We start from the raw sequence: 42,927 nt of genomic DNA on the forward strand, positions 1-42,927 counted from the left end.
ATCCTGAACCCGCCGGACCGACGACCGGCGGCGCACGCAGCCCACCGTCCAGCGCGGTCCTACGAGCGGCCATGTCGGCCTGTTCGGCACTACGCTGGGCGGCGCGATCGGTGGACAGGCGCGCCGCTTCGGCATCCGGATTGATCGTGTTGACGCGGATGCGTTCGACGTCGCCCACGCCCGCCAGCCGGTTCAACGGCACGTAATCCGTCCGAAACACCAGTTCGACGCCGCTGCTCAGGTTGAGATCGGCGTGCGAGCTCTCGGTCGTCTGGGTCCGGTCGGTCGACACGTAGCCGATCGTGCTCTGCACATTGGCCTCCGCACCCCAGGGCCCGAAGCGCGCGCCCCCGCTCACGCCCACCGTGTTGCGCGTGTCGAACTGCGAGCCGCGGTCGTTGGCGGCGACGCTGCTCGCGTCGATATGGAAATTCATCGCGGCGTTGAGCCGCCCGCTCTCGATGACGATGCGCTGCAAACCCATCTGCACCATCGTCGCGAGCAACTGCTGGCGGTTGCGGGCCAGCACCTGCTGGGCGAGCGGCACCAGGCGCTCGGGATCGGCGGCCGTCACCGCGTCGCCCGGCCCCAATCCCAGCGCGGTGCGCAGCGCCGCTTCCGCCGGCGGGGTCGAGCCCGCGCGCAACGCCAGCCGGGTCGACGCATCGCGCTCGGCCTGCAGTTCCTGCTGGCGCTGGCGGCGCTCGTCCGGCGGCAGGCCCGCCAGTTCGTCGGCGTCGTCGGCGGCCTCGTCGTCGCCGGTGACCTCGTAGGCGGTGGGGAAATGCTCGGCCAGCCACTGCCGCGCGCCGGCGATGCCGACGTTGCTGTCCGCGAAGCCTTCGGTGGTCTGCGCGACATTGCGGATCAGGTCGACGAACGCGGTCAGCTGCTGCTGGTTCGAATCGTTCATCGCCTTGAAGACGCCCGTGATCAGCTCGGTCACGAAGCGCGGGAACGACACCGCGTTGAGCACGGCCCGGGTGGTGCCGGCCATCCGGTCGATGGCGGTGCCCGAATACGCCGAGCCCGCGTCCTGCGCGACGGCCAGCGCGGTGCCGGGACGCGCCGCGAGCTCGTCATGATCGACCGCGAGCGAGCCGATCCGTGCCAGTCCGGACGCGAGATCGCGGCGCATGGCCGGATCGAGTGCGCCGAAGCCCTGCTGCGCCGACAGCAGTTCACGGAGACGGTGGCGAACGTCGGGCCGCGGCACCGCCGAACGCGCAAGGTGGGCGGTTGCCGTCATTTCGGCGGCTCCGCCGCGCATCGCGCGTCCCGCGTCCGGCGACACGTGACACGCGGCCGGACGGGCAACGGCACGTCCGCCGCCGTCGGCACCCGGGTTCTGCCGCCCGTCTCGCGACGGCCTGAGCGACGCGGTTCCATGTCAGCTTCCGAGCGCCGCCCACGGGTTCGACGGCGCGGCCGGGCGCGCGGCCGGCGGCACGGCGCGGCCGTCGTCCGGGACGGAAGACACCTGGCCGTCGGGTTTCTCGCCGAGGCTGAGCGTCGCCTCGATCCAGTCGGCGGCGGAGGCGATCACCGGATTGTCGGTGCGCAGCAGCGGCGACGCGCCGCCCAGCGCATCCGCGACGTCCGCCAGCCATGCGATCACGGTCATCCCGGCTTTGCCGCGCCGGACATAGGCGGCAGGCTGAGCCGGCGGCAGCCGCGAAAGCCGGCCGATGCCGGCCACCACGCCCCAGATGTCGCGCGCGGCGAAGCCGTGACGCAGGTCGACATGGCCGAGGATCGCGAACGCGTCCCTGAGCATGCCGACGATCTCGCCGGCCATGAACGCGGTCACGCCGGTACAGGCGGCGCCGAGATTCTGCGCGAGCGCGCGCGCGGCGTTGCGGACTCGCGCCTGGCGCCCGGGATCCCCGCCCGGGTCGGCACCGGGCGTCTCGTCGAGCTTGTAGAGCGCCTCGCAAAGCACGAGCATGCATTCCTCGAACTGGACGTTGCGCTCGGCATCCGCGGCCGCCGGGCCGTACGCGGTGCCGAACAACCGTGCATAGAACGCCGCGCGCTCGCCGGCCGCGAGCTTCTCGGCGCGGTGACGCCACCAGTTGGCGACCAGCGGCTCCGCGCCGCCGAGATCGACGCCGACGGCGCCGCTCGCCGACAGGCCGGCGAGCGCCTCGACCGCAGGGATCACGCCCGCGGGCTCGAGGTCGGCCGCCAGATAGAGCGACGCGAGCGCCCGCAGCTGCGCCTTGTCGACGCGCGCGGCAACGGGATCGGGAATCGCAATGTCGCCGAGCTCGTCGAGCGCGAACGCGAGGCCGTGCGCGGTCGCGCGCTCGACGAGCCGCTCCCCCGACCGGATGGCCGCCGCGAGCCCGGCATCCGCCGGCGGGACGATAAGCATGCGCGCCATGATTCAGTGCTGCCCGGCAGGCACGCCGGCGGCGGGGGCCGGCTTGTTGGGGTTGTACGGCGTCGAGTTGCCCTGGATCACCGACATCATCTCGGGCGTCGCCATCTTGTCGAGCGGCAGGTAGTCGCTCTTGAAGTTGACGCGGACCTCGCCCGACAGCTTCGCCTTCACCTCGGCCTTCGATTCGCTCGTGTCGTCGAGCGCCGACCCGACCGTGGCCACGTGTTCCTGCTGCCCCTCGAACGCGGCGTCGGCCGAATACGGCGTGTACCAGCTGCCGTAATGGGCATTGAGCGATTCCTTGTACTTCTGGCTCTCGCGGTCGTGCATCGACGCGGTGTAGGTGCGTTTCGCCGTGTCGCTGGCACGCATGTCGAACACCACCTTGGCGTTGATCGACCCATCGGTGACGACGATGCGGTTGATGCCGAGCATGACCATCGACGACAGCAGCTGCTGGCGCTGCTTCGCCATCTGCAGCCGCGCCGCGGTGACGAGGCGCAGTTCCGACTTGTCGTCGGACAGGTCGGTCACGGGCGGATCGAGGTTGTAGTTCCGGCTGATCTCGGCCAGCCGCTGCTGCGCGTTGTCGCCCTGCGCGACCAGCCGCGTCGGGGCCGCCGCCGCGGCCGCGCCGGCGCTGTCCGCGTCGAACGCGTCGGCGCCGTCCTGCGCCTGCACCGACAGCACGTCGGGGAACGAATCGGCGAGATAGTCGCGGCCGGCGCCCTCGCTGATGTTGTCGCTCATGAACTGGGCGGTGGTCTTGGCGACATTGGCGATCAGCTCGCCATACGCGCGCATCTGCTCGATCGAGCTTTCGACGATCGCCTGGAACACGTTCTTGATCAGGCCTCCTACGAATTTCGGGAAATCGACCTTCTGCACCATCTGGCCGAACTGCTCGACGCCCTGCTTCACCGCGCCGGCCTGGAAGTCCTTGCCGGCGAAGCCGGGATCCTGCGCGAGCTGGCGCTTGGTCGCGGTGACGGGATCGTCGGCCAGCGCCGCGGCGGCCGGCGCCGGACCCGGCTGCGCGAGCGGGTGCGCGAGGCCGGTGGGCGGCAGTTCGCCGTTCGCCTCGCGCTCGGCAATCTCGGCATGCACGCCGTTCGGGTCGGCCAGGTAGGCGAGCACCCGCACCGTATCGGCGGCGATGCGGCGGCGCTCGTCGTCGGGCAGGTCGAGGAATGACGGAATCGCGGTCAGCAGGCGGCGCACCTCGGGCCGCGTCGCGTCGAACGCGGCGGCGCTCGTGGGCGGCCGCACCGGGTGGAGTGCGTCGGGGGGAGCGGGCAGGCGCATGGCTCAGTTTCCCCTGGCCGCAGCCGGCGCCGGCGCGGCGGCCGGCGCCGCCGCCGGGGCTGAAGCCGCAGCGGGGGCGGACGCGGCCGGCGGCGTTTTCGGGCTGGGCAGCACGTTCGGATCGGCGGGCGTCGCGTTGCCGGTGATGGTGGCGATCATCTGCGGCGTCGCCATCTTGTCGAGCGGCAGGTAGTCGCTCTTGAAATTGACGTCGACCGCGCCGGACAGCTGGATCTTCGTCTGCATCGCCGCGTTGCTGGTTTCCGACGCGGCCGTCGACGCGGTGATGATCGGCTTGTTCTCGTATTCGTAGTCGCCCTTCGCGTAGTAGTCGGCGCTGTACTGGCGGCCGTTGTCCTTGTCGTTGCTGGAGTCGTACTTGCCGCCGCGATCGTAGGTGCCCTTGCCGGCGTAGGTCGACTGGACGTTGCCGTCCTTGTCGCGGGCGAGGTCGACCGCGGTGGCGCTGCGTTGCTTCGAAAGCGTGTCCTGCGCGCGCACGTCGTAGATGATCTTCGCGGAGATCTTGCCGTCGGTGACGACGATGCGGTTGATGCCCATCAGCACGATCGACGCCAGCATCTGCTGGCGCTGCTTGGCGAGCTGCATCTTGAAGCGGTTGACGATCGCCAGCTCGGAGGCCTCGTCCGACAGGTCGAAGGTATCGCCGTCGCCCATCTGCAGGCGCGCACGCACGGTCTTCGACGCTTCGTCCGGGTCGACCCCGTCGCGCACCTGCACGCGCGGGCTCGGCGTGTCGCCGCTGTCGTCCATGCCGATCTCGAACAGGTCGGGAAACTGGCCGACCATATGATCGCGCGCCTGGTTCTCGGTCACGTGTTCGTCGGCGAACTGGCCGAGCGATTTCGCCACCTGCGCGATCATTTCCTGATACGCCTTCATCTGCTCGATCGAGCTGTGCGTGATCGACTGGAACACGCCGCTGATCAGGCTCGCGACGAAGGTGGGGAACTTGACCTGGTTCAGCAGCTCGCCCGCGACCGCCGCGCCCTCGTGCGCGGCCGCCGCGGTGAATTTGGACTTGCCGATGCTGTCGACGGCCTGGTTGTGCGTCGAGAAATCCGCCTCGTGCGCGGAATGATCCGTGTTGTCGTCGAGCGCGCGCGCCGGCGCGGTGCCCACCCCGCCCGGAATCTCGTGGCCGGCGAACCCTTCGGGCCGCGCGAGGTAATCGGCGATCAACGCGGTGTTGCGCGCGATGTCGCGGCGATCGGCGTCGGGCATCGCGTTGAACGCCTGCGACCGGGTCAACATCTGCGCGACGCCGTGGCGCACTTCGTCGGCGGGCACCGGCGGCGTGTGCCGCGGAGCGGCCGCCGCGGCGCGCGGCGGCGGCGGCGCGATCGGCGTGGAACGGGCAGCTTGCGGGAACATGGCGACCTCGCGGGAAACGCGTGACGAAGCGATTCGGATTCAGTTGGCCTGGGCGGGCGCGTCCACCGGCAGTTCGAACTCGATGGGGCGCAGGTAGAGACTCACGCGTGCCGGGCAGGCCGCGTCCGTACGCAGGCTGATGATCGAGAAGCGGCCCGGCCAGTGCGCGTCCTCCGGCGTGAACGCGCCCATCCAGCGCTCGAGCGCCTGCAATCCGCGCGGACGCTCGGCGAGCCCCATCGTCAGCAGGCTGAGGAACGCGGGCGGCACGTCGGGGATCGCCGACAGCAGCACGTAGAGCTCGAAATCCGGCCCGTCCGGGCCGAGCCCGAACGCGAGCAGCGCGCCGTGCGGCGGCAGGTCGAAGCGCCCGCCGAGCACCAGCCCCAGGAGCTGCATGATGCCGGGAAGCCGATGGCCGATACCGAGCGCATCCATGACCGGCTGCAGATCGGCGAGCCGCAGCGCGCGGGTGCACGCGAACGTGAGCCGCTGGCCGCCGAGATCGCGCTGGGCCGCCATCGTGGTGAAGAGCGGCTTGAGCCCCGGCACCATCTGCAGCGCGGCCTGGACGATGCCGGCCAGGTCGCGGGGCAGGTTCTCGATCGTGCCGGCGTCGCCGGGCAGCTCGTAGTACACCTTGGACGCATAGAGCCCGTCGCGGTCGTAGCTGGAGCCGAAGAACGCGCCGTAGTCGAGGTTGCCGCCCGGCCGCGCGAAGCCCCGGAACGGCTCGCTCGCCTGGTCGAACCAGTGCAGCGCCTCGCGGCCGATGAAATCGCGGATCAGCTTGCGCATTTCGCGGGTCGACTCGTCGCGCCGGTCGATCGCCGACGCCTCCGGCGGCAACGGCTCGATCGTGAAGCGCAGCTTGCCCGGCTGGCTTTCCGAGAAGCTGGGCTCGAACGGCACCGCCATCGGCATCAGCGCGTTGTCGCGGAACCGCAGATCGTCGGCGCCGTCGCCGAACGTGCGCAGGAACAGGTCGCGCGACGGCGCGAATGGATCGGCGGTACCGAGGCTTCGCGCGGCGCTTTTCAGGCGGCGTTCGACCCGGGCGACGACCGGTTCGCGGATTGAGGTCAGGGGCATGGCTCGGCTCCGGCAGGGTTCGAAAATGGCGCAGCGGACGCGACGCCGCTTCAGTGCGGACGGTTCGAGTAGTAGCTCGCGCCGTTGTGCGTGCCGACACCGTAGCCCGCCTTCACCGGCACGCCCGCGCCGAGGCCGATGCCGGCGCCGATGTCGCCGACGCCGTCCAGCATCTCGCGCGCCATCGCCGGGATCGGCACCGGCTTCGAGGTCATCTGCGGCGCCTCGCGCGGCTGCGAGAACTGCTCGATCTGCGTATCGGTGGTCGCGGTATCGGCCAGCCACAGCTCGCATGCGTTGATCAGGTCGTAGTCGGTCGGGTCGACGGTCGACTTGTGGTTCGACGAGACGTCCGGGTTGGCGATCTGGTCGATGCTGAGCAGCGGGCCGGTCGCCTTGTTGACGCGATCGACGTTGTTGGCCAGCCACGCGGTGATGATCGTGCCGCAGGTCGCGAGCGTGCGATAGCGCGAGCTGGTGCGCGCGCCGCCCAGGTCGTAGGTCGCGACCTGGTCGATCACCTGCCACATGTCCTTCGCGCCGTAGCAGCCGCGTATCTCGGGGTCCTGCAGCAGGTCGATCATGAACTTGACCTGCGACTGGATCTCGCGCGCCGCGTAATGCGCCATGCCGTAGCCGTGCAGCGACAGGTTGCCGGCGAGATCGCGGGCGGCCTTGCGCACCTGCTGGTGGTTGATCGGGTTCGGCACGCTCGCGCGCAGCAGCGAGTCGACCTCGGTCTGTCGCACGAACGACGACACCGACGACACGAAGCGGATCCACAGGTCGTTGAACTCGCGATTGCCGGCCGTGTTCGGATCGCCGCCCGGCACGCCGAGCGTGATGGCCGCGAAGTTCTTGCGCTCCTGCTCGGAGATGCGGTTCGGCGTTTCGCGCCAGTAGCGATAGAGCAGCTTGCCGGCATTGCCCGGGCCGATCGGCAGCGTGCCGTGCTGGAACTGCTCGACGATGCGGTCGACCACCTGGAACACCTTGAGTTCGTCGAACATCGCGGCGACGATCATCGGGCCCATCACGCGCACGTTGTCGGCGACGATGTTCGCGTCCTCCAGATCCTCGAGGTTCGGCAGGTCGATGCCGAGATCGGCGATCGCGTCCTCGCCGCCGATGTTCTGGACGGTGTTCAGCTCCTCGTTGATGCGGCGGCGCAATTGCGGCTCGTCGGCCTGGATCTTGCGGGCCTGCAGGCCGCGCATCACGCGCGCGAATTCGGTGGTGACCACGCCCGGCTGCTCGCCGCCGCGGCCGTCGGGATCGCCCTCGATGCACAGCAGCGCCAGCACCCGCTGCGCGAGCCCACCGTACGAATTGGCCTCGCCCACCGCCGCGAAGAACTGGCGGGTAAAGGCGTTCATCAGCACGTTGTCGCCGTCCGGCACGGTCTTGCCGCCGTCGACCTTCACGGGCGGCGGCGTGGCCCCGTCCACCGCGAGGATGCCCAGCACCAGCGCGACGAGCGTGATCGACACGGCCTCCGGGTCCGAGCCGTTCGCGCCATTGGCGCCATTGGTGCCATTGGCACCGTTGGCGCCGCTCACGTCGCCCGCGTCGAACACCAGCTGGCCGTTGACTTCGGACAGCAACGGCGGATTCACCAGCGACTTGCTGGCGAGCAGTTCGCGGGTGGCGACGAACAGCGGATCGCACACCTGCGGCACGCCGTCGGACGGCTTCGTGTCGTAGACGACCGCGAGGATGGCCTTGCACAGCGCGAGCTGCTCCCGCTCGGCGGCGACCGGCGGCCGCTTCAGCGACTCGAGCCGGTTGACGATATCGACCAGCCCGTCGCGTGCCCGGGTCTCGAGGTCGACGAGGTCGAGGAAGCGGACTTGATTGTTGACATGAAACATTTAACTTCTCCTTGAAATCCGGTCGGTTCGGGGGAGTGAGCGGGATCCCGTGCGCCAGTCAGCCGTCGTCGGCACGGCCGTCCTTGCCCGTGCAACCGTCGTCGCCCGCCGCTTCGTACGCGTCGATGCGGCCGGACAGCGCCTGCAGCGCCGCCGCCGCGTCGAGAATGCCGGCGCCGCAGCCGTCGGCCGCGCCGGGCGCGAACGGGCGCGCGGTGGCGACGACCAGGTCGCGTACCGTCGCGCAGTCGAGCGGATAGGCGCGGCGCTGCGCGTACGCGACGAGCAGCGCCGCGGCGCCTGCGACGAACGGCGCGGCGAAACTGGTGCCGGTCGCGAGCTGATAGGCCTCGATCGCGCTCGTCAGCACCCGTTCGCCCGGGGCGCACAGCGCGACGTGCGGGCCGCGCGTCGAGAACGGGGTCGGCCGGCCGTCGTCGCCGACGGCGCCGACCGCGATCACCTGCGGATAGGCGGCGGGCCAGTAGCGGGTCACGGCGCCGTTGTTGCCGCTCGCGGCCACGAGAATGCAGCCGCGCGCGGCGGCATACGCGACCGTGTCGGCATGCGGTTTCGGACGATTCGCGGCGATCGTCGCGTCGTCGGTGCCGAAGCTCATGTTGATCACCTTCGCGCCGAGGTCGACCGCGAGCTTGAGCGCGCGATCGAGGTCGGCGATCGCGCCGAGCCCGATCGCATGCGCCTTGCCCGGCAGGCGGGCGGCCGCCAGCGCGCGCATCGGCAGGATGCGGCAGTCGCCGCCGAGCCCGCGCGGCATCGCCACGCCCTCGGCGGCGATGATGCCCGCGCAGCCCATGCCGTGACCGACGAAGCGGTCCTCGGGAAAATCGCCGCGATGACCATGACCGCTCAGCAGCTGCACGCCGGGCGACAAGTCACCGGGCTCGAGCCGCACCGTATCGGCGCCCGCGCGGAAGGCATGCGCGAATTCGGGATGCTGGCGCGCGATGCCGCTGTCGATCAGACCGACCGTGACGCCGCTGTCGCCCGGCTCGATCGCGTGTGCGTCGGCCATGCGCACCAGCGCGCGCGCATCCTGCGCAACCCGCGCGGCCGGCGGCACGGGCGCCAAGCGGCCGGGCGCGTCCATCGGGACCGTCGCCACGTAGTTGGGCGTCACGCTTTCCACGGTCGCGAGCTGGGCGAGCGAGTCGCACAGCGCGCCGATCGGCGTGCCCGCCGGCACGCGCAGCAGCAGCGTGCGGGCCATGCCGGTCGTCTGTTCGATCGCGTCGTAGCCGAGGTGCGCATGCCCGGGCACCCAGCGCCCGGCCGCCGCGCTGAACGGGCGCACCGCGAGAAAGCGGCCGGCGAACGCAACCACGATGCGGTCGACCGGGCCGCCGTCGATGCATTGCGCGGCGGCCAGCGCGCCGCGCGTCACGTCGCGGATCGACGGCACGTGCTCGGGCGCTTCGCCGAGCGCCAGCTTGACGAGCAGGCTGGTCGGCAGGCTGAACTGACGCTCGCCGGGCGATGCCCACGGCGTGCCGAGTGCATGGATCGTCATGGCCGCGCCTCCTCCTGGCCGGGCACGGCGGCCAGGGTCATGGGCCTGGCCGCGGGCGCCGGCGGCGGCGCGAATGCGCTCAGGTCGAACGCCAGCGCGGCGGCATGGCGGCTCGTCGGCGAGACGGCGAGTTCGCCGGCCCACTGGTCGCGGCCCGGTGCGAGCAGCAGCTCGTCGTCCGCCGATTGCAGCACCGCGACCGGGCGATTGCCGATCCGCACCAGCGGCGCGTGCGTGCCGTTGACGAGATTGCGCCCGATCACGCGCAGCAGCGGCGCCGCATCGGGCTGCGCGTCGGTGGCGGGCGCCACCGGTTCGATCCGCTCGACGCTCGGCGCGGACGCCCGGTCGAGCGCCCGGCGCAGCCGGTCCACGGACAGGTTGGTGACGCGGCCGATCGCATGCACCATGTCGCGCTGCTCGGCCTGCCGAAATTGCCGGACCGTGCGCACGCCGGCCCATTCCAGACGCTTGCGGTCTTCGGCCGAGAGCTCGTCGCCCAGCGCGTCGAGCGGCTGGTCCTTGCTGTCCTCGGACAGCGCGATCGCGTTCTCCTCGATCGCCGGCCGCGTGATGGTCGTGAAGACGAGATGGAACGTGCTGCTGTCGGTGTCGCCCGGGCCGGCGGGACGAATCCACACCTCGCTTTCGACGAATTCGACATGGGCGCGCAGATCGAGGTTGACGTCCTTGATCGCGAAGGTCAGCGGCAGGTTGAGGTTGCGCGCCTTGATCGCCATCGCCGCCTGCGCGTTGTCGAGCTGGCTCTGCACGGCCTGGATGAAATCCTCGAGGCGCAGGCTGGCGTTGCTGTTCATCGCACCGCTCCGTCGATCGGCACGGCTTCGAGGACGATCGCGAGCCGCGCCGGCTCCGCATCGAAGGCCGTGCGGGTCAGGAACTGCGGCAGGTCGCCGACCAGCTCGATGCCGTCGGCGCCCCGCGCGACGCGCAGGTCGAGCGGCAGTTCCATCGCCATCGAGCGCACCCGCAGCCCTTGCGCCGCGCCCGCGGCCAGCTGTCCGGCAACGTCGGCGAACGCGCCCAGCGTCTCGCCCAGCGGCCGCGGCGCGATCATGTGGGTTCTCCTCGTGCGGGTGCGGGTGCCGCCGGCGCCGATGAAGCCGATGAAGCCGACGAAGCCGATGAGGCCGACGCGGCCGACGGGGCGGCGGACGCTGCCGGCACCGCCGGCACGGCGGCGGGCGCCTGCGTCGCGGCGGGAACGGGCGCCGCCACCGGCGCCGCGGGCTGGGCGGCCGGCGGCGCGATCCGCGCCGCCGGCCGGCTGTGCCGCTCCAGCAGATTGCGCGACGCCTCGTCGACGAAACGGTCGAGCGGCAGCGTCTCCGATGCGAAATTGATGCTCACCTTTCCGGTCAGCGTCGCCTTGAGATCGGTGTCGGTTTGCGCATTGACCGCAACGGTCGAGACCGTGGTGACGACATCGCCCGACGTTCCCCGTCCGCCCCAGGTCGTCTGCCCCGACGACGGGTCGTTCGACGTCGCATACTGCACGGCGGCGCGGTCGCGCGCCTTGGCCTGGAAATTGAGGCTCGCCGCGATCGTCCCGTCCTTGACCACGACCCGCTGCATGCCCAGCAGCACCATCGTCGACAGCGTCGACAACCGGTGCTGCGCGACGCGCTCGCGGGCGCGGGGCAGCACCACCGATTCGAGCGTCTGGGTATCGAACGCGCCGTCGGCCGCACCGAAATCGGCGAGCCACGCGGGCGCGGGAGCCGCATCGTCGTCGCCGGGCCGGACGACCGGCGCGAGGCGGTAATCGCCGCCGTCCTGCGTCAGCGTCACGTCGTGCGGATACTGCTCGACCAGCCACGCGCGCGCCTGCCCGTCGGTCACGTTCTCCTGCGTGAACTGGTCCAGCGGCTTGGCCACCGCGCCGACCAGGTCGGCGAAACTCTCGACCTGCTTGATCGAGCTGTCGACGATCGCGTCGTAGGTGCCATGCACGAGGCTCGCGACGAAGGTCGGAAAGTCGATCGCATCGGCCAGCGCCGCCGCACGCCGGCCGATGGCGTCCGTCGCCTTCTCCTTCGGAGGCGCCGACCCGCCCGGGGCCGCGGGCACCGCGCCGCCGGCCGGCATCGCTTGCGGCAATGCGCCGTCCTGCCTGCCCGGGTCGCCCGATCCGGACCCGTCGACGATCTCGCGGCCGAACGCGTCGCGAGCAAGAGCCACCGCGGGCGTGAGCGCGCCGCGGGGTGGCGGAGGGGGAATGTGGCGGGCCATCGCGCGTGTCCCTCGGGGTCAGGCGGGTTGCAGTTCGCGCGGCGCCGGCTGCGTGCCGCTGGCCGGAAGCGGCGGCGCGCCGTCGGCGCCGTGCACGATCTGGAAGCGGCCGTCGCCGTTCAGCGTCACCTCCGTCACGCCAACCTGGTCCTCCTCGCCGGCATGCCGGAACGTGGTGGCGATGCGCAGCTTGACGCTCGCCCGTTCGGCGGTGCCGGAACCGTGGCCGATATCCGCGCGCACGAACGCGCTCCAGCCGTCGAGCATCTGGCCGTGGTCCGCGGCAATCGTCACGTCGCCGACCGCGCCGCCCTGCCACGCCCAGTCGATCGACACCGGCGCCGACGTGCGGCCGCTCGGCCCGTCGATATACGGCCAGTCGTCGAGGGTGATGCGTTGGCCGGCCATGCGCGGCTGCCCGGCGCCGCCCGCCAGCGCGTTGGCGGGCTGGACCAGCCCGGCCAGCTGCGCGAGATCGTAGCTGCGCCCGTCGCGGCTCTCGGTGCGCCGGGTCAGGCTCACGCCGAAGCCGAACTCGCCGCCCGCTGCCGGCGGCTCGACGCCGAGCGCGTAGCCCGCGCCCGCCGCGCTGCCGCGATTGATCGTGTGGCCGAACGTGCCGCCCGAATGCATCAGCTGGATCACGCCGATGCCGGCCGCCGCCTCGTATTCCGACACGAAATCCTCGTAGGTCATGATGTAGCGGCTGCCGGTCGAGTGGGTCGGCGGCAGGGTCCGCGCACCGGGATGGCCCGGCGTGCCGACCACGCGGTCCAGCGGATCGGTGATCCGCACGAAATACGCGTCGCCGCTGCGATACATGCCCGTCACCACCACCGCATGGAAGAAGTTGACCGGCGCGCGCACGACTTCGGCGACCCAGATCGGCCCGTTCGCCTCCAGCAGCCGCCGAAAGCCTTCGGGCGTGAAGCACGCATTGGGTTCGACCGTGAGCGTCGACACCCCGGCGAACCCCGCCACCTCGGCCGGCGCCAGGCCATCGCGCATCTGGCGCTCGAGGCTGATGCAGCGCGCGAGCAGCGTCGGGTCGACGCTCTGGTTGTCGCGCCAGCCGATCACCATCGACGCGGCCGTCGCCCAGCAGCCCATGTCGGTGGGCTGCGGGGTCAGTTGCACCTCGTCCCAGTTCACCGACCAGTCGTCGGCGCCCAGCGCGCGCGCGGCTCCCGCGGCGACCGACAGCGCCTGGCTCGTGCCGAAGAAGCCGCGGCTCGGGATCGGCGCCTTCAGATGGCCGACATACGCGAGCGTTCCGGGGGCCATCGTGCCGGTCGACAGGCTGGCGAGATCGCCCGGCGGCACCCAGTGCGGCGGCACGCTGACGATCGGCCTGCCCGCGTCCTGGAACGACTGGGCGACCAGCTGCGAGCAGAAGAAGTTGTCGGTGTCGGCGCCTTCGCCGAGCTCGATGCGGCCGACGAAGCGGCGGCAGCGCTCCGCCGCGTCGCCCGACAGCAGGTCGCACGCGTGGCGGTCGATCAGGTAGCTGCCGCAGCGGACCAGCCCGACGTAGTTGAAACCGCGATCGAGGTAGCGCGCGGCGGCATCGGCAACCTGCTGCCGCTGCGTATCGGTCAGGCCCGGCACCCGGAACGCGACCGCGAGGCGCGCGTCGGCCAGCGCGTCCGCGAGCGGGCGCAACTGGACCCCGCCGGGAATCGCCTCGATCACCTGCCCGCCCTGGCCGACGTAGAGCATCGCGTGGCTGACCTCCGCACCCGAGCCGGCACGAATGACGCCGGAGCCGGGATTGCCGGTGGTGCTGAGAATGATGTCGCCGATCTCCAGCGCGTCGGTGCCGATCGACAGGCCGCCGACGCCGGGATCGAGCGGAATGTCGTCGCCGAGGCCGCGCGCGGCGAGGCCCAGCGCCTGGCCGGCCGACTGCGGCTGGCAGGTGCGGCTGGTGACCAGCCGCATGAAGTAGTCCCAGTCCCAGTTGCCGTCGGGGCACGCGGTATGGCCGGTCGAGGTGTCGGCCTCGCGATGGCCCATGATCGTCGTGCGATTGATCGGCAGCTGATACTTGTCGCACAGCGACGCGACCAGCGCCGCCGAGGTTTCGTACTGGAGCTGAGTCGGCGCCAGCGCATCGAAATGCTGGACGGTGCCGTTGCGACGCGGGTAGTCGGCGCCGCCGCGCTTCACCGCGATGTGTTCGATGCCGATGCTGCGCTGGTTCGAGCCCTTGCAGTGCCACGCCGTGTCGGCCTCGGAGACGAACTGGACGACTTCGCCCTCCTGCCCGACCAGGTAATGCGAACTCACCTTCGACGACGCATTGGTGAAGGTATTCACCACCTGCTGGACGGTGGGGACGTCGGCGATGTGGATGATGATGCGGTCGATCGTCTTGCTGCCGCGCCCCTCGTCGAAATTCGGGCTGGCGGCCGTGCGCGTGACGAGACTGTTCTCGCGCGCGCCCAGCGCCAGCGCGCTGGCCGTCGCGGACGGCTCGGCGGCCGCATCGTCGTCGCTGTACGGCGGCGTATCGATGCCGTAGGCCTCCGGGTCGGCGCTCAGGCCGCGCGACCACGCGAGCGACGACGACGACGAGGTGGCGATCGTGCCCGCCGCGGCGCGCGAGACGCCGACGAAGACGCTCACCGGGCTGCCGACGCTGACGCCGGCCGACAGCGTGACGCCGACGAATTCGCCGCGGGCGTTGAACAGCGCCGAGATGCCGCCGGCCGGGGCTTCGCCGATCATCACGCCGACCGTCGTGCCGGTGCCCGCGAAATCGTCGATATGGCCGCGCAGCAGGCTGATCTGGCCGGTGAGGCTCGCCGACACGATGTAGCCGAAGTCGAGTTCGCCCGACACGAAGACGCCGATGTCGTCGCCATTGGCGTCGAAGATGAGGCCGACCGCGCCCGCGCCCCCGGATTCCAGGCCGGCGCCCGCACCCGCGCCGATCGAGACCGACAGGCCGTTGCGCATCGCGACCGGCAGCAGCAGCATCAGCGACGCGGTGGCCGGATTCGCGCTCAGTATCGCGCGCAGCGCGGCCCGCTCGACGGTCGAGAGCTTGCGCGGCCGCGGCCAGGTGAAGCCGCGGCGTTCGCCCGCGAGGCGGAACCCGGCATCGTCGCTCATCCCCTGCGACACGGGTGCCGGTGCGATGGCGGGTGCCGGTGCGACGGCGGATGCCGGTGCGACGGCGGATGCCGGTGCGATGGCGGATGCCGGGCGCGCGGCCGGAGCCGACGCCGACGCCGATGCCGGCGCGGCGGGCGTCGCGGCGCCCGGCGTTGCGGCATTGAGCGGCGGAAGCGGACCGAAGCCGTCGTCGTAATGAACGTCGTGGTGCGGCGCAGCGCCCTCGACGGCCGGCTGCGGCGCGGCGGGGGCGGCGCCCGGCGCGCCCGGTGCGCTCGGCGCCGGCACGGCGGTCGCGCCCGGCCGCGTGGCGTCGCCCGCCCAGTTCAACAGCGGACTCCTGACGGCGGCGGTGCCGCGCGTCGGAAACACGCGAACCCGGCGCAATCCCCGGTCGCTGAGCCCCGACAGCGACACATACGGACTGTCGGCATTCGGCAGGACGTCGACCGTCCACGCATCGGCAGCGGGCGACGCCGCGGTGGCGAGGCCGAACCACAGCCGGCTCGCGCCCGCGAAGCGCGCCAGCACGGCAGGCGGCACCATGAACACCGCTTCGCCACGCGGGATCGCCAGCAGGCCGTCCTCGCGGCTGGTATAGAACGTCGACGACGTGCGCCCGTCCTTGCGCGTGAACAGTGCAGGATCGGTGGCGATCACCAGTTCCGCGACGCACGGCGCGTGGCCGACGCGAATCGTGAAGCCCAGCATCGGGAAACGGTCGGTCAGGACCATGCGGTTGGGATGGAGTTGCGCTGCCATGTCGTGTCCTCAGCTCTGGTTTTGATCGGGCTCGTCGCGACGGCCGCCGAGCATCGGCTTGCTGCGCGCATCGATCGCGCGCCGTTCGAATTCCTGCGGGGGAAGCATCTCCAGATCCGGTTCCGGGTCGCCGATGTCGGGGATTTCGTGGTGTGTCGCTTCGAACTGGGCGATCGCGCGCGCCAGCAGTTGCGCGAGCAGCTTCGCGTGCACCGGGCTGATCGCGACGCGGCTCATCAACTGGACGTTGCCGGATTGCGGCTCGACCTGCCCGGCATCGATCAGGAACTCGAACGCGTTGTGCCCGACCTCGAAATAGTTCGCATAACTGGCGAGCAGCGGCCGTGTCTGGCCGGCCGGCTGGGCCGGCTCCGGCGGGGCGTCCTGGCTTGGCTCGATGACGTGCACGACGGCCTCCTTGCATGGCGACGGGCGGTCTGTCCGTTCTGCTTCGCAAGGAGCGGGCCAACGCGGGTGCGCCGGCGCAAGCGCATGATTTGCCGTGGAATTTTCCGGCCGGTGCGGGATTCGGGAACGCTGCCGGGCTGTACCATGTGACAGCCCGGCTGTCACACCGATGCAGTGTTGCCGGCGTCCAGGTTGTACTTGGCCAGCTTGCGGTACAGCGTCATGCGCGACCAGTTCATCTGGCGCGCTGCTTCCATCTTGTTCCAGTTGGTCTGGCGCAGGACCGAGACCAGCCGCTCGCGCTCATGTTCACCGGCGGAAAAGTCCTGCAGGAACAGCCGGCGAAACGCCGGCGGCAGGTCGCCCAGCCCGAACGGGCGCCCTTCCGGCGCATCGATGAACAGTGCCTCGACCAGATTGCGCAACTCACGCACGTTGCCCGGCCACCGGTAATGCCGCATGCACTCGAGCAGCGCCGGATCGGGCCGCCCCACCCGCATCGCCCGCTGCAGGTTGTGTTCGGCGACGAAGTGATCGACGATCGGCGCGATGTCCTCCGGCCGTTCGCGCAGCGGCGGTATCTCGATGCGCGCGACGTTCAGGCGATAGAACAGGTCGGCACGGAAACGGCGCTCCTCGACCAGCTCCTCCAGCCGTTCGTTGCTCGCCGCCACGATCCGGACGTCGACCGGGCGCCGGCGCTGCGAGCCGACCGGCATCACCGTGCGGTCCTCGAGCAGGCGCAGCAGCTTCGCCTGGACGGCGAGCGGCATCTCGCTGACTTCGTCGAGGAACAGCGTGCCGCCGTCGGCCTCGACGAAGCGGCCGGGAAACGCGTGCTGGGCGCTGGTGAACGCGCCGCGCTCGTGGCCGAACATCTCGGATTCGAACAGGCTGTCGGGCACGGCGGCGCAGTTCACCGCGATGAACGGCTTGTCGGTCCGGGTGCTGAGCCGATGGACGGCGCTGGCGACGCGCTCCTTGCCGGTGCCGGTTTCGCCGGTCACGAGCACCGTCGTATCGGTGCGCGCGACCTTCGCCAGATAGCGGCGCAGGTCGGTCATCGCCGGGCTCGAGCCGTGCAGCCCGAGTGACGTCGCGTGAATGCCTCCGATCGTGCTCATGCGCGCGCCGCCCGGCTAGCGAACCGTTGACGGATGATGCGCAGCCCCGATGTTCATCGCCACTTCCCCCCCGGTGGATTTTGAGGAACAAGACAACCATCCTCGATGGCGATTGTTGGCACGCGTTTAATTAGTACTGTGATGCGTGTTGAATGGAGAGCCGCGTGTCACGGCGCCGGCCGATAACCAGTGTAGTTTCAATATGGAGATTCGTACAACCTGAGGACCGCCGATGTTTGCGCGCGACCGGCCGGCCGCCGGTGCGCGGGCGAATCGATCGGCTCGGACATGCCCGGGCGCAATGGCGAATGTGTCATGTCACGCACGTTCATCGAATCGTCCGCAATCAGCATCACGAACGAATGGCCGGGTGCGGTATTGGAGAATGCGTATCGTTCACGCGGCACGCGCAGGGACTTCGCGAGCGCCGGTCGAGGCGGTCGCGCGCGGGGGGCGTGCGCGGCGATGGGCCGTCCGCGCACCGGCTCGCGGGCTGAGCCCGCGCGTCACGCGCACCCGCGCACCCGCGCACCCGCGCACCCGCGCACCCGCGCATCCCGCGCATCCCGCTCGTCACGCTCGTCACGCTCGTCACGCTCGTCACGCTCATCCCGCGCAATCCGCCCATCACGCCCATCACGCCCGTCACGACGGCGCGGATTCGCCCTCGCGCAGCGTGATACCCGTCCACGCGCCGCTTGCGGCCAGTTCGCCGATCAGCTCGACGATCGTCTGCCGCACGGCAAGCGCGGCGGAATTGACGGGAGACGTGTTCGACCAGCACAGGCTCGCGGGCCGGCGGATCTCCGGCTCGACGATCCGGCGCATCTTCGGCCGGCTGGACGGCTCGCGCGACGCCAGCGCGGACGCCGGCAGGATCGTGCACGCGAGGCCCGACTGCGCGAGCGAGATCATGGTCGGCAGCGAATCGATATCCGCGATGATGTTGAGCGGCACCTCCTCGCGCGCGAACGTGCGTTCGAGCAGCAGGCGCAGCCCGTTCTGCACGCCCGGCGCGACGAGCGGCACGCCGGCGAGCGACGCGAGCGGGCAGGTTCGCGCGCGCGACGGCACCGCGCCGCCCGGCTCGCCGAGCAGATACAGCACCTCGTCGAACAGCGGCATCGCGGTGATGCCGGTCGTGTTGGATTCGCGGAACAGGATCGCGAGGTCGAGCCGCCCGTTCGCCAGCAGCTCGTTGATGAAGCCGCTCATGCTCTCGAGGTACTGCAGCCGGATGCCCGGATAACGCGCCCTCACGCGCTCGAACAGCGGCACCGCGAGGATCGACGTCATCGTGGTCGGGAAACCCACCGCGACCGTGCCCGACTCGCTGCCCGCGCCTTCCCGCACTTCCTGGCGCAGCTGCTCCATCTGCCGGAGCACGAGCCGCGCATGGCGGTACAGCGCCTGCCCGGCCGCGGTCGGCTTCACGCCCTGCGGGCTGCGCACCAGCAGCGTGACGCCGATGTCGCCCTCGAGCTTCGCGATCTGCTGGCTCAGCGACGGCTGCGCGACGAACAGTTTTTCGGCCGCCTTCCCGAGGCTCCCGTATTCCACGATGCTGACGAAGTAACGGAGCTGGCGGATGTCCATGGCGGTTCGTTCGATGCGAAAGCCATAGGATACCCCTATGACCGGCACATCCAAACGGTATTTCCGCCGCGCCTGCGCTTCACCTAAAGTCACTTCATGCCAAGTCAGAACAGCCGGCCCGCCCGGCGATGGAGGTGACAGTGAACGCTCCCCGGTCGCATGCCAGCGACGATGTCCAACAGGTCGCGACCGACCTGATCAGCGCCGAACGTGCGATCGCCTTCGCGGCCACGCTCGACCATCCGGTCGTTCCCGCCGTGGGCGACGCGCTGCTGCCCGCCTGGCACTGGCTGTATTTCTGGTCGATCGCGCAGCAGGCCGAGCTCGGCCCGGACGGCCATCCGCGCAAGGGCGGCTTCCTGCCGGACCTCGGGCTGCCGCGCCGCATGTGGGCCGGTGGCCGGCTGACGTTCGAACGCCCGCTGACGATCGGCGCGATCGCGACGCGCACGTCGCGCATCCTGTCCGTCGAACGCAAGGAAGGCCGCACCGGCACGCTCGGCTTCGTGACCGTCGAGCACGTGATCGAATCCGCGGGTGAAGTCGCGATCCGCGAGGAACACGACATCGTCTATCGCGGCGCGGCCGCGCCCGGCGCCGCCACGCCCCCGCCGAAGGCCGCGCCCGACGCCGCGCAATGGCAGCGCGACATCACGCCGGACGAAGTCATGCTGTTCCGCTATTCCGCGCTGACCTTCAACGGCCATCGCATTCACTACGACCGCACCTACGTGCGCGACGTCGAAGGTTATCCGGACCTCGTCGTGCACGGCCCGCTGATCTCGACGCTGCTGCTCGACCTCGTGACGCGCTCGCTGCCCGGCGCGACGATCGTCGAATACGCATATCGCGCAGTACGGCCGACCTTCCTCGGCAACACCTTCAGCGTGTGCGGCCGTCTCGCCGACGACGGCAAGACCGTCGAGCTCTGGGCAAAAGATCACGACGGCTGGCTGACCATGTCCGCGACCGCGACCCTCGCATAGGGCCCATTCCAAGCATTCCCCGATACGAAACATGAATCCTACCGACGCGTACCAAGACATTCGCGAAGCCGTTCGCGACCTGTGCGGCGAATTTTCCGCCGAGTATTTCCGCAAGATCGACGAGGAACGCGGTTATCCCGAAGCGTTCGTCGACGCGCTGACGAAAGCCGGCTGGCTCGCCGCGCTGATTCCGCAGGAATACGGCGGCTCGGGACTCGGCCTGACCGAGGCGTCGGTGATCATGGAGGAGATCAATCGCGCGGGCGGCAACTCCGGCGCGTGTCACGGCCAGATGTACAACATGGGCACGCTGCTGCGCCACGGCTCGGCCGAGCAGAAACAACGCTATCTGCCGAAGATCGCGAGCGGCGAGCTGCGCCTGCAGTCGATGGGCGTGACCGAACCGACCACCGGCACCGACACAACGAAGATCAAGACGACGGCGGTACGCAAGGGCGATCGCTACGTGATCAACGGCCAGAAGGTGTGGATCTCGCGCGTGCAGCACTCCGACCTGATGATCCTGCTCGCGCGCACCACGCCGCTGTCGGACGTGCAGAAGAAGTCGGAAGGAATGTCGATCTTCATCGTCGACCTGCATCACGCGATCGGCAACGGGATGACGGTGCGCCCGATCCCGAACATGGTGAACCACGAGACCAACGAGCTGTTCTTCGACAACCTCGAGATTCCCGCGGAGAACCTGATCGGCGAGGAAGGTCGCGGCTTCAAGTACATCCTCGACGGACTGAATGCCGAGCGCACGCTGATCGCGGCCGAATGCATCGGCGACGGCTACTGGTTCGTCGACAAGGTGTCCCAGTACGTGAAGGATCGTGTCGTGTTCGGCCGCCCGATCGGCCAGAACCAGGGCGTGCAGTTTCCGATCGCCCGCTCGTTCGTCAACGTCGAGGCCGCGAGCCTGATGCGCTTCGAGGCCGCGCGCCGGTTCGACGCGCACGAGCCGTGCGGCGCGCAGGCGAACATGGCGAAGCTGCTCGCGGCCGATGCGTCGTGGGAAGCCGCGAACGCGTGCCTGCAGTTCCACGGCGGCTTCGGCTTCGCATGCGAATACGACGTCGAACGCAAGTTCCGCGAAACGCGCCTGTACCAGGTCGCGCCGATCTCGACGAACCTGATCCTGTCGTACGTCGCCGAGCACATCCTCGGCCTGCCGCGTTCGTTCTGACGGGAGTGACGAGCATGCGCCCACTGGAAGGCATCAAGGTCGTCACGTTCGAGCATGCGATCGCCGCGCCGTTCTGCACGCGCCAGCTCGCCGATCTCGGCGCGCGCGTGATCAAGGTCGAACGGCCGGGCGTCGGCGATTTCGCGCGCGGCTACGACGAACGCGTGTCGGGGCTCGCGTCGCACTTCGTGTGGACCAACCGCTCGAAGGAAAGCCTCACGCTCGACGTCAAGCAGCCCGCGGCGCTCGACGTCGTGCACAAGCTGCTCGCGGATGCCGACGTGTTCGTGCAGAACCTCGCGCCCGGCGCGACCCAGCGGCTGGGGCTCGATTACGACACGCTGCGCGAGCGCTATCCGCGGCTGATCGTCTGCGACATTTCCGGCTACGGGCTCGACGGTCCGTTCCGCGACAAGAAGGCGTACGACCTGCTGATTCAAAGTGAATCCGGATTCCTGAGCATTACCGGATCGAACGGCGAGCCGGCCAAGGCCGGCTGCTCGATCGCCGATATCGCCGCCGGCATGTATGCGTATACGAACATCCTCGCCGCGCTGATCGAGCGCGGACGCACCGGGCGCGGCCGGCACATCGACGTGTCGATGCTCGAAAGCATGGTCGAGTGGATGAGCTATCCGCTCTACTACGCGATCGACGGCCAGTCGCCGCCGCGGCAGGCCGGCGCGTCGCACGCGACGATCTTTCCGTACGGCCCGTTCAGGGCCGGCGACGGCAACACCGTGATGCTGGGCCTGCAGAACGAGCGCGAATGGAAGCGCTTTTGCGAGACCGTGATCGGCATGCCCGAGCTGGCGGCCGACGAGCGCTTCGGGTCGAACAGCCGCCGCGTCGCGAATCGCGACGCGCTCGCGGCCATCATCGTCGATGCATTCTCGACGCTGACGTCCGCCGACGTGATCGACCGGCTCGAGCAGGCTGGCATCGCGAACGCGCGAATGAACGACATGCACGGCGTCTGGACGCATGCGCAACTCGCCGCGCGGCATCGCTGGACGCGGGTCGACACACCGGCCGGCGAGATTCCTGCCCTGCTGCCGCCCGGCGTCGCGCCGGACGACGATCCGCGCATGGACCCGGTGCCGGCGCTCGGCCAGCATACCGATGCCGTGCTGCGCGAGCTCGGCTATGCCGACGAACAGATTCACACGTTGCACGCATCCGGTGCGGTCTGACCGGGCCTTGCCGCGCTGATCGAAGCGCGCCCCCCACCTACGTTTCGAAGCGTCTCCGCGTCCGGTCACGGACGCGAGAGCGCCACATGACTGGAGACATCATGGCGAACACCGTCAATGCCGCCGGCCGGCTCGACCGGCTGCCGATTTCAAGGTTTCACTGGAAGATACTCGGCCTGATCGCCGGTGGCGCGTTCCTCGACGCGTTCGACATCTATCTCGCCAACGGCTCGGTCGCGGCGATGGTCAAGGAGGGATTCACCGACCTGCGGCATGGCGCGATGTTCGTGTCGTCGACGTTCGTCGGGATGATGATCGGGGCGTTCGTCGCGGGTTACGTCGGCGATCGGCTCGGGCGGCGCTATTCGTATCAGCTCAATCTGGCCGTGTTCGGGCTGGCTTCGATCGCCGCGTGTTTCGCGCCCGATATCGCGTGGCTGATCGTGCTGCGTTTCATCATGGGGATCGGGCTGGGCGCGGAACTGGTCGTCGCGGCCGGGACGCTCGCCGAGTTCGTGCCGCCCGAGACGCGCGGCAAGTGGGTGTCGCTGCTCGCGATCATCACCAACAGCGGGCTCTTCGCGGCGCTCGCCGCGGGGTACTGGATCATTCCTTATCTCGGCTGGCGGTACATGTTCGCGCTGGCTGGCGTCGGCGCGCTGCTCGTCTGGTTCATGCGCAAACGGATGCCGGAGTCGCCGCGCTGGCTCGAATCGGTCGGGCGGCTCGACGAGGCCGAGGCGACGCTTGCCGCGATCGAGCAGGAGGTCGGCCGGCAGGTCGGCACGCTGCCGCCCGTGCGACGCACCGTCGACCTGCATGTCGGCAAGGTGCCGCTCGGCGTGCTGTTTTCCAAGGGGATGCGGGGCCGGACGATCGTCGCGGCGTTGACCGCGATCGGTGTGAACGTCGGGCTCTACGGCTTCATTGCGTGGCTGCCGACGTTCTTCGTCACGGAAGGATTGTCCGTCGTCAAGTCGCTCGGGTTCGTGTTCCTGATGTCGATCGGCTCGCCGGTCGGCGGATTGATCGGCTATCTGATCGCGGATCGGATCGGGCGGGCCAAGGGCATCGTGATCGCGTCGATTCTCAGCATCGCGCTCGGCTGGCTGTATGTGTCGCTGCGCGATACCACCGCGATCATCGTGGTCGGCTTCTGTCTCGTCAGCGCGATCTACACGATCACGACGCTCGGGCTGTTCGGCTACATTCCCGAACTGTTCCCGACCGAAGTGCGGCTGCGCGGCACCGGTGTCGCGGGGATGTGCGGACGGATGTCGTCGATCGGCACGCCTGCGCTGGCCCTGGCGCTTTACCAGGCGTTCGGCGTATCGGGCGTGATCGCGATGGTCAGCGCGATGCTCGGCGTGCTGTGTGTCGCGATCGGGCTGCTGCGCGTCGAAACCGGAGGGCAGGCGCTGGAGGAGGTCGCGCCGGGGACGCACGACGCGGAAGACGCCGCAGTCCACTCCGGCGTCAGGCAAGCCTGATTGCCGGCGGGCCGGCGGCGGCGAATATTCGGCGCTCGCTGCCGGGCGGCGGCGGCGAGCGGCGAGCGGCGAGCGGCGAGCGCCGGTGCGACGTCCCGGACAAACAAGGGTTTCGCGTGGATTTCCTCTGATGTCCGCGTTCGTCCCTTCTTCAAGCGCACCCGCATGTTGAACGACTGCACCGCCGCGCCAATCGCGCGTCAGACAGGAAGGTTCAAGCTCGACGTGGCGCGTGAAGGTCCGCCCCGTCCATGTGTCTGTGACGCATATACGCGCACATACCCGCACATACGCGCACGTAGCGCGCCGCCGATGCTGACATAAAATAGAAGCTATTCCTGACTGAAAAAAGGGGGCCGACATGAGGCGCCTCTATTTCCTCGTACCCGACACGCAGATGGCGAAGGCGATCGTGGATGACTTGCTGCGCGCTCGCATCATCTGGCGCCATATCCATGTCCTCGCGGATCACAGTGTCACGCTCGAAGAGTTACCCGAAGCGTCCTTGCTGCAAAGCAGCGATGTCGTGCACGCGCTCGAGCGCGGCGTCGCGCTCGGCGGCGCAACGGGCGCGCTCATCGGCCTCGTCGCGCTCGTCTACCCGCCTGCCGAGCTCGTGATCGCGGGCGGCGCCGTCGTCGCATTGACGGTGGCGGGTGCGGGCTTCGGGGCGTGGACGGCCGGGATGATCGGCATCGCCGAGCCGAACGCGCGACTCGAGCGATTTCGGGAGGCGATCAAGGAAGGCCAGATTCTGATCATGGCCGACGTGCCGGCATTGCGAGAGCAGGAAATCGAGCAGATGATCGCCCAGCATTTTCCGAAGGCGGATCTGGAGGGCGGCGAGCCTACGTCACCGGTTTTTCCCTGACACGCGGAAACCGGCATGCACGGCGCGTGGGGCCGCACCCGCATCGAGCGGGTCGGCAGCAGGCAAGGGTGAATTCGGCATCCGTCCACGCAGACAATTTGTCGGAGTGCTTAATTTACCCCGACACGCCGGCACGAAGACGATTCCGTGACGGCCCCTGCCCTTTTGGCGTTGCATCCGGTGAGATGCCCGTGACCGCGCAACGTCACGGCCTCCGTTCCCGTGTCGCGCCGCCGACGCCCGCCGCACGCCGATCCTGAACAGAACACCGTACTGCCATGCGACGCGCAGGGTTTTTGCACCTTGCGTTGCCCCCCATATCTGCCATTCTGAATCGAATAGCCGACGTATTTTCGACGCGCGAACCGTCAGCAAGGAGGTCGTATGGAACTGCACATTCAATCGCACCATTGGCAACGGCGCATGCCGGACTGGCTCGCCGCGGCCGTGGCCGGGCTTGCCGGGGGCGCCCTGGTGATCGTGCTCGAATTCTTCTGGTCGACCATGGTGCTCGATGAAAGTCCGTGGCAGCCGACCCACAAGATCGCGGCGATGGTGATGGGCCGTGGCGCGCTCGAACAGATGTCGGTGTTCAGCTTCAGCATCGTGGGAATGGCACTGCTGTTGCACTACGTGCTCGGCGCCATCATGGGGATGATCCTCGCCGCGATCATGGCGCCGTTCCGCTTCGATTCGAGCGTCGGCATGGAGGCCGTTATCGGGCTGGCTTTCGGGATCGTCGCGTACGTATGGAACTTCTACGTGATGACCGCCGTGTTCCCGTGGTTCATCTCGGAGCGGGGATCCGGACCGTTGCTGGCCAACCTGCTGTTCGGCGTGGTCACCGCCGTCGTCTACGGCATGCTCGAACGGCGCAAGCAGAACGCGATGCACTGACATGCCGGTGCTTCGCGCCGCGCGGGACGGCTGCCTCGACAAGCCATGCCGGAGGCGGCCGTTTTGCTTGTCGTCGCGGCCGGTGGTGCCGTCCGTGGTGCGACGCGGGTATGGGGTGCTTCCCTCCTTCCTCTTGCGCTGCCTTGCACGATGCAAGGCAGCAGACTACCTTTTTCTTTAGAGCCGCCGACGCCGCCTGGCGAATCGGTCCTGGTGGATTGCCGGCAAACAATCGTACGAAATTCGGCAAGGCGGCACGACGATGCCCGGAGCGCCGGTTGGCGGCTCCGGCGAGTGACGCGCGGCGAGGCGGCCCATGGTGCTTGCGATTGCCCTGATCGTGATCATCGCGTTGGCGGTGGGGTTTCACTTTGCCAGTCCCTGGTGGATCACGCCGATCGCGTCGAACTGGGTGCGCATGGACGACATGCTGACGATCACGCTCGTCATCACCGGCGCGTTCTTCATCGCCATCAACCTGTTCATCGCGATCGCGCTGATGCGCTACCGCCACCGCGGCGGGCATCGCGCGGCCTACGAGCCGCACAACAGGCGGCTCGAATGGTGGCTGATCGGCCTGACCGCCGTTGGCGTGGCGGCGTTGCTGGCACCCGGTCTGTTCGTCTATGCGGACTACATCCGGCCGCCGCGCAACGTGCTGCAGATGGAGGTGCTCGGCCGGCAATGGCAATGGCGCTTCCGCTTCGCCGGCCCCGGCGGCAAGCTGGGCACGACGGATGTGCGCTATATCGGCAGCGACAATCCGTTCGGCCTGAACCCCGCCGACCCCAACGGCCGCGACAACTACCTGATCGAGACGCCCGAGGTCCATCTGCCGCTGAACCGGCCGATCCAGGTCCTGACACGGTCGCTAGACGTGCTGCACGACTTCTATGTCCCGCCGTTTCGTGCGCGCATGAACATGGTGCCCGGCATGGTGACGACCTTCTGGTTCACGCCGACCAGGGCAGGCCGTTACGACATCCTGTGCGCGCAGCTTTGCGGTGTCGGGCACGCGGGCATGCGCGGCGTGGTGGTGGTGGAAGACGATGCAGCGTTCTCGCGCTGGCTCGCGCAGCAGACCACCTTCGCGCAGCGGCAGCAGGCCAAGGTTCAGGCCGCGGCGGCAACGCCAGGCGGCAGCGCGCAGGCGCTTGCCGACCAGGGCAAGGCGCTCGCCGCGGCCAAGGGCTGTTTCGCGTGCCATACCGTGGACGGCAGCCCGCGCGTGGGCCCCACCTGGAAGGGCCTGTACGGCAAGACCGAAACGATGGCTGACGGCAGCACCGCGAAGGTGGACGACGCCTATCTGCGCGCCTTCATCCGCGATCCGGCGGCCCGCGTCGTGAAGGGCTATTCACCCATCATGCCGCATTTCGACCTGAGCGATCAGGAGCTGACCGCGCTGGTGACCTACATCGAATCGCAAGGCGGCCCGGCTGCCACTGCCAGCAGCACGGCCAACCGCCAGCCCTAGCGGAGCAGACGCAATGCCCTACGCGCACCTCGACCACACCCCGAAAAGCTTCTGGACGCGCTATGTCTGGAGCCAGGACCACAAGGTCATCGCCGTGCAGTATGCGCTGACGGCCATCGCCATCGGCCTGGTCGGCCTCGTCCTGTCGGACCTGATGCGGTTGCAGCTCGGCTTTCCCGGCAAGTTCAGCTTCATCGACGCCAACCACTACTACCAGTTCGTCACCATGCACGGGATGATCATGGTGATCTACCTGCTGACCGCGCTGTTCCTGGGCGGCTTCGGCAACTACCTGATCCCGCTGATGCTGGGCGCGCGCGACATGGTATTCCCGTTTCTCAACATGCTGAGCTACTGGGTCTACCTGCTGGCCGTGCTGGTGCTGGTGGCGAGCTTCTTCGTGCCGGGCGGGCCGACCGGCGCGGGCTGGACGCTGTATCCGCCCCAGGCGATCCTGCCCGGCACGCCGGGCGTCGAATGGGGCATCGTGCTGATGCTCGTGTCGCTGGCGATCTTCATCGTCGCCGCAACCATGGGCGGCCTGAACTACGTCACCACGACGCTGCAGGCGCGCACGCGCGGCATGACGCTGATGCGCATGCCGCTCACGGTGTGGGGCATCTTCATCGCGACCATCATGGCGCTGCTGGCGTTTCCGGCGCTGTTCGTGTCGGCCGTGATGATGCTGCTCGACCGGACGCTCGGCACCAGTTTCTTCATACCGGCCGTAGTGTCGATGGGGCAGTCGCTCAAGCACGCCGGCGGCAGCCCGCTGCTGTTCCAGCACCTGTTCTGGTTCTTCGGGCATCCGGAGGTCTACATCGTCGCACTGCCGGCCTTCGGCATCGCGTCGGACCTCATCAGCACCCACGCGCGCAAGAGCATCTTCGGCTACCGGATGATGGTGTGGGCCATCGTCGTCATCGGCGCACTGAGCTTCGTGGTGTGGGCGCACCACATGTTCGTCGCCGGCATGGATCCGTACTTCGGTTTCTTCTTTGCCACCACCACGCTCATCATCGCCATCCCGACCGCCCTCAAGGTCTACAACTGGGTGCTGACGCTGTGGCGCGGCGATATCCACCTGACCGTGCCGATGCTGTTTGCCATCGGCTTCATCAGCACCTTCGTGCTGGGCGGGCTGACCGGGCTCTACCTCGGCAACGTGAGCGTGGACATTCCGCTGTCGAACACGTACTTCGTGGTCGCGCACTTCCATATGGTGATGGCCGTGTCGCCGATCCTGGTGGTGTTCGGCGGCCTCTACCACTGGTATCCGAAGGTGACGGGCCGCATGCTCGACGACAGGCTCGGGCGCGCGCACTTCTGGATCACCTTCCTCGGCACGTACGCGATCTACTTCCCGATGCACTATCTCGGCATCCTCGGCATGCCGCGGCGGTATTACGCGTACGAGGGCTACAGCTTCATTCCGCATTCGGCGCAGACGCTCAACACGTTCATCACCGTCGCCGCGCTGATCGTGGGGGTCGGACAGTTGCTGTTCCTGTACAACCTGGCGTGGAGCCTCGTACGCGGCAAGCGTGCCGACGGCAATCCGTGGCGGGCCACCACGCTGGAATGGCAGACGCCGCAAACGCCGCCGGTGCACGGCAACTGGGGCGCCGCGCTGCCGGTCGTCTACCGTTGGGCGTACGAATACAGCCCGCCGGGACAAGCGGAAGACTTCGTCCCGCAAAACCAGCCGCCTGCAACCGCGCCGGAGCCGGAACCGGCCCGCCCGACGGTTCAACCCGGCGAGGCACGCAAATGACCACGTTGCCGCGCCCCTTCGTTCCCGACACGCCGCCGCCCGTCCTGCCGAATGCGAGCCGCGTCGGCCTGATCGTGTTCATGGCCGTGGCGACGGCCTTGTTTTCATTGCTGCTGCTCGCCTACGGCATGCGCATGCGCGAGCCCGACTGGCAGCCGATCCCGCATCCGGCGTTGCTGTGGTGGAACACCGGCGCGCTCGCGCTGGCCAGCGTCGCCATGCAGCGTGCCCGGCAGCTGACCGGGCATCGCGTGGCGTGGCTGGTGGGCGGCGGCGTGCTGGCCGCCGTGTTCGTAATCGGGCAACTGATCGCCTGGCGCATGCTGTCGGCGGCCGGGCAAACCGTCGTCGCCAATCCTTCCAACAGCTTCCTCTACCTGCTCACCGGCCTGCACGGACTGCACGTGATGGGCGGGCTGGCGGCCTGGGCCGTGACGATCGCGCAGCGCCGGCGTGCGGATCCGTTCCGCGCTCAGCGCGCCATTTCGCTGTGCGCGCTCTACTGGCATTTCCTGCTGGCGGTCTGGCTCGTGCTGCTGGCGGCAATGTGGTGGCTCACCCCCACGGTTGTCGCCGCCATTTGCGGACCGCTGTATGGAGCCGCGCCATGACCTCGCCCCCGCTCCCGCCCGAATCCGCCGCCACCCCGCCCGCCGACGCCGGGCCCGACGGCTGGCGCGGCATCGTCACGGACTGGTCGGCCGACCGCGAAGCCTTCAAGGTGCCGTGGGGCAAGGCGATGATGTGGATCTTCCTGCTGTCGGACACCTTCGTGTTCAGCAGCTTCCTGATCGGCTACATGTCGGTGCGCATGTCGACCACGGCGCCGTGGCCCGACCCGTCCAAGGTGTTCGGGCTCACCGTGGCCGGCGTCGAGGTGCCCTTGCTGCTGATCGCGATCATGACGTTCACGCTGATCACCAGCAGCGGCACCATGGCGATGGCCGTGAATTTCGGCTATCGGCGCAATGCCCGGCGCGCCGCCGCGTTGTTGCTGGCGACCGCGCTGCTCGGCGTGACCTTCGTGTCGATGCAGGCCTTCGAATGGACCAAGCTGATCGTCCATGAAGGCATCCGCCCGTGGGGCAACCCGCTGGGCGCCACGCAGTTCGGCGCATGCTTCTTCATGATCACCGGGTTCCACGGTTTTCACGTGACCTGCGGCGTGATCTACCTGCTGCTGATCGCACGCAAGATCCTGCAGCCGGGGTTCACCGAGCACGGCAACTTCCAGATCGTCGAGATCGCCGGCCTGTACTGGCACTTCGTCGACCTGGTGTGGGTGTTCATCTTCGCGCTGTTCTATTTGTGGTGAGGCAGGCCATGGACCACACCGATCCCGCCGATCGACCCGACGCCGCGCACGGCCAGCAGCACCCGATCGGCATCTACCTGAAAATCTGGGGCCTGCTGTTCGTCCTGAGCACGTTGTCGTACCTGGTCGACTACTTCAAGGTGCAAGGCGTGGTGCGCTGGGTGCTGATCGTCGTGCTCATGATCGCCAAGGCCGGACTGATCGTGTCGATCTTCATGCACATGATGTGGGAGCGTCTGGCGCTGGTGTACGCGATCCTGATACCGCCGCTGTGCCTGCTGGTGCTCATGGTGCTGATGGCGGCCGAAGCGCATCACACGTTCGGCATGCGGGCGCTCTTCTTTCATTGATCCCGTCGCCGGTTCGTTCTTCCGGCGAAGAACGCTTCGGATCACGTACGATCCGGCTTGGCTCGAGGAGGGGGATGGGGACAACGCGCGCCTGGCGCGTGCTCGCGTGCAGCCGAACGTTTGGAATTGGACGCTGGCCGGCACGCAGGCATGTGTGACGAGAGGATGCGCACTGCCGCGAGCAGCGCGCATCCTCCCGGAGGGCGGCGATCAGTAGGCCGCCACCTTTTCGGTATTGCGTCGTTCCACGGACGTCCTGGATTTCGCCACTGCCGTGATGAACAACATGGTCGCGATGCCACCGGCGATCAGTGCCGGGTAAGCGGCCAGGATCTGGACCAGGGAATACTTCCAGCTCAACGGGCGCCCGACGCCAAGCATTGCCGCATAGAACCACGAGACGGCGGAAATCACGCCCGCGAAAATGGCAACCATGCGCCGTTCGAACGAAAGCTTCAGCAAGGAGCCCGCTTTCCGCAATGCCGGCAGGACCGCGGAGTGCAGCGCGATACCGTTGAAGGTCAGCAACGCGACGATGCCGATCTTGGCCTGCAGCTTGGGATTGCCGAGATACCGGAGACCCTGGGTCCGCATGTCGAACGCAATGATCGCGATGCCGGTGATCCAGAGAATCGTCAGCGCCAACGTGACGGTGCGCTGCAGGCTGGCCAGATGAACCTGGGCAGGATCGGTAGGCGCGTCGGTATCCAGCAGTTGCCTGACCATCGCAATGTCGCTGGTCAGCACGAGACCAATCGCGACACAGCAGGCAATGAGATGAACATAGACGATTCCCATTCGTACGAATTCCATTTTCTGTCCTTTATCGGCGCGGTGCGCAAAGTTAAGTTGTACCGTCGTGAATCTGGGCGAATTCCGTCGATACACATTTAGGATTGCGACGCAAACATCAAAATTCGATCATGGATTCCGCTATCAAGCTGGCTCCAGTTCGGCATGACATGAACAACGTGGTGAGCCCATTCCGGTGCGTCTGGTCGCAACGGGCTGAATGCAGTCGAACCGACACCCATCGCGAGTTCGACCACTTGATCAAGCCCGCACGGCGTGCAGACTTGTAGTGTCGGATGGCTGGCCATCCGGGTATCCGGCATGCGTGACTTGCAGATTGAAAGGTCGCCCGACTGCCGGATGCTGCTGGGCGACGGGCAAAATTTAAAACAGCGAGCCCTGACGAATCAACCCGAGTTGTTACGAAATGCAAAGGACGTAACGAGCGCTGAATGCGCCGAGGGAAGGGTCGGACCGGGCGCAATTTCTGCTGATACGGAGTATGCGGAATTGTTCTGACCTGGATTCAGGCACTGATTGACGGGTCACGTCTTTTTACATTTGAGCGGTAAATAGTAAAGGGGTCGCAGTTCGCAGTGCATATTGCGAAACTTTCATATGTTGAATAGGTAAATTCTCGGTCATTCGGGATATTGTCGAGCATTGATTTTCTCAGACGAAACGCCAACGGCATCGGGCGTTGATGCACCGATCACTTCCTGAAAATCTGCGCAATTTTCCGAGAGATCTCCCGTCTCTTCCTTCGCATTACGCCGTCTGGCGGGGCTGAGCGTCAAACCGGCAGTGACGGCGGAGACACCGACCGGGTCGACATAACCAAAATCGGATGGCCCGAATTTTTTAGGGTATGGTTCCGCAATAAATCGAAGCAGATCGCGCGATCGGCCGAAAGAATATTTTTGACGACTGGCAGGAGGTAAAAATCGCGGACGTCAAAAATCAAAAATACCCTGATTACCCGAAATCAAAACCATGCCTTGCAAATAACTTTCGATCAAGGCCGAGAAATCCCGCCGGGTCGAGATTCGTCGTCGATGGCGGCTGAGGAAGTCGCGCCTCATTCGCAAAGCGCCGCTCATGCGTCGGTTTGAGCGTTCACCAAACGCCGCTGCAACGTGCTCGTGCGCGTCGAGCGCGGTCGCCCCTCGGATTGCCTTTCCCCGGCAGTCCCCGTTGAATCCGGGAATAACCGTCGTGTGCTCACGGTATTGCAGGAAACACGAACCGGGTGACCCCTATGGACATCATCGACACGGCCCATGCAACGGATACCAAACAGGAATCGCCCGCGGTGCGCGCACCGCACCGTGAATCGAAAGTCCGGATGCAATCCGTGCTGCGCGGTTTCCAGCTCGGATCGGGCGTGGTGCTGCTGACCTATCTCTTTCTGCACCTGATCAATCACGCACTCGGAATCTGGTCACTCGAACTTGCCGGACGCGGTCTCGTGCTGGCGTTGCGGCTCTGGCGCAGCGCACCGGGGACGTTCGTGCTGTACGGTGCGGCGTCGCTTCATTTTGCGCTGGCGTTGCACACGATATACGGGCGCCGCCACTGGACCCTGCCGCCCGCCGAATGGCTCCGCCTCTGGGCAGGCCTCAGCCTGCCGCTGCTGCTGATCCGCCACGCGGTGACAACCCGGCTCGCGTCCTCGCTCTACGGCTTCGAGCCGGACTACGAGCGCGTCGTCACCGTGCTGCTCACCAGCGGCACGCAGGGCCTGCAGCTGGCCCTGCTCGCGCCCGGCTGGATACACGGATGTCTCGGACTGTGGTTCCGGTTGCGCCACCAGCCGTGGGCGTGCCGCGTCAAACCCGCGCTGCTGGCATTCGTCGCCCTGTTGCCGTTGCTCTCCGCAGGCGGCTTTGTTCATATGATGCGCATCGTCGAGGCGAAGGGCTCGCTGTATCTGCCCCCCGATCCGAAACTGGTTTCACACCAGCTCGCCCTTGACGCGTGGCGTCACTATCTCGTCACCCTCTACGTGTGCCTGATCATCGGCGCGTTGATCGCGGGCCTGTTGCGCAACCGCCTTGAACGTCGACGATTGCAGAACGCGTGACGAAGACCGGGAAGATCCGGCCGAGCGGCGGCGGCCGGCACGCGTCATCCCCGTCGATCAGGGTTGACGTTTGCCGCGACCACCGGCGGGTTTCCCGGCCGGATTGCGTGAACCCGCAGCCGCCTTGCCGGCGGGTTTGCCGCGAGGCTTTTGCACGCTGAACGGACTGCCGCTCAACACGCTTGCCGCCTTACCCGCGGCGCCGGCACGCTGCCCCTCGGCCTTGCGCTTGCCGTCCCCACCTTGCGGCTTCGGCTTCTTGCCGGCCGCCGGCATGGCACCCGCCCCACCTTGCGGCACCTTGGGCTTCTTCGGCTTTTTGGGCTTCTTGATGATCTGCCCCGTCGCGCTGGTTTCCGGCACGCGGTGTTCGGCTTCGAAACCCGGCTCCTCTTCACGGCGTAGCGTCTGCCGGATCAGCGCTTCGATCGCGGCCAGCTGCGGCGCTTCATCGGCGCACACCAGCGACACCGCCACGCCGCGGGCGCCCGCGCGGCCGGTACGGCCGATACGGTGCACATAGTCTTGCGCGACGATCGGCAGATCCACGTTGATCACCAGCGGCAGGTCGTCGATATCCAGCCCGCGCGCCGCCACATCGGTCGCGACCAGCATCTGCACTTCGCGCGTCTTGAAGCGCTCCAGCGCACGCAGGCGCGCGGGCTGCGGCTTGTCGCCGTGGATGGTGTCGACCGCATAGCCCGCTTCATCGAGCATCGCCGCCAGGTAGTCCACGCCGTTGCGGGTCTTGACGAACACCAGCGCGTGGTCCCAGTTGTTCTCGGCCACCAGGTGCATGAAGAGGTCGGGCTTGTTGCGCTTGTCCACCGGCACCACCCACTGCTTGATCTTGCTGGCCGTGACGTTGGGCGGGCTGACGCTGATATCGACCGGGCTGCGCAGAATGGTCGCCGCCATCGCGCGAATATCGTCGGTAAACGTGGCGGAGAACAGCAGCGTCTGGCGCCGGGCGGGCAATGCGGCAAAGACGGCGTTGAGTTCGCGCGCAAAACCCAGGTCGAGCATCCGGTCGGCTTCGTCCAGCACCAGCGCCTGCACCTGGTCGAACTGCACCGCGTTCTGCCGGTTGAGGTCCAGCAGACGGCCCGGCGTGGCAACGAGCACATCCACGCCCTTGCGCAGCTTCATCATCTGCGGGTTGATGCTCACACCGCCGTAGGCGGCCAGGAACCGCAGGTCGAGGCCCTTGCCGTACGCGACGAAGCTCTGCAGCACCTGTTCGGCCAGCTCACGCGTGGGCACCAGCACCAGGACACGCGCACGGTTGCTGGACACCGCCGGCCCGTGTTGCACCAGCCGCTGCAGCAGCGGCAGCGCGAAACCCGCCGTCTTGCCGGTGCCGGTCTGCGCCGCGGCCATGACGTCCTTGCCGCCGAGCACCGCGGGAATCGCCTTGGCCTGCACCGGCGTCGGTGTCTGGTAATTGAGGTCCTGCAGATTACGCAGCAAGGGATCGATCAGGCCAAGCGAGGCAAAAGACATGGACGTGTTCCGGGCTAAAACCGCAATTCTAGCCGTTACCGCCGCTGCGACCGCATCGCGCGGGCCGAACGCCGCGCCGCGCGATGCGGCGTCACCGATCCTGTTTCGACGCGCCGCGCGTGAACGGCTGCGGCCGCCTGCCCGCCGCCTGGCGATCGATCATCCAGCTGGGATAGCCGGCAGGCACCGCACTGACGGCATCAAGATGCGCGAGTTCGTCCCCGGTCAGCGCGACCTCGGCCGCGCCGAGATTGTCTTCGAGCTGTTCGACCCGCTTGGCGCCGATGATGACGCTCGTGACATGCGGCTTGGCGAGCAACCACGCGAGCGCGATCCGCGCGACCGACACACCTCGCGCGTCGGCGATGGCGCGCATCGCGGCAACGCACGGCCACGCCCGCTCGAGATCGACCGGCGGAAAATCGAAATGGCTGCGCCGCGATCCTGCTTCGGCCGGCGCCCCGGGGCCGAACTTCCCCGAAAGCAGTCCCCCGGCGAGCGGCGACCAGACGAGCAGGCTCATCTGCTCGTCGATCGCGAGCGGCACCAGTTCGTGCTCGACGTCCCGTCCGGCGATCGAATAGTAGGCCTGCAGCGTCTCGAAGCGCGTCGCATGGAGCGCCTGGCTGAGCCCGAGCGCCTTGCCGATCTTTCCGGCGCGCCAGTTCGAGACGCCGACATGGCGAACCAGCCCCTGCCGCGTCAGATCGTCGAGCGCCCGCAGCGTCTCTTCGATCGGCGTGACGGGGTCGTTCGCGTGTATCTGGTAGAGGTCGATGTGGTCGACCTGGAGCCGTTCCAGGCTTCGCTGCACGGAATCCATGATGTGGCCGCGCGACGCCCCCTGATCGTTGGGCTTCGGGCCCATCACGCCCGCCGTCTTCGTCGCCAGCACGATCTCGCCGCGCGGCACGCCGAGGTCCCGGAGCGCCTGTCCGACGAGGCGTTCCGACTGACCGAACGAGTAGATGTCGGCGGTATCGATGAAGTTGATGCCCTCGGCCAGTGCGCGGGAAACCAGCCGGGTCGCGTCGTCCTGGCCGACCGCGCCGATCGACGCCCACATGCCGGCATCGGCATTGCCGCCCAGCGTCATCGTGCCGAGACACAGCTCGGAGACATACAGGCCGGTGCGGCCCAGTTGCTTGTATTTCATGGCCGTTTCCTCATGGTCGGCTGGAAGAAATGCGGTGGCGTCCGGTCCGGCGAGCCCCGCACGCCGGGATGTCAGCTGATTCGCGCGTGCCCTGCCCGAAACTGTCCGGCGATCGTTGCGACGCGTGCGCCATAGCGGCGTGCCGTCTCGAGATCCCCGGGCGACATCTCGTCGGGCGACGCGTCGGCCGGCGTCTGCGCCATCGGCGCGAGATAGGAGCCCATGCGATTCAGGTCGTCGCGCATCGACGCCTTCAGGTTCGCCGGCTTGATGTCCATGCTCACCCAGACACCGCCGTGCTGCCCGGCGAGCAGCACGAAGTATTCGAGCGTATTGAGCTTGTCGCCGTTGACGCTCGCGCTATTGGTGAAGCCGCCGAAGATCTTGTTGCGCCACCGGCCGTCGAACCAGGCCTTCGACGATGCATCGGCGAACTTCTTGAACTGCCAGCTGGGGCCGCCCATGTAGGTCGGCGAGCCGAACAGGATCGCGTCGGCGCCCGCGAGCGTGTCCCACGCGTCCGGTGCGATGTTCCCGTCGGCGTCGATTGCGACGAGGACGGCGCCCGCGCCCTCGGCGACAGCCGTTGCCATACGCTGGGTATGCCCATAGCCGGAGTGGTAGACGACGGCCGTCTTAACCGGTGCGATGTGTTGTGTCATGGTTGCGCCCTTTCGTTCAGGTGGTCGTCGGGAGACGACATCGGAAAGCACTCTACTGAGTCGCAATTGAGTTATAAATGACGGCCGATTGAACGTTCTGTTACTCACCGAGTGAACAATGCAAAACCTCGATGCGCTGTTGATCTTTGCCCGTGTCGCCGAAATGACGAGCTTCACGCGGGCGGCCGAAAGCCTGGGCATCCAGAAAGGACGTGTCTCGATGGTGATCCGTCGACTCGAGCGCGACGTGGGCGTTGCGCTGTTGCATCGGACGACGCGGAGCGTGCAGCTGACCGAGGACGGACGCGCGTTCTATTCGCGCGCACGGGACCTGCTGGCCGAAGTCCAGGAATTGCAGTCGATGTTCTCCGGCAACGGCACGCGACTGCGGGGAAGATTGCGCGTCGACATGCCGACCGAACTGGCCCGCAGTGTCGTGGTTCCCGCACTCCCGCAACTGATGGCCGCGCATCCGGAGCTGGAACTGGAGCTGTCGAGCACCGATCGGCGTGTCGATCTCGTCCAGGAAGGCTTCGATTGCGTGATCCGTCTGGGCCCGATCGTCGACGACACGCTGATCGCGCGGCCGCTGGGCCGGCTGCGCATGATCAATGCGGCGAGCCCCGGCTACCTGGCGCGATACGGCGTACCGCATACGCTCGACGATCTGCTCGGCCAGGGACACCGGATGGTCCACTACACGCTGACACTCGGCGCGCGTCATCCGGGATGGGAGTACCCGGACGGCACCGGCTATGCGTCGCTGCCGCTGCCGAGCGCGATGCAGGTCAACAGCGTGCAGACCTATCACGCTGCCGGGCTGGCCGGCATCGGCTTGATCCAGGCCGGATATTCAGGGGTCGCGACTCACATCGAAAGCGGCGCGCTGGTGGAGGTGCTGCCCGATCTGCGCCCGGAGCCGCTGGCCGCGTGGCTCGTCGTGGCCCATCGGCGCAATCTGTCGCCGCGCGTTCGGGCGTTCATGGACTGGATCGAGCGGGTGCTGGAGCCTTATTTCGACTGACAGCGGCGCGGCGGATCGGCTCGGGGGGCATGGCCCGCGGCCGGGAAACCGACGAGGCTGCTCATGCGATTTGGTCGGGCCGCCGACATGGTTTGACTGCAAGCTGCGCCGTAACCGGCGACCTCGCGTCGTGACGCCGCAGCTAATCCTTCGGGGCGGGCGGCAGAGGAATCCAGTGCGTGTACGCCGACTGCAGCAGCGCGACGTCGTCGAATCGAGCAACGACCGCAAATCCTCGTGAATCCCACGCCAGCACATTAGACGCCGAGTCCGCATCTTGACGCGTCGGGCAGTGCTGATCCGCCGGAATCCAGTTCTGGCCCTGACGTGCCCCCTGCCATCCATCCCACGCGGCCGCCGCGCGTGTTCCCGTGACATAGCCGCCTTGGTCCCGAACGCGATAGGCCAGGTCGGCGCGATATTCCACCGGCGTGTCGCGGAACCACCATTGTTCAAAAAGCTCTCTCTCGGTGCTCACCGACTTCTCCAGTGACGCAGCTTCAGCTTGAATCCGCGGCCGCGAATTCGGCTACGCCCACCACCGTGCAATTCGCGTTCCTGCGGCATCGCAGGCTGACTTCGTCGCCCATCATGCCGAATCGGACTGCCCTCGGCGCGGCGCGAGCCCAGCCTTCGACCCCGTCAGCATATCGCGATGTGCTGCAACGATGCTGTGCGGCACGCGGCATCGTCGTCATGGATAGCGCCATGAGTCGAAGTCGCTTGCTGGCTACCATGCGCCGAACTTCGCTTGAATGTCAAAGCATCGACACGTTGCCGATTTGGCACGAAGCGCGGCGAAATCACGCTCCGGTCAAGTCGATGCCGCGGGGATGGCAGTCGCAAAAGTCAAAGGTACTCACGGAGTACGAATTGCCCATGAATCGACTGGAAACGTGGTGTTTATAGGCGAATTTGCCCGACTGTCGACGAGCATACTTGAGACCGCGACGACCATCCCGCACACGCCACCGAACTTCAGCTTTCCCGTGCGTCGGACCGCACGAGACTCGCCCGCACCTTGACGTCAGAGGGTCATCAACAATCGCAACTGGTGTTCGGTTTCCGTTCCTTTGACCAGCGCATAACATCGCGTCTCCCGTCGCTCGATCGCAGAAAGGCCTTCAGCATCGGAGAAGGTGTTCCATGCGACGCCGTCGATACTTGCCCATTCTCCGCGGGTTCGCGCAAAGGCCCGCAACAGCGGACTGGCTTCACGGCACAGAACGACACGGTCCGCATTCAGCACACAGGTCGACCAGCCACCGCGGAGGATCAGGTAACAGGGTACCGAACGGTGATCAATTCTCGTGAGCACAGTTGTTTCTTCCATTTTCATCGCGACGAGGTCCAACGGTTCGCATTGCAGACGAAGTTATCGACCCGATCGAAGCGTGCGCGGCCACGGCCGGATGGTGAAGCCGGCCGGATCGCGACACATCCCGACGGCGGACGCTTCTGCTCGTGCGGCCCCGCACGGCAGCCCCGCTCGCGACAACCAGACAGGGAGGAGCCCATGCTCTTCAATACGACACGCTTCCGGATCGATCCGACGCCCCGCAGGGCCGATGGCGAGTACATCGCACATGCGAGAATCACCACGACGCTGCTGGACGGAGGTGAGAGAGAGGTGCATTCCAGCGGCGATCTGGCCGGCTTCGATGCGCGCGACGATGCGATTGCGTACGCGACGCAATGGGCGCAGGGATGGCTGGCCGCTCAATTTGGCTGAAGGCAAGAAGGCGGTGGCGCAGCTGTGGCTCGAGCGTCATGCATCGTGGCTGCGTTACCGCCTGGGATGCTTCATTTCCTCGGCTTCCATCGCGGCGAGTCGCTCTTCACTTGCGGATACGGGTTCCATGGCTTCGTCGATCGAAGTCAATGCATATTCGCAGGCCAGCTTCACTTCTTCAACGGTAGTCTCTGGCTGCTCGTCGTCGCCAGGCGGCGGGGAAAGCATGTCTGCGAGCATCATGGCCAACTCGGGGGTGTCCCATGGTTCGCCCTTTTGCGCCTTCTTCTTTATATAGTGTCGGATTTCCGCATCTTGCTCGGGCGAGAGCGGAAGGTGTCGAAACGTGTTGCCTGGGTTAGCGTCAATCATGTGTTGCTCCGAAATTCGAATGCGACTCCCGTGGGCTGCTCCCTGCCATGCGCGTGCACCCGGAACAAGACGAGAACGAAGGAGCAGCTTCCTATTTTCGGCAGCGCGAATCCTGAATGCGTTCGAGGCGGACCAAAAGCTCGTCCACCTGCAGTGCGAGGACCCTGCTTCGCTCGGATTGTGTGCGGAGCTTGTCGAGCTTGACTCTCCAGTACGCGGGATCGTTCACGGACGATCGGTTGATGAAGGCGTGTTGCGCTTGCTCGAGCAGCCCGACCGATCGTCTGATATGGGCCAACTCGCGTTCCGCGTCGCAGTACCAGCTCATGTTTGCCGCCTTCTGATCATGATTTTCATCCTGGTTGCTGCACGGCGCGACGCGCGTACCGATCATTCTTCCTGCCGCTGCGCGGCGGCCGGCCGGCATGCTGCCTGCGTCGTCCGGCCGCCGTGCCGCACGCCGGGGATGGGGATGGCGCCGTAATGCCCCCCTCGGCCGGCACGCTGTTCCCGCCGTTCTTCTAGTACATCTTGCGGGGCGGCAACATGCGCTTCGCCCGCAAGCGCTGCCGGGCAACGGCACTGGCCTTTTTCCGTTTGCGCTCCGTCGTGGGCTTTTCGTAGCTGGTGCGACTGCGCAACTCGCGAATCAGCCCGGTCTTCTCGATACCGCGCCGGAAGCGCCGCAGCGCGACATCGATGGGTTCGTTGATCTTCAGTGTGATGGTTGTCATGTAATGCCTGTTGGAAAACGTTCGACTAAAACTAGCCGAGTCGTGTCATGACGGTGCTCGCTATCGCGTCGGATTCGAACTCCGAATACCCGGCTCCGATCGAAAATGCGCGCACCGCCGCGAACATCTGCAGCTCTTGTTGATGGCACCGCGCAGAATGGGTCATTCCAGCGGGCAGGACAGCATCGCTCCGAGTGAGCTTGCACCGCTGGACCAGATCGAGAAGCTCGTCGACGATCATTTCGCCCTCCAAATTGATGGCAAGTCACGTTGCCATGCGAGTCGTGTCAGAGGGCGTCCGAAAAGAAGGCCAGCTTTTCGCGATCGTCGTCAATGACGCGCTCGGCATAGCGCAGCGACGCACGCCGTGCGTCACCGGCCGTGTCGAACGGGCCGTCGCCGACGAGCCTGAAAGTCTGGCTCTGCGTCAGCGTGTCGGTGGTGCCGCGAAGACAAATCTTGACCGCTGCGTCGAAGCCGGCCTCGTAGTTGTGCGGCAAGCCATCCAGCGCAGGCACGTGCGGGTAAATCAGTGGATAGATCTCGAATCCACGGTAGATATGCATGCTCATCATGAACTCCTGACGATCGCTTCTCGGCGACTCGCAAGGACGAGCGTAGGCAGCCAGCATCGCCTGATGCATGGCGCGACGGGTCGTGGTGAAAGGGACAAACGTTGCGCGCGAGGCAATGCGCGACGCAACACGGTGGCAGGTGGAGGGCGAGCGGTCGAACAGCAAACGGAGGCTCGAACGAAACCATCATACGCGCATCGTCGATCGGGTGTCCATTTTATTTCGACCGCGACGAGGCAGATGACGAAGTGCGTTGTCGCGCCGTGATCGCGGCTCACCCCATGCCGTCGTGCCCTCGTTCATCGAAACACTTTCGACGTGGCGAGTCGACCAGATGAAGACCACGCCGATCACTGTCGTCGACGAGCATCTTCCCGGCGACCAAACTTTTGCATCTCCACCATCTTCCGTCAGTCGACCGAATACAGAAGCAACTTCGCCTAATGCAAGCCGCCGAGGCATGCACGCACCCGTTCATTGATCCGACGATAGCGGACAGCCGTGGCCACCCCGACTCACGCCGCCGATCATTCGCCGGCGGCGGCGTTCGATCCGGCGTTGACGGCTGCAGCCAGCGCGGCGATCCGCTCGGCGCGCAACAGCACCGGCCGATCGACCATCTTCCCGTCGACCGTCACCACGCCGCCATTCGAATCGCGCATCGCATCGAGCACGCGCCGCGCCCAGCGCGCTTCGTCGTCGCTCGGTCGAAAGCATCGGTGCACGAAGCCGATCTGCTTCGGATGGATGCACAGCTTCGCGCCGAATCCCAACTGCTTGCCGTTGAATGCATCGCGCGCGATACGCTCGCCGTCATCGATATCCGGCGTCACGCCGTCGACCGGCGATTCGATCCCGGCCACCCGCGAGATCAGCACGAGTTGCGAGCGGAAGTGATTGAGCGAAACGCCATCGTCCGACATGCCCATGTCCGCGATGAAATCGAGCGTGCCGAACATCAACCGCTCGACGTACGGCGCTTTCGCGACATCGAGCGCGTTCCACATGCCGTGTGCGCTTTCGATCAACGGATAGACCGGCACACGCCGGCGCGCGAGCGCAACGGCAGCGCACATGTCGTCGGCACGCTCGGCCTTCGGCAGCACGATACCGGCCACGCCCTTCAACGCGCCGAGCGCGGCATCGGCCTCGAACCATCGCGTGTTCCGCGCGTTGATCCGCACGAGCACCGGATGCTCGGGCGAAACCCACGCCGCTATCGCATCGCGTGCCGCCACTTTCGCCTCCGGCTCGACGGCATCCTCGAGGTCGATGATGATCGCATCGGCGCCGCTTGCGAGCGCCTTGTCGAAGCGCTCCGGCTTGCTCCCCGGCACGAACAGATACGACTGGGCCTGCGCCACGCGGCCACCGCCGGCGCGCATCGCGGCATCAGACGGCATCGACCACCTCCGGAACCCGTTCGAACAGATCGCCGACGAGGCCGTAGTCGGCCACGCTGAAGATCGGCGCTTCCGGATCCTTGTTGATCGCGACGATCACCTTCGAATCCTTCATGCCGGCCAGATGCTGGATCGCACCCGAGATGCCGACCGCGATGTACAGCTGCGGTGCGACGATCTTGCCGGTCTGGCCGACCTGGTAGTCGTTCGGCACGTAGCCGGCGTCGACTGCTGCGCGCGATGCGCCGAGCGCGGCGCTCAGCTTGTCGGCCAGCGGCTCGAGAACCTTCGTGTAGTTCTCGCCGCTGCCCAGGCCGCGGCCACCCGACACGATGATGCTTGCCGACGTCAGTTCCGGACGGTCCAGCTTCGTCACTTCACGGCTCACGAACTGCGACTTGCCGGCGTCCGCCGCGGCTTCGATCTTCTCGACCGCTGCGCTGCCGCCTTCCGCTGCCACCGGATCGAAACCCGTCGCACGCACCGTGATGACCTTGATCGGGTCG

The 42,927-nt window shown here is 67.3% G+C and carries 41 protein-coding genes; 14 read left to right on the forward strand and 27 right to left on the reverse strand.

Features of this window, described 5'->3' with window-relative positions; genetic code table 11:
* From U4Z31_RS33705 to U4Z31_RS33770, 14 genes are all read right to left on the reverse strand, one after another.
* Window positions 1-1,249, reverse strand: a 1,249-nt coding sequence (locus U4Z31_RS33705) for a hypothetical protein (RefSeq protein ID WP_321812652.1), incomplete at its 3' end; no start/stop codon positions are given.
* A gap of 141 nt (window positions 1,250-1,390) precedes the next feature.
* Window positions 1,391-2,386, reverse strand: a complete 996-nt coding sequence (locus tag U4Z31_RS33710) for a hypothetical protein (RefSeq protein ID WP_321812653.1) — start codon at window positions 2,384-2,386, stop codon at window positions 1,391-1,393.
* 3 nt (window positions 2,387-2,389) lie between these two features.
* Entirely contained in the window at window positions 2,390-3,691 is a 1,302-nt protein-coding gene (locus tag U4Z31_RS33715) for a hypothetical protein (RefSeq protein ID WP_124487342.1), read from the reverse strand.
* A gap of 3 nt (window positions 3,692-3,694) precedes the next feature.
* Window positions 3,695-5,086, reverse strand: coding sequence for a hypothetical protein (locus U4Z31_RS33720; protein ID WP_124487343.1), 1,392 nt, complete (start codon window positions 5,084-5,086; stop codon window positions 3,695-3,697).
* A gap of 39 nt (window positions 5,087-5,125) precedes the next feature.
* Complete coding sequence (locus U4Z31_RS33725; protein WP_124487344.1) at window positions 5,126-6,178, reverse strand: hypothetical protein; 1,053 nt, start codon at window positions 6,176-6,178, stop codon at window positions 5,126-5,128.
* Window positions 6,179-6,228: 50 nt separating this feature from the next.
* Window positions 6,229-8,049: a hypothetical protein gene (locus tag U4Z31_RS33730; protein WP_321812654.1), complete on the reverse strand. Its 1,821-nt coding sequence runs from the start codon at window positions 8,047-8,049 to the stop codon at window positions 6,229-6,231.
* 58 nt (window positions 8,050-8,107) lie between these two features.
* Complete coding sequence (locus U4Z31_RS33735) at window positions 8,108-9,580, reverse strand: S8 family peptidase (RefSeq protein WP_321812655.1); 1,473 nt, start codon at window positions 9,578-9,580, stop codon at window positions 8,108-8,110.
* Window positions 9,577-10,398 carry a hypothetical protein gene (locus tag U4Z31_RS33740; RefSeq protein ID WP_044844334.1) on the reverse strand — a complete coding sequence of 274 codons (822 nt, stop codon included), beginning with the start codon at window positions 10,396-10,398 and terminating at the stop codon, window positions 9,577-9,579. Before U4Z31_RS33740 ends, U4Z31_RS33735 begins: the two co-directional genes overlap by 4 nt.
* Window positions 10,395-10,658: a hypothetical protein gene (locus U4Z31_RS33745; protein WP_321812656.1), complete on the reverse strand. Its 264-nt coding sequence runs from the start codon at window positions 10,656-10,658 to the stop codon at window positions 10,395-10,397. Before U4Z31_RS33745 ends, U4Z31_RS33740 begins: the two co-directional genes overlap by 4 nt.
* Complete coding sequence (locus tag U4Z31_RS33750; protein ID WP_321812657.1) at window positions 10,655-11,833, reverse strand: hypothetical protein; 1,179 nt, start codon at window positions 11,831-11,833, stop codon at window positions 10,655-10,657. Before U4Z31_RS33750 ends, U4Z31_RS33745 begins: the two co-directional genes overlap by 4 nt.
* 18 nt (window positions 11,834-11,851) lie before the next feature.
* Window positions 11,852-15,715: an N-acetylmuramoyl-L-alanine amidase gene (locus U4Z31_RS33755; protein ID WP_321812658.1), complete on the reverse strand. Its 3,864-nt coding sequence runs from the start codon at window positions 15,713-15,715 to the stop codon at window positions 11,852-11,854.
* A 9-nt stretch (window positions 15,716-15,724) separates the two neighbouring features.
* Window positions 15,725-16,123, reverse strand: a complete 399-nt coding sequence (locus U4Z31_RS33760; protein ID WP_044846913.1) for a DUF3467 domain-containing protein — start codon at window positions 16,121-16,123, stop codon at window positions 15,725-15,727.
* A gap of 161 nt (window positions 16,124-16,284) precedes the next feature.
* Window positions 16,285-17,247: a sigma-54 dependent transcriptional regulator gene (locus tag U4Z31_RS33765; protein ID WP_321812659.1), complete on the reverse strand. Its 963-nt coding sequence runs from the start codon at window positions 17,245-17,247 to the stop codon at window positions 16,285-16,287.
* A 645-nt stretch (window positions 17,248-17,892) separates the two neighbouring features.
* Window positions 17,893-18,843 carry a LysR substrate-binding domain-containing protein gene (locus U4Z31_RS33770; RefSeq protein ID WP_124487351.1) on the reverse strand — a complete coding sequence of 317 codons (951 nt, stop codon included), beginning with the start codon at window positions 18,841-18,843 and terminating at the stop codon, window positions 17,893-17,895.
* 128 nt (window positions 18,844-18,971) lie between these two features.
* Here U4Z31_RS33770 and U4Z31_RS33775 point away from each other — a divergent pair, with 128 nt between their 5' ends.
* The 11 genes from U4Z31_RS33775 (at window position 18,972) to U4Z31_RS33825 (ending at window position 30,385) form a co-directional block, all read left to right on the forward strand.
* Window positions 18,972-19,829: a MaoC family dehydratase N-terminal domain-containing protein gene (locus U4Z31_RS33775; RefSeq protein ID WP_415750324.1), complete on the forward strand. Its 858-nt coding sequence runs from the start codon at window positions 18,972-18,974 to the stop codon at window positions 19,827-19,829.
* Between the two features lie 31 nt (window positions 19,830-19,860).
* Entirely contained in the window at window positions 19,861-21,018 is a 1,158-nt protein-coding gene (locus U4Z31_RS33780) for an acyl-CoA dehydrogenase family protein (RefSeq protein ID WP_124529571.1), read from the forward strand.
* 14 nt (window positions 21,019-21,032) lie between these two features.
* The gene (locus U4Z31_RS33785; RefSeq protein ID WP_321801901.1) at window positions 21,033-22,211 is read left to right on the forward strand and encodes a CaiB/BaiF CoA-transferase family protein; all 1,179 of its coding nucleotides are present in this window, start codon (window positions 21,033-21,035) and stop codon (window positions 22,209-22,211) included.
* A 101-nt stretch (window positions 22,212-22,312) separates the two neighbouring features.
* Window positions 22,313-23,701 (forward strand): MFS transporter, encoded by a 1,389-nt coding sequence (locus U4Z31_RS33790; protein ID WP_321812670.1) that lies wholly within the window; start codon window positions 22,313-22,315, stop codon window positions 23,699-23,701.
* 361 nt (window positions 23,702-24,062) lie between these two features.
* Window positions 24,063-24,572 carry a hypothetical protein gene (locus tag U4Z31_RS33795; protein ID WP_044846925.1) on the forward strand — a complete coding sequence of 170 codons (510 nt, stop codon included), beginning with the start codon at window positions 24,063-24,065 and terminating at the stop codon, window positions 24,570-24,572.
* A 384-nt stretch (window positions 24,573-24,956) separates the two neighbouring features.
* On the forward strand, window positions 24,957-25,469 hold the full coding sequence (locus U4Z31_RS33800; protein ID WP_044846926.1) for a hypothetical protein: 513 nt from the start codon (window positions 24,957-24,959) through the stop codon (window positions 25,467-25,469).
* 316 nt (window positions 25,470-25,785) lie between these two features.
* Window positions 25,786-26,946 (forward strand): c-type cytochrome, encoded by a 1,161-nt coding sequence (locus U4Z31_RS33805; RefSeq protein ID WP_321812661.1) that lies wholly within the window; start codon window positions 25,786-25,788, stop codon window positions 26,944-26,946.
* A gap of 13 nt (window positions 26,947-26,959) precedes the next feature.
* Window positions 26,960-28,720, forward strand: a complete 1,761-nt coding sequence (gene ctaD, locus U4Z31_RS33810; RefSeq protein ID WP_321812662.1) for a cytochrome c oxidase subunit I — start codon at window positions 26,960-26,962, stop codon at window positions 28,718-28,720.
* Window positions 28,717-29,331: a cytochrome c oxidase subunit 3 gene (locus U4Z31_RS33815; protein WP_321812663.1), complete on the forward strand. Its 615-nt coding sequence runs from the start codon at window positions 28,717-28,719 to the stop codon at window positions 29,329-29,331. The genes ctaD and U4Z31_RS33815 overlap by 4 nt, the downstream gene beginning before the upstream one ends.
* Window positions 29,328-30,035 carry a heme-copper oxidase subunit III family protein gene (locus U4Z31_RS33820; RefSeq protein WP_124893849.1) on the forward strand — a complete coding sequence of 236 codons (708 nt, stop codon included), beginning with the start codon at window positions 29,328-29,330 and terminating at the stop codon, window positions 30,033-30,035. The genes U4Z31_RS33815 and U4Z31_RS33820 overlap by 4 nt, the downstream gene beginning before the upstream one ends.
* A gap of 8 nt (window positions 30,036-30,043) precedes the next feature.
* Window positions 30,044-30,385 carry a cytochrome C oxidase subunit IV family protein gene (locus tag U4Z31_RS33825; protein ID WP_044846931.1) on the forward strand — a complete coding sequence of 114 codons (342 nt, stop codon included), beginning with the start codon at window positions 30,044-30,046 and terminating at the stop codon, window positions 30,383-30,385.
* A 210-nt stretch (window positions 30,386-30,595) separates the two neighbouring features.
* Here the strand turns inward: U4Z31_RS33825 and U4Z31_RS33830 are convergent, their stop codons facing one another.
* On the reverse strand, window positions 30,596-31,198 hold the full coding sequence (locus U4Z31_RS33830; protein ID WP_124487363.1) for a hypothetical protein: 603 nt from the start codon (window positions 31,196-31,198) through the stop codon (window positions 30,596-30,598).
* A gap of 1,324 nt (window positions 31,199-32,522) precedes the next feature.
* Here U4Z31_RS33830 and U4Z31_RS33835 point away from each other — a divergent pair.
* Window positions 32,523-33,260, forward strand: a complete 738-nt coding sequence (locus tag U4Z31_RS33835; protein ID WP_321812671.1) for a hypothetical protein — start codon at window positions 32,523-32,525, stop codon at window positions 33,258-33,260.
* Window positions 33,261-33,317: 57 nt separating this feature from the next.
* On the opposite strand, the gene U4Z31_RS33840 is transcribed toward U4Z31_RS33835, so the two are convergent.
* From U4Z31_RS33840 to U4Z31_RS33850, 3 genes are all read right to left on the reverse strand, one after another.
* Window positions 33,318-34,763, reverse strand: coding sequence for a DEAD/DEAH box helicase (locus U4Z31_RS33840; RefSeq protein WP_321812664.1), 1,446 nt, complete (start codon window positions 34,761-34,763; stop codon window positions 33,318-33,320).
* A gap of 91 nt (window positions 34,764-34,854) precedes the next feature.
* Window positions 34,855-35,919, reverse strand: a complete 1,065-nt coding sequence (locus U4Z31_RS33845) for an aldo/keto reductase (protein ID WP_321812665.1) — start codon at window positions 35,917-35,919, stop codon at window positions 34,855-34,857.
* 71 nt (window positions 35,920-35,990) lie between these two features.
* Window positions 35,991-36,581, reverse strand: a complete 591-nt coding sequence (locus U4Z31_RS33850; RefSeq protein WP_044846935.1) for a flavodoxin family protein — start codon at window positions 36,579-36,581, stop codon at window positions 35,991-35,993.
* A gap of 118 nt (window positions 36,582-36,699) precedes the next feature.
* Between U4Z31_RS33850 and U4Z31_RS33855 the strand changes: the two genes are divergently transcribed.
* Window positions 36,700-37,605, forward strand: coding sequence for a LysR family transcriptional regulator (locus tag U4Z31_RS33855; protein ID WP_124524357.1), 906 nt, complete (start codon window positions 36,700-36,702; stop codon window positions 37,603-37,605).
* A 142-nt stretch (window positions 37,606-37,747) separates the two neighbouring features.
* On the opposite strand, the gene U4Z31_RS33860 is transcribed toward U4Z31_RS33855, so the two are convergent.
* The gene (locus U4Z31_RS33860; protein WP_124524358.1) at window positions 37,748-38,083 is read right to left on the reverse strand and encodes a hypothetical protein; all 336 of its coding nucleotides are present in this window, start codon (window positions 38,081-38,083) and stop codon (window positions 37,748-37,750) included.
* A gap of 549 nt (window positions 38,084-38,632) precedes the next feature.
* Complete coding sequence (locus tag U4Z31_RS33865) at window positions 38,633-38,944, reverse strand: hypothetical protein (protein ID WP_321812666.1); 312 nt, start codon at window positions 38,942-38,944, stop codon at window positions 38,633-38,635.
* 177 nt (window positions 38,945-39,121) lie between these two features.
* Between U4Z31_RS33865 and U4Z31_RS33870 the strand changes: the two genes are divergently transcribed.
* On the forward strand, window positions 39,122-39,337 hold the full coding sequence (locus tag U4Z31_RS33870) for a hypothetical protein (RefSeq protein WP_044846937.1): 216 nt from the start codon (window positions 39,122-39,124) through the stop codon (window positions 39,335-39,337).
* Window positions 39,338-39,391: 54 nt separating this feature from the next.
* Here U4Z31_RS33870 and U4Z31_RS33875 read toward each other — a convergent pair whose 3' ends face one another.
* The 7 genes from U4Z31_RS33875 to U4Z31_RS33905 form a co-directional block, all read right to left on the reverse strand.
* Window positions 39,392-39,709 carry a hypothetical protein gene (locus tag U4Z31_RS33875; RefSeq protein ID WP_044846938.1) on the reverse strand — a complete coding sequence of 106 codons (318 nt, stop codon included), beginning with the start codon at window positions 39,707-39,709 and terminating at the stop codon, window positions 39,392-39,394.
* A 91-nt stretch (window positions 39,710-39,800) separates the two neighbouring features.
* On the reverse strand, window positions 39,801-40,103 hold the full coding sequence (locus tag U4Z31_RS33880; RefSeq protein ID WP_321812667.1) for a hypothetical protein: 303 nt from the start codon (window positions 40,101-40,103) through the stop codon (window positions 39,801-39,803).
* A gap of 127 nt (window positions 40,104-40,230) precedes the next feature.
* Window positions 40,231-40,443 carry a 30S ribosomal protein S21 gene (rpsU, locus tag U4Z31_RS33885; protein WP_124487370.1) on the reverse strand — a complete coding sequence of 71 codons (213 nt, stop codon included), beginning with the start codon at window positions 40,441-40,443 and terminating at the stop codon, window positions 40,231-40,233.
* Window positions 40,444-40,474: 31 nt separating this feature from the next.
* Window positions 40,475-40,684 carry a hypothetical protein gene (locus U4Z31_RS33890; protein WP_044846941.1) on the reverse strand — a complete coding sequence of 70 codons (210 nt, stop codon included), beginning with the start codon at window positions 40,682-40,684 and terminating at the stop codon, window positions 40,475-40,477.
* A 46-nt stretch (window positions 40,685-40,730) separates the two neighbouring features.
* Window positions 40,731-41,015: a hypothetical protein gene (locus U4Z31_RS33895; protein WP_124519976.1), complete on the reverse strand. Its 285-nt coding sequence runs from the start codon at window positions 41,013-41,015 to the stop codon at window positions 40,731-40,733.
* Between the two features lie 530 nt (window positions 41,016-41,545).
* Window positions 41,546-42,421 (reverse strand): CoA ester lyase, encoded by an 876-nt coding sequence (locus U4Z31_RS33900; protein ID WP_321812668.1) that lies wholly within the window; start codon window positions 42,419-42,421, stop codon window positions 41,546-41,548.
* Window positions 42,411-42,927 (reverse strand): electron transfer flavoprotein subunit alpha/FixB family protein (locus U4Z31_RS33905; RefSeq protein WP_321812669.1); only part of this gene is annotated, 517 nt, incomplete at its 5' end. The genes U4Z31_RS33900 and U4Z31_RS33905, both read right to left, overlap by 11 nt.

Source organism: Burkholderia sp. BCC1985 (genome assembly GCF_905339915.1).
GTDB lineage: Bacteria > Pseudomonadota > Gammaproteobacteria > Burkholderiales > Burkholderiaceae > Burkholderia.

Bases quoted from the DNA above. Each gene is read 5' to 3' on its own strand.
- U4Z31_RS33725 (WP_124487344.1), bottom strand. From the start codon at position 6,178: ATGCCCCTGACCTCAATCCGCGAACCGGTCGTCGCCCGGGTCGAACGC.
- U4Z31_RS33880 (WP_321812667.1), bottom strand. From the start codon at position 40,103: ATGATCGGTACGCGCGTCGCGCCGTGCAGCAACCAGGATGAAAATCAT.
- U4Z31_RS33840 (WP_321812664.1), bottom strand. From the start codon at position 34,763: ATGTCTTTTGCCTCGCTTGGCCTGATCGATCCCTTGCTGCGTAATCTG.
- U4Z31_RS33750 (WP_321812657.1), bottom strand. From the start codon at position 11,833: ATGGCCCGCCACATTCCCCCTCCGCCACCCCGCGGCGCGCTCACGCCC.
- U4Z31_RS33730 (WP_321812654.1), bottom strand. From the start codon at position 8,049: ATGTTTCATGTCAACAATCAAGTCCGCTTCCTCGACCTCGTCGACCTC.
- U4Z31_RS33805 (WP_321812661.1), top strand. From the start codon at position 25,786: ATGGTGCTTGCGATTGCCCTGATCGTGATCATCGCGTTGGCGGTGGGG.
- U4Z31_RS33835 (WP_321812671.1), top strand. From the start codon at position 32,523: ATGCAATCCGTGCTGCGCGGTTTCCAGCTCGGATCGGGCGTGGTGCTG.
- U4Z31_RS33830 (WP_124487363.1), bottom strand. From the start codon at position 31,198: ATGGAATTCGTACGAATGGGAATCGTCTATGTTCATCTCATTGCCTGC.
- U4Z31_RS33715 (WP_124487342.1), bottom strand. From the start codon at position 3,691: ATGCGCCTGCCCGCTCCCCCCGACGCACTCCACCCGGTGCGGCCGCCC.
- U4Z31_RS33875 (WP_044846938.1), bottom strand. From the start codon at position 39,709: ATGATTGACGCTAACCCAGGCAACACGTTTCGACACCTTCCGCTCTCG.
- U4Z31_RS33720 (WP_124487343.1), bottom strand. From the start codon at position 5,086: ATGTTCCCGCAAGCTGCCCGTTCCACGCCGATCGCGCCGCCGCCGCCG.
- U4Z31_RS33845 (WP_321812665.1), bottom strand. From the start codon at position 35,919: ATGAAATACAAGCAACTGGGCCGCACCGGCCTGTATGTCTCCGAGCTG.
- U4Z31_RS33755 (WP_321812658.1), bottom strand. From the start codon at position 15,715: ATGGCAGCGCAACTCCATCCCAACCGCATGGTCCTGACCGACCGTTTC.
- U4Z31_RS33790 (WP_321812670.1), top strand. From the start codon at position 22,313: ATGGCGAACACCGTCAATGCCGCCGGCCGGCTCGACCGGCTGCCGATT.
- U4Z31_RS33870 (WP_044846937.1), top strand. From the start codon at position 39,122: ATGCTCTTCAATACGACACGCTTCCGGATCGATCCGACGCCCCGCAGG.
- U4Z31_RS33780 (WP_124529571.1), top strand. From the start codon at position 19,861: ATGAATCCTACCGACGCGTACCAAGACATTCGCGAAGCCGTTCGCGAC.
- U4Z31_RS33850 (WP_044846935.1), bottom strand. From the start codon at position 36,581: ATGACACAACACATCGCACCGGTTAAGACGGCCGTCGTCTACCACTCC.
- U4Z31_RS33895 (WP_124519976.1), bottom strand. From the start codon at position 41,015: ATGAGCATGCATATCTACCGTGGATTCGAGATCTATCCACTGATTTAC.
- U4Z31_RS33745 (WP_321812656.1), bottom strand. From the start codon at position 10,658: ATGATCGCGCCGCGGCCGCTGGGCGAGACGCTGGGCGCGTTCGCCGAC.
- U4Z31_RS33900 (WP_321812668.1), bottom strand. From the start codon at position 42,421: ATGCCGTCTGATGCCGCGATGCGCGCCGGCGGTGGCCGCGTGGCGCAG.
- U4Z31_RS33825 (WP_044846931.1), top strand. From the start codon at position 30,044: ATGGACCACACCGATCCCGCCGATCGACCCGACGCCGCGCACGGCCAG.
- U4Z31_RS33735 (WP_321812655.1), bottom strand. From the start codon at position 9,580: ATGACGATCCATGCACTCGGCACGCCGTGGGCATCGCCCGGCGAGCGT.
- U4Z31_RS33800 (WP_044846926.1), top strand. From the start codon at position 24,957: ATGGAACTGCACATTCAATCGCACCATTGGCAACGGCGCATGCCGGAC.
- U4Z31_RS33855 (WP_124524357.1), top strand. From the start codon at position 36,700: ATGCAAAACCTCGATGCGCTGTTGATCTTTGCCCGTGTCGCCGAAATG.
- U4Z31_RS33765 (WP_321812659.1), bottom strand. From the start codon at position 17,247: ATGAGCACGATCGGAGGCATTCACGCGACGTCACTCGGGCTGCACGGC.
- U4Z31_RS33710 (WP_321812653.1), bottom strand. From the start codon at position 2,386: ATGGCGCGCATGCTTATCGTCCCGCCGGCGGATGCCGGGCTCGCGGCG.
- U4Z31_RS33770 (WP_124487351.1), bottom strand. From the start codon at position 18,843: ATGGACATCCGCCAGCTCCGTTACTTCGTCAGCATCGTGGAATACGGG.
- U4Z31_RS33775 (WP_415750324.1), top strand. From the start codon at position 18,972: ATGGAGGTGACAGTGAACGCTCCCCGGTCGCATGCCAGCGACGATGTC.
- U4Z31_RS33785 (WP_321801901.1), top strand. From the start codon at position 21,033: ATGCGCCCACTGGAAGGCATCAAGGTCGTCACGTTCGAGCATGCGATC.
- U4Z31_RS33890 (WP_044846941.1), bottom strand. From the start codon at position 40,684: ATGATCGTCGACGAGCTTCTCGATCTGGTCCAGCGGTGCAAGCTCACT.
- U4Z31_RS33865 (WP_321812666.1), bottom strand. From the start codon at position 38,944: ATGAAAATGGAAGAAACAACTGTGCTCACGAGAATTGATCACCGTTCG.
- U4Z31_RS33815 (WP_321812663.1), top strand. From the start codon at position 28,717: ATGACCACGTTGCCGCGCCCCTTCGTTCCCGACACGCCGCCGCCCGTC.
- rpsU (WP_124487370.1), bottom strand. From the start codon at position 40,443: ATGACAACCATCACACTGAAGATCAACGAACCCATCGATGTCGCGCTG.
- U4Z31_RS33795 (WP_044846925.1), top strand. From the start codon at position 24,063: ATGAGGCGCCTCTATTTCCTCGTACCCGACACGCAGATGGCGAAGGCG.
- ctaD (WP_321812662.1), top strand. From the start codon at position 26,960: ATGCCCTACGCGCACCTCGACCACACCCCGAAAAGCTTCTGGACGCGC.
- U4Z31_RS33820 (WP_124893849.1), top strand. From the start codon at position 29,328: ATGACCTCGCCCCCGCTCCCGCCCGAATCCGCCGCCACCCCGCCCGCC.
- U4Z31_RS33740 (WP_044844334.1), bottom strand. From the start codon at position 10,398: ATGAACAGCAACGCCAGCCTGCGCCTCGAGGATTTCATCCAGGCCGTG.